At 71.2% G+C, this 57,671-nt stretch carries 37 protein-coding genes and 1 pseudogene (1 of these 38 running past the window's edge); 18 read left to right on the top strand and 20 right to left on the bottom strand.

From position 1 onward, the window contains the following. The 4 genes and pseudogenes from AB0J87_RS57885 to AB0J87_RS57900 form a co-directional block, all read left to right on the top strand. Positions 1–301 (top strand): annotated as a pseudogene (locus AB0J87_RS57885) (alkaline phosphatase family protein); the annotation flags it as partial. After that, positions 298–1,443, top strand: coding sequence for an ROK family protein (locus tag AB0J87_RS57890; RefSeq protein ID WP_363983595.1), 1,146 nt, complete (start codon positions 298–300; stop codon positions 1,441–1,443). The pseudogene AB0J87_RS57885 and the gene AB0J87_RS57890, both read left to right, overlap by 4 nt. Before the next feature lie 223 nt (positions 1,444–1,666). Further along, complete coding sequence (locus AB0J87_RS57895; protein WP_363983597.1) at positions 1,667–2,980, top strand: ricin-type beta-trefoil lectin domain protein; 1,314 nt, start codon at positions 1,667–1,669, stop codon at positions 2,978–2,980. Beyond that, positions 2,980–5,118: an RICIN domain-containing protein gene (locus AB0J87_RS57900; RefSeq protein WP_363983599.1), complete on the top strand. Its 2,139-nt coding sequence runs from the start codon at positions 2,980–2,982 to the stop codon at positions 5,116–5,118. The genes AB0J87_RS57895 and AB0J87_RS57900 overlap by 1 nt, the downstream gene beginning before the upstream one ends. Positions 5,119–5,170: 52 nt before the next feature. Here the strand turns inward: AB0J87_RS57900 and AB0J87_RS57905 are convergent, their stop codons facing one another. The 3 genes from AB0J87_RS57905 to AB0J87_RS57915 all read right to left on the bottom strand — a co-directional run bounded on the left by AB0J87_RS57905 (position 5,171) and on the right by AB0J87_RS57915 (position 8,888). Further along, a complete protein-coding gene (locus AB0J87_RS57905) occupies positions 5,171–6,112 on the bottom strand; it encodes a hypothetical protein (protein ID WP_363983601.1) in 942 nt (313 codons plus the stop codon). Between the two features lie 270 nt (positions 6,113–6,382). Further along, on the bottom strand, positions 6,383–8,137 hold the full coding sequence (locus AB0J87_RS57910) for a non-ribosomal peptide synthetase (RefSeq protein ID WP_363983603.1): 1,755 nt from the start codon (positions 8,135–8,137) through the stop codon (positions 6,383–6,385). Between the two features lie 19 nt (positions 8,138–8,156). Next, positions 8,157–8,888, bottom strand: coding sequence for a thioesterase domain-containing protein (locus AB0J87_RS57915; protein ID WP_363983605.1), 732 nt, complete (start codon positions 8,886–8,888; stop codon positions 8,157–8,159). A gap of 136 nt (positions 8,889–9,024) precedes the next feature. Here AB0J87_RS57915 and AB0J87_RS57920 point away from each other — a divergent pair, with 136 nt between their 5' ends. Further along, complete coding sequence (locus AB0J87_RS57920; protein WP_363983607.1) at positions 9,025–10,248, top strand: cytochrome P450; 1,224 nt, start codon at positions 9,025–9,027, stop codon at positions 10,246–10,248. An 8-nt stretch (positions 10,249–10,256) separates the two neighbouring features. On the opposite strand, the gene AB0J87_RS57925 is transcribed toward AB0J87_RS57920, so the two are convergent. The 3 genes from AB0J87_RS57925 to AB0J87_RS57935 are packed head-to-tail and all read right to left on the bottom strand — an operon-like array spanning position 10,257 to position 14,435. After that, entirely contained in the window at positions 10,257–12,041 is a 1,785-nt protein-coding gene (locus AB0J87_RS57925) for a non-ribosomal peptide synthetase (RefSeq protein WP_363983609.1), read from the bottom strand. 16 nt (positions 12,042–12,057) lie between these two features. Then, positions 12,058–13,683, bottom strand: coding sequence for a PhpK family radical SAM P-methyltransferase (locus tag AB0J87_RS57930; protein WP_363983611.1), 1,626 nt, complete (start codon positions 13,681–13,683; stop codon positions 12,058–12,060). Continuing rightward, positions 13,680–14,435, bottom strand: a complete 756-nt coding sequence (locus AB0J87_RS57935) for a DUF2306 domain-containing protein (protein ID WP_363983613.1) — start codon at positions 14,433–14,435, stop codon at positions 13,680–13,682. Before AB0J87_RS57935 ends, AB0J87_RS57930 begins: the two co-directional genes overlap by 4 nt. Before the next feature lie 111 nt (positions 14,436–14,546). Between AB0J87_RS57935 and AB0J87_RS57940 the strand changes: the two genes are divergently transcribed. Next, complete coding sequence (locus tag AB0J87_RS57940) at positions 14,547–15,392, top strand: BTAD domain-containing putative transcriptional regulator (RefSeq protein WP_363983615.1); 846 nt, start codon at positions 14,547–14,549, stop codon at positions 15,390–15,392. Here AB0J87_RS57940 and AB0J87_RS57945 read toward each other — a convergent pair. Further along, a complete protein-coding gene (locus tag AB0J87_RS57945) occupies positions 15,389–16,597 on the bottom strand; it encodes a cytochrome P450 (protein WP_363983617.1) in 1,209 nt (402 codons plus the stop codon). The two genes, AB0J87_RS57940 and AB0J87_RS57945, sit on opposite strands and share 4 nt — an antisense overlap. A 152-nt stretch (positions 16,598–16,749) precedes the next feature. Between AB0J87_RS57945 and AB0J87_RS57950 the strand changes: the two genes are divergently transcribed. Genes AB0J87_RS57950 through AB0J87_RS57980 form a run of 7 tightly spaced genes read left to right on the top strand, consistent with a single transcriptional unit; the run spans position 16,750 to position 29,528 of the window. Continuing rightward, the gene (locus AB0J87_RS57950; protein ID WP_363983619.1) at positions 16,750–18,108 is read left to right on the top strand and encodes an MFS transporter; all 1,359 of its coding nucleotides are present in this window, start codon (positions 16,750–16,752) and stop codon (positions 18,106–18,108) included. Continuing rightward, on the top strand, positions 18,105–23,645 hold the full coding sequence (locus AB0J87_RS57955) for an amino acid adenylation domain-containing protein (RefSeq protein ID WP_363983621.1): 5,541 nt from the start codon (positions 18,105–18,107) through the stop codon (positions 23,643–23,645). The genes AB0J87_RS57950 and AB0J87_RS57955 overlap by 4 nt, the downstream gene beginning before the upstream one ends. A gap of 19 nt (positions 23,646–23,664) precedes the next feature. Next, the gene (locus AB0J87_RS57960; RefSeq protein WP_363983623.1) at positions 23,665–24,213 is read left to right on the top strand and encodes a phosphopantetheine-binding protein; all 549 of its coding nucleotides are present in this window, start codon (positions 23,665–23,667) and stop codon (positions 24,211–24,213) included. A 22-nt stretch (positions 24,214–24,235) separates the two neighbouring features. Beyond that, complete coding sequence (locus AB0J87_RS57965) at positions 24,236–26,884, top strand: penicillin acylase family protein (protein WP_363983625.1); 2,649 nt, start codon at positions 24,236–24,238, stop codon at positions 26,882–26,884. A 6-nt stretch (positions 26,885–26,890) separates the two neighbouring features. Then, on the top strand, positions 26,891–28,027 hold the full coding sequence (gene vioD, locus AB0J87_RS57970; RefSeq protein WP_363983627.1) for a capreomycidine synthase: 1,137 nt from the start codon (positions 26,891–26,893) through the stop codon (positions 28,025–28,027). Continuing rightward, positions 28,024–28,872, top strand: a complete 849-nt coding sequence (locus AB0J87_RS57975) for a metallophosphoesterase (protein ID WP_363983629.1) — start codon at positions 28,024–28,026, stop codon at positions 28,870–28,872. Before vioD ends, AB0J87_RS57975 begins: the two co-directional genes overlap by 4 nt. Continuing rightward, positions 28,869–29,528, top strand: a complete 660-nt coding sequence (locus AB0J87_RS57980) for a 4'-phosphopantetheinyl transferase superfamily protein (RefSeq protein ID WP_363983632.1) — start codon at positions 28,869–28,871, stop codon at positions 29,526–29,528. Before AB0J87_RS57975 ends, AB0J87_RS57980 begins: the two co-directional genes overlap by 4 nt. Positions 29,529–29,623: 95 nt before the next feature. Here the strand turns inward: AB0J87_RS57980 and AB0J87_RS57985 are convergent, their stop codons facing one another. The 5 genes from AB0J87_RS57985 to AB0J87_RS58005 form a co-directional block, all read right to left on the bottom strand. Next, entirely contained in the window at positions 29,624–30,079 is a 456-nt protein-coding gene (locus AB0J87_RS57985; protein ID WP_363983634.1) for a response regulator transcription factor, read from the bottom strand. Positions 30,080–30,525: 446 nt separating this feature from the next. Further along, the gene (locus AB0J87_RS57990; RefSeq protein WP_363983636.1) at positions 30,526–31,707 is read right to left on the bottom strand and encodes an aminotransferase; all 1,182 of its coding nucleotides are present in this window, start codon (positions 31,705–31,707) and stop codon (positions 30,526–30,528) included. Between the two features lie 87 nt (positions 31,708–31,794). Continuing rightward, the gene (locus tag AB0J87_RS57995; protein ID WP_363983638.1) at positions 31,795–32,895 is read right to left on the bottom strand and encodes a branched-chain amino acid aminotransferase; all 1,101 of its coding nucleotides are present in this window, start codon (positions 32,893–32,895) and stop codon (positions 31,795–31,797) included. A 10-nt stretch (positions 32,896–32,905) separates the two neighbouring features. Continuing rightward, on the bottom strand, positions 32,906–34,120 hold the full coding sequence (locus AB0J87_RS58000; protein WP_363983640.1) for a cytochrome P450: 1,215 nt from the start codon (positions 34,118–34,120) through the stop codon (positions 32,906–32,908). 52 nt (positions 34,121–34,172) lie between these two features. Further along, complete coding sequence (locus AB0J87_RS58005) at positions 34,173–35,309, bottom strand: winged helix DNA-binding domain-containing protein (protein WP_363983642.1); 1,137 nt, start codon at positions 35,307–35,309, stop codon at positions 34,173–34,175. A gap of 149 nt (positions 35,310–35,458) precedes the next feature. Here AB0J87_RS58005 and AB0J87_RS58010 point away from each other — a divergent pair, with 149 nt between their 5' ends. Next, the gene (locus AB0J87_RS58010; protein WP_355205814.1) at positions 35,459–36,592 is read left to right on the top strand and encodes an aminotransferase class I/II-fold pyridoxal phosphate-dependent enzyme; all 1,134 of its coding nucleotides are present in this window, start codon (positions 35,459–35,461) and stop codon (positions 36,590–36,592) included. 7 nt (positions 36,593–36,599) lie between these two features. Here AB0J87_RS58010 and AB0J87_RS58015 read toward each other — a convergent pair whose 3' ends face one another. Further along, entirely contained in the window at positions 36,600–37,139 is a 540-nt protein-coding gene (locus AB0J87_RS58015; RefSeq protein ID WP_363983645.1) for a DinB family protein, read from the bottom strand. A gap of 121 nt (positions 37,140–37,260) precedes the next feature. Between AB0J87_RS58015 and AB0J87_RS58020 the strand changes: the two genes are divergently transcribed. Beyond that, positions 37,261–38,439, top strand: a complete 1,179-nt coding sequence (locus tag AB0J87_RS58020) for a cytochrome P450 (protein ID WP_363983647.1) — start codon at positions 37,261–37,263, stop codon at positions 38,437–38,439. A gap of 34 nt (positions 38,440–38,473) precedes the next feature. Here the strand turns inward: AB0J87_RS58020 and AB0J87_RS58025 are convergent, their stop codons facing one another. The 5 genes from AB0J87_RS58025 to AB0J87_RS58045 are packed head-to-tail and all read right to left on the bottom strand — an operon-like array spanning position 38,474 to position 43,296. After that, a complete protein-coding gene (locus AB0J87_RS58025; protein WP_363983649.1) occupies positions 38,474–39,214 on the bottom strand; it encodes a thioesterase domain-containing protein in 741 nt (246 codons plus the stop codon). A 24-nt stretch (positions 39,215–39,238) separates the two neighbouring features. Beyond that, entirely contained in the window at positions 39,239–39,979 is a 741-nt protein-coding gene (locus AB0J87_RS58030) for a thioesterase domain-containing protein (RefSeq protein WP_363983651.1), read from the bottom strand. Between the two features lie 17 nt (positions 39,980–39,996). Continuing rightward, positions 39,997–41,253 carry a cytochrome P450 gene (locus tag AB0J87_RS58035; protein ID WP_363983653.1) on the bottom strand — a complete coding sequence of 419 codons (1,257 nt, stop codon included), beginning with the start codon at positions 41,251–41,253 and terminating at the stop codon, positions 39,997–39,999. Continuing rightward, complete coding sequence (locus AB0J87_RS58040) at positions 41,237–43,066, bottom strand: non-ribosomal peptide synthetase (protein ID WP_363983655.1); 1,830 nt, start codon at positions 43,064–43,066, stop codon at positions 41,237–41,239. The genes AB0J87_RS58035 and AB0J87_RS58040 overlap by 17 nt, the downstream gene beginning before the upstream one ends. An 8-nt stretch (positions 43,067–43,074) precedes the next feature. Beyond that, the gene (locus tag AB0J87_RS58045; protein ID WP_355205830.1) at positions 43,075–43,296 is read right to left on the bottom strand and encodes an MbtH family protein; all 222 of its coding nucleotides are present in this window, start codon (positions 43,294–43,296) and stop codon (positions 43,075–43,077) included. Between the two features lie 136 nt (positions 43,297–43,432). On the opposite strand from AB0J87_RS58045, the gene vioC reads away from it, so the two are divergent. Genes vioC through AB0J87_RS58060 form a run of 3 tightly spaced genes read left to right on the top strand, consistent with a single transcriptional unit; the run spans position 43,433 to position 52,470 of the window. Continuing rightward, entirely contained in the window at positions 43,433–44,461 is a 1,029-nt protein-coding gene (gene vioC, locus AB0J87_RS58050) for an arginine beta-hydroxylase, Fe(II)/alpha-ketoglutarate-dependent (RefSeq protein WP_355205833.1), read from the top strand. A 27-nt stretch (positions 44,462–44,488) separates the two neighbouring features. Next, entirely contained in the window at positions 44,489–51,022 is a 6,534-nt protein-coding gene (locus tag AB0J87_RS58055) for an amino acid adenylation domain-containing protein (RefSeq protein ID WP_363983658.1), read from the top strand. Then, a complete protein-coding gene (locus AB0J87_RS58060; protein ID WP_363983660.1) occupies positions 51,019–52,470 on the top strand; it encodes an amino acid adenylation domain-containing protein in 1,452 nt (483 codons plus the stop codon). The genes AB0J87_RS58055 and AB0J87_RS58060 overlap by 4 nt, the downstream gene beginning before the upstream one ends. Here AB0J87_RS58060 and AB0J87_RS58065 read toward each other — a convergent pair. After that, positions 52,467–54,785: a lantibiotic dehydratase gene (locus tag AB0J87_RS58065; protein ID WP_363983662.1), complete on the bottom strand. Its 2,319-nt coding sequence runs from the start codon at positions 54,783–54,785 to the stop codon at positions 52,467–52,469. The two genes, AB0J87_RS58060 and AB0J87_RS58065, sit on opposite strands and share 4 nt — an antisense overlap. A 5-nt stretch (positions 54,786–54,790) precedes the next feature. Then, positions 54,791–57,671, bottom strand: the 3' portion of a protein-coding gene (locus tag AB0J87_RS58070; RefSeq protein WP_363983664.1) for a condensation domain-containing protein. 350 nt of this gene lie beyond the right edge of the window; 2,881 of the gene's 3,231 nt are visible here — the last part of the coding sequence; its start codon lies beyond the right edge, outside the window; its stop codon occupies positions 54,791–54,793.

Consider the following 57,671-nt stretch of genomic DNA (forward strand, 5'->3'; position numbering starts at 1 on the left):
AGACATCCACCGCAAACCCGGCTACGACCCCGCCGAACTGTTCATGAACCCACGTGACCCCTTCGTCAAACTCCGCGCCGCCACCGCACTGGCCAAGAAGAAACTGGGCTTCCGCTACACGATGCCAGTGGTGCCACTCGACCCGGCACCGGTCCGGGGCAGCCACGGCCGCCTGCCCGACAGCCCCGACGACGGCCCGCTGCTCATCGGCCCCTTCGACCGCGACCGCTACGACGCGACCGAGGTCAAGGACCTGCTGGCCGGCCTGGTGAGGAAGGGGAGCCTAGACTTCACCCTATGATCCGGCCGCAGCGGGGGACGTCGCGTGACGTGCGGCGTACCAACAGGGCCGTGCTGCTGCGCACGCTCTTCTTCGACGGCGAGCGCAGCAGGTTCGAGCTCGCCCAGGCGACCGGCCTGAGCCCCGCCACGGTGAGCAACGTCGTCACCGGCCTGCTGTCCGACGGGATCGCCGTCGAGGTGGGCAGGGTCGAGTCGGACGGCGGCCGGCCGCGCGTCCAGCTCCGCGTCAACGCCCACCACGCCTACGCGGTCGGCGTCGAGGTGGGGGAGACCCGCGTCGGCGTGGAGTTGTTCGACCTGTCCATGACGCCACGGGCCAAGGCCGAGACCCCGTTGCGCCCAGGACGGCACGCTCCCGACCTGGTGGCCGGCCACATCCGCGAAGGCGTCGCCGCGGTGATCGCGCAGGCGGGCGTGGACCCCGGCCGCGTCCTCGGCGTCGGAGTCGGCGTTCCCGGCATGGTGCGGGGTTCGGTCGTCGACTCGCCGACGTTCGGCTGGAGCGGGGTACGGCTGGCCGACATGCTCCCCGGCCTGCCCGTGTTCGTCGACAACGGCGCCATGACGCTGGGCCTGGCCGAGCACTGGTTCGGCGCGGGACGGGGCAGCGACTACATGATCATGGTGTTGATCGGCAGCGGGGTCGGCGCCTGCATCATCACCGACGGCATCACCGTCCGAGGCGTGTCCGGTGGGGCGGGGGAGTGGGGCCACACCACGGTGATCGCCGACGGCCGCCCCTGCCGCTGCGGTGCGCGCGGTTGTCTGGAGGCCTACGTCGGCGCCGAGTCGGTCCTCGCCAGGGCGGGGATCGACCTGGCGGGCGTCGAGGAGGAGAGCGCCTTCGCGGCGTTGCTGGCCGACCCGGGCGCGCGTCCCCTGTTCGACGAGGCCGTCGGCCACCTGGGCGCGGGGCTGGCGAGCCTGATCAACCTGCTCAATCCCGAGCGCATCGTGCTGGGCGGCTGGGCGGGGCTGCTGCTCGCCCGCGACCACCTGCCCGCGATCGTGACGGCCACGGAGCGCTCCGTGCTGCGCTGTTCCTACGACCGCGTCGCGATCGGGGCCGCTCACCTGGGGTCGGAGGGCGTCAAGCTCGGCGCCGCCATCCTGGTGGTGGATCAGTTCCTGGGCGCCTGAGGGCTTGTTTTCCTGCCTGATTCAAGAGCCGCACGTAGCCTCCGTCAACCCTTAAATTAAGTATTGACGCTCTTGTAAGGTCACCGTAAGGTCACCATGAGGTCACGACCGTGGATTTCTCTTAGCCATGGTGCTCACCCACGCCGGCGGCCGGCCGCCGGCGTACACCCCCCCACAGAAGGTGACACCCCCCATGAAAAGACGAGGAATCATCCTCGCGTCCGTGACGGCGTTAGCCGTGGCGGGCCTCGCCTCCCCGGCCTCGGCCGCCACCGGCCAGATCACCGGCTACGGCGGCAAGTGCGTCGACGTCGCCGGCGCCAACAGCGCCAACGGCACCCAGGTCCAGCTCTGGACCTGCAACGGCACCACCGCCCAGTCGTGGACCACGCAGTCCGACGGCACGATCCGCGCACTCGGCAAGTGCCTGGACGTGGCGGGCGCGAGCAGCGCCGACGGCGCCAAGGTGCAGATCTACGACTGCAACGGCACTGCCGCGCAGCAGTGGACGGCCGCCTCCGACGGCACCCTGCGAGCGCTCGGCAAGTGCCTGGACGCCACCAACGTCAGCTCGGCCGACGGCACACCCCTGCAGATCTGGAGCTGCGGCACCGGCGCCAACCAGAAGTGGACGCTGCCCTCCGGCGGCGGCACCCCCAGTCCCGGCAAGCTGCCCGGCGCCCCGTACCTCTACATGGGGTGGGGGAGCCCGCCCAACCCGGGCACGGTCATGGACGCGACCGGCGTGAAGTCCTTCACGATGGCCTTCATCCTGTCCGGCGGCGGCTGCACGCCACGCTGGGACGGCTCGCGTGCGCTGACGGGCGGTGCCGACCAGCAGGCGATCAACACGATCAAGTCCAAGGGCGGCAGCGTCCAGATCTCCTTCGGCGGCTGGTCGGGCAACAAGCTCGGCCCCAACTGCGCCACGCCCGAGGCGTACGCGGGCGCCGTGCAGCAGGTCATCAACGCCCTGGGACCCGCGGCCGTCGACTTCGACATCGAGAACACCGACGAGTACGAGAACTACACCGTCCAGGACCGCATACTCAACGGCCTCAAGATCGTCAAGGCGAACAACCCGAACGTCAAGGTGGTCGTCACCTTCGGCACCTCCACCAGCGGCCCGGCCGGCGCGGGCACCCGGCTGATCAACCGGTCGAAGGAGCTCGGCGTCCCGATCGACAACTACACGATCATGCCGTTCGACTTCGGCGGCGGGTCCAACATGTACCAGAGCACGGTCAACGCGGCCGAAGGGCTGAAGAACGCCCTGAAGTCGGCGTTCGGCTGGTCGGACGCCACGGCGTACGCGCACATGGGCATCTCCGGCATGAACGGCCTGTCCGACCAGTCGGAGGTCACCTCGGTCGCCACCTGGACCCAGATCCGCGACTACGCCAACTCCCATGGCCTGACCAGGCTCGCCTTCTGGTCGGTCAACCGCGACCGCCCCTGCTCCGGAGGCCTGTCCGAGACCTGCAGCGGCGTCTCCCAGAACGCCTGGGACTTCACCCGGCTGACGGCGGGGTTCTGATGCGTGCCCTCGTCGTCCTCGTGCTGGTCGCGGCCGGGTTCGTCCTCATGCCGGTCGCGCAGGCAGCCGTCCCCACCGGCCTGACCACCGTGGTCGCCAAGCACAGCGGCAAGTGCGTCGACGCCCGCGGCGCCGCCACCGCCAACGGCACCGCCGTCCAGCAGTACGCGTGCAACGGCAGCGGGGCGCAGCTCTGGCAGTTCCAGGCCACCGGCGACGGCTACTACCGGGTCAACAGCTCGCTCAACGCCGCGCAGGCCTGGGATGTGACCGGTGTCTCGACCGCCGACAGCGCGCCGGTCCAGCTGTGGGCCTACGGCGGCGGCAACAACCAGCAGTGGCTGCCGGTGGAGGAGTCCGGCGGCACGTACCACCTGGTCAACAGGAACAGCGGCAAGTGCCTCGACGTGTCGGGCGCCTCCACGGCCGACAGCGTGCAACTGCAGCAGTACGCCTGCAACGGCACGGCGGCGCAGTCGTTCACCCTGTCGGGCGGCGGCGGTGGCGGCCCCGATCCCGACCTGGGGCCGAACGTGCGCGTCTTCGACCCGTCGATGCCCGCGTCCACCATCCAGTCGCAGCTCAACTCGGTGTTCGGCCAGCAGCAGTCCAACCAGTTCGGGTCCAACCGGTACGCGCTGCTGTTCAAGCCGGGCACCTACAACGTGGACGTCAACGTCGGCTTCTACACTCAGGTCCTCGGCCTGGGACAGACACCGGACGCGGTGACGATCAACGGGGCCGTGCACGCCGAGGCCGACTGGTTCGGCGGCAACGCCACGCAGAACTTCTGGCGCTCCGCCGAGAACCTCTCGGTCACCCCGGCGGGCGGCACGGACCGGTGGGCGGTCTCGCAGGCGGCGCCGTACCGGCGCATGCATGTGCGCGGAAACCTGCAGTTGGACGACGGCGGCTGGTCGAGCGGCGGGTGGATCTCCGACTCGCGGATCGACGGTCAGGTCAGGTCCGGGTCGCAGCAGCAGTGGATCTCCCGCAACTCGGCCTTCGGGTCCTGGAGCGGGTCGAACTGGAACATGACCTTCGTCGGGGTGTCCGGCGCGCCGGGCAACACCTTCCCCAGCCCGCCGTACACGACGGTGGGGCAGACGCCGGTGGTACGGGAGAAGCCGTTCCTCTACATCGACGCGGCGGGGGCCTACCAGGTGTTCGTGCCCGCGCTGAAGTCGAACTCCGCCGGGGTGTCGTGGCCGGGAGCGGGCACGTCGCTGCCGATCAGCCAGTTCTTCGTCGTCAAGCCGGGCAACACCGCCGGTGACATCAACGCGGCACTGGCCGCGGGCAAGAACCTGCTGGTCACGCCGGGCGTCTACCATCTGAACGACACGATCAGGGTCACCAGGGCCGACACCGTGGTGCTCGGTCTCGGGTTGGCGACGTTCGTACCCGACAACGGCATCACGGCGATGACCGTCGCCGACGTGGACGGCGTCAAGGTCGCCGGGCTGCTGATCGACGCCGGGACCGTGAACTCGGCGACGCTCATGCAGGTCGGTCCGGCGGGCTCGGCGTCCTCGCACGCGGCCAACCCCACCTCGCTGCACGACGTCTTCTTCCGCGTCGGCGGCGCCGGGGTGGGCAAGGCGTCACAGAGCCTGGTGATCAACAGCGACGACGTGATCGGTGATCACACCTGGATCTGGCGGGCCGACCACGGCAGCGGCGTCGGGTGGAACACCAACACGACCGTCAACGGGCTCGTCGTCAACGGCGACAACGTGACGTTCTACGGGCTGTTCGTCGAGCACTACCACCAGTACCAGGTCATCTGGAACGGCAACGGCGGGCGGACCTACTTCTTCCAGAACGAGATGCCCTACGACCCGCCCAACCAGGCGTCCTGGATGAACGGCTCCACCCGTGGCTGGGCCGCCTACAAGGTCGCCGCTTCGGTCACCTCGCATGAGGCCTGGGGGCTGGGCAGCTACTGCTACTTCAGCGCCAACCCCGGGGTGGTGGCCGACAGGGCCTTCGAGGTGCCGAACACGCCGGGGGTCCGCTTCCACCACATGGTGACGGTCTCCCTGGGCGGCACCGGAACCATCGCCCACGTCATCAATTCCACGGGAGGCCCGAGCAACTCCTCCACAAACGTCGCAAACCTCACCGAATACCCATAACCCACCGACGCGTCCTCCCCCTTTGCCGAAAGAGGGAGGACGCGTCCGCGCGTTACTGGGCCTGCTGGTCGTACAGGCCGTCCATCATCCGCAGGAGCGGCGCGGGGTACGAGCCCTCACCCTCGTCGCTGAACTCTCCCCCGTACGACGCCTGCCAGTCGCCGGTCGAGGTGTTCCGGATGGAGGTATGGCTCAGCGTGCCGCCGTCGGCGTTCGAGCCGTAGAGAGCCCAATGGTGGGCAGTGCGCTTGTTGGTCGCCGAGTCGGAGCTGACCGTGTCATCGTGCTTCGAGGCGAGGAAGGTGTAGTCCGTGCCCATCTGGGAGAGCGGCTGCTTTCCCAGCCAGCTGATGAAGCCGCTGCCCGGACGCATGTCGCTGCACTGCTCGTGGGTGATGGCGCACGCGGTCACCACCGCGCTGCCGATGCCCTGGTGTGGCGTGGCGAACGTGACCATGTCCTCGATGTACAGGAATGGGGGCCAGGCTCTGGGCCACACGGTGGCGCCGAGGTTGTTCGGATCGACCGTCAGCCCGCTCAGGTCGGGCGGCGGCTTGCCCACGCCGTACCGGTTGACGCCTTCGATGGCCGCCTTCGCGACCAGACCGCCCATGGAGTGCGTGACGACGTCGATCGCCACGTCCTTGCTGGAGTACAGGTAGTAGACGGTCCACGCGAACTGGCGGCCGACCTCCTGGATGCGCGTGTCGGTGGTCCCCTGGAGCCTGAGGTCGCAGTTGGTGGCCTTGTTGTAGTAGCCGAAGGTGACGACGTCGCCCCAACCGTTGGCGTTCAGCACCTGCTTGGCGCTGTTCCATGCGCCGGAGCAGCTGATGTCGGCCTCACGGTCGAACCCGTGGACCATGACGGTGACCCGGTGTCCGTTGCCGCGCGCGGGCGCGGCTGACGCGGCGGGTGCGGTGGCGATCAGGGTGGTGGCGACTATGGCCCCGACCAAGGGCAGGGCAAAACGGGATCTGGCTAATCTGTGCATCCACGGTCTCCGTTTCCGTTGGGCCGGAGGCAGAGTAGCGCGCAGACGATCATTCTGTGAATGAGTTGAACCTTCGGCATTCCGCCGTTCACGCGGGCTCGCAACCGAGCGGGCGCGCGAGCCGGTCGTTCGTGGATGCGGGCGCTTTCCCTCCTCGATGAGACGTGAGTGTCCGCACACAGACGCTTCGCTGACGCAGGCGATGGGCTCGGGCTTGCGGCCTTGCCGGGGTGCGGGCCGGCTCGCGCACGGGCGGACCGGCAAGCACCATCAGGCGACGGAGGGTCTGGTCTGGTCGATGACCTTGGCGAGGTCCTCGACCACGCTGTTCTCGAAGACCACCTCAGGTGGAAGGTCGGTCTTGAGGTCGCGGCGGATGCGCATGCGGCCGCGCGCGGCGAGGAGGGAGTGGCCGCCGAGGCCGAAGAAGTCGTCGTGGACGCTGATCGACTCCACGCGGAGCAGTTCCTCCCAGAGCTGGACGAGGTAGCGCTCGGTGGCGGTGCGCGGAGGTTCGTAGGTGCGCCGCCGCCGGGAGCGGTCCTCGGCGGCCTCGCGCAGCCGCGCCCAGTCCCGTTTGCCGTGCGCGTCCAGCGGCATGGAGTCCAGGACGACGAACTCGGCGGGGACGTAGGCGGCGGGCAGACGCTCGGTGAGGAAGGCGCGCACGCCGACGGGTGAGAACTCCTCGGCCACGGGGATGACGAAGGCGACCAGGCGCAGGTCGCCGGGCTCTCCTACCGCCGTCACCGCGACCTCGCCCACGTGCGGGTGCTGGTAGAAGGTGCGTTCGATCTCGGCGGGCTCGACCCGGTGGCCGGAGATCTTGACCTGGCTGTCGACGCGGCCGAGGTATTCGAGGGCTCCGTCGGCACCGGTACGCACCAGGTCCCCGGTGGCGTACATGCGGGTGCCGTTCGCGGCGAACGGGTCGGCGACGAAGCGTTGCGCCGTGAGTCCGGGCTGGTCCAGGTAGCCGCGTCCCACGGCGGCGCCGCCGACGTACAGCTCACCGGTGGAGGCGGGGGCGAGCCGATCGTCCAGGACGTACAGACGCGCTGACGCGGTCGAACGGCCGATGGGGACCCGGGTGCAGTCGTCGGGGAGCTCCTGGACACGCTGGGCGGTGCAGGCCACGGTGGCCTCGGTCGGGCCGTACAGGTTGAGCAGGTCCCCGGAGAAGCCTCCGGCCCGCAGCTCGCGGCAGGTGTCGGCGAGCAGCACGTCGCCGCCCGAGCACAGGACCCGCAGGGAGGCGAACGCCTCGCGGTCGTGGCGGGCGACCTGGTTGAGCGCGATGGCGGGAGCCAGCATCGCGGTGACGCGGTGCCGCCGGAGTTGCCGCCGCAGGTCGGCGCCGATGAGGTCGGCGAAGGCGGGCATCACGACCAGGTCCGCGGCGCCGGCCATGCTACGCAGCAGTTCGAAGGTGAAGGTGTCGAAGGACAGGTTCGACGCCTGCGCCATCCGGTCGCCGGGGCCGACCGTGGGGAGGGCGGTGTCCGTGGCGAAGGCGACCATGTGGCGGTGTTCCAGCACGACGCCTTTGGGCTGACCGGTGGATCCGGAGGTGAACAGGACGCAGGCCGCGCTCTGCGGGGCGACGTGTGCCGCCGGACCCGAAGCGGGCGGCAGGACGCGCCAGTCCAGCTCGGCCACCTCCACGGGCAGGCCGGCCGGCCGCCTGGTCGTGCCGGGATCGGTGAGCAGCAGGCGCAGGCGGCCGGCCTTCACCATCTGCTCGCGCCGCAACCTGGGATAGCTGACGTCGATCGGCACGTACGCCGCTCCCGCGCGCAGCACACCGAGCACCGTCACCACGGCGCCGACGCCACGCGGCAGGTGGACGCCGATCCGGTCCTCCTCCCGCACGCCGAGCCTGACCAGTTCGTGCGCGACGGCGTCCGCCCGCTCGGCCAGTTCCGCGTAGCTGAGGCTGGTCTCTTCGTCGCTGACGGCGGGCAGATCCGGATGGGTTCCGACGGTTCTGGCGAGAAGCTCGGGAATCGTCGCGGGTGCAGACACGGCGCTCATCCTCTTCGCATCAGTAGTCGAGATCTTCCTCGATGACCTTCCTGAGCCCGGTGGCACCTGCCAGGAAGTTCAGCGGATCCCCGGGAAGCAGGTGGACGCGTGTCTCGCCGTACTCCTGCCACTCGGCCAGGTCGTCCGGTCCCACGTCGAGGTCGTCCGCCCAGCCGATGGCGCTGATCGGCACGCCGATCGCCTTGGCCGGCGGCGCGTAGTCCAGGCACATCCGCACGTCCTGCCGCAGGACCCGCACCGACAACGACACCAGCTCGTCCGGGATGGCCCCGTCGCCGAGGTCTCCTGCGACGCGCCGGAGCTCCGCGGCGATGCGGTGGTCGGACATCCACGGGTGGTAGTAGCCGTAGAAACCCCGGCTCGGCGTCAGGGACGCCGACACGAACAGCCGCTCGGGCGCCCGGACGCCGATCTCCATGGCGCGGGTGGCGAACGCGTGCGCCAGCAGCGCGCCCATGCAGTGGCCGACGAGCGCGTACGGCCGCGCCAGGTAGGGCAGGAGCGCCTCGACGGCGTCCTTGGCGAACGTCTCGAAGTCGCGGTACGGATCTTCCTTGATCCGGTACTCCCGGCCGGGAAGCTGCACGGGATGGACCTCGGCCTCCCCGATCCGCCCGGGCCAGCGCCGCAGCGAGGACGCGCCAGAGCCGGCGTAGGGGAAGGCGAACAGCAGCGGCCCGTCTCCGGCCGACGGCTCCTGCAGCAGCCAGCGCGTGGATGGTCGGCGCACATGCCCTCCAGAAGTCTCGACTGCCGACTGACGCTAGCCGGGAGGGGTTAGCCGCCGGTTACGCGGAAGAGGCGTAACCGGCGGCTAACCACGCCGGGGCATAGTCGGGAGCACGTGCGAACCGGAGGTGTCCCAGGTGCTGCCCGTACTCGACCCGGACCAGGTGGAGTCCCTGGACCTGACCTCGCCGACGATCCATGCCGAGGGTGACCTGTCGGCGGTGTGGCGGCGCCTGCGGTCGGAGCACCCGCTCTACTGGCACCCGCCGAGGGGCGGCAACCCGGGCTTCTGGGTCGTCACCCGGCACGCGGACGCCGTCAGCGTCTTCCGCGACGGCCGGCGTTTCACCTCGACGTCGGGCAACGTGCTGGAGACCCTGCTCGTGGGCGGCGACTCCGCCACGGGCAAGATGCTCGCGGTGACCGACGGCCCCCGCCACACGGAAGTACGCCGCATCATCACCGGCGCGCTGACCCCGGCCGTGTTCGACCGGCTGGCGCGGCGGATCGAGGATCAGGTGCGGCGGCTCGTGGCGAACGCGCTGGAGCGCGAGGACTGCGACTTCGGCGACGACGTGGCCGCCCAGGTGCCGCTGGCCACGATCTGCGACACGCTCGCCGTGCCCGACTCCGACCGCGCCTACATCCACCGGCTCGGCTCCACCTCGGTCAGCTCGCACGGCCCCGCCCACACCTCGGCCGACGGCTGGAACTCCAAGAACGAGATCCTCGCCTACTTCATCGAGCTCGCGGAGGAGCGGCGTGGCGGCGACGCCGATGACCTGGTCAGCATCCTGGCCAACGCCCACGTCAAGGGGCGGCCGCTCGGCACCGACGAGATCGTCTTCAACTGCTACAGCCTCATCCTGGGCGGCGACGAGACGACCCGGCTGGCGATGACCGGCGCGGTCCTCGCGCTGGCCGAGAACCAGGATCAGTGGCGGGCGCTGCGCGCGGGTGAGGTTGGGCTGGACAGCGCGGTCGAGGAGGTGCTGCGCTGGACGACGCCGTCGCGGCATCTCGGCCGGCTGGCGGCGGAACCGGCGGACCTCGGTGGCGGCCGGGTCGAGGCGGGAGACATCGTCACGGTGTGGCTGGCTTCGGCCAACTTCGACGAGCGGGAGTTCGCCCGTTCCGAGCGGTTCCTCCTGGATCGCACGCCGAACCGGCACCTGACCTTCGCCTACGGGCCGCACTTCTGCCTGGGCGCGCGGCTGGGCCGCATCCAGCTCGCGGCGACCCTGGCCGCCCTTCGTGACCTGGTCGGCGAGATCGAGGTGACCGGCACCCCCCGGCGCGTCTATTCCAACTTCCTCGGCGGCACCTGCAACCTGCCGGTCAGGCTCACCTCGTCCGGTTAGAGGTCCGGCTAGGCGTCCAAGTAGGCGTCCAGGTAGGCGGCGAGGTCGCCCAGGACGGGGTGCTGGAAGACCGTCACCATCGGGATCGCCGGGACGCCTTTGCGGCGCAGGTGCGCGACCAGCCGGATGGCCAGCAGCGACTGGCCGCCGAGCTCGAAGAAGTTGTCGTCCACGCCGACGCGCTCGATCTCCAGCACATCGCGCCACGCGTCGGCGACGAGCCGCTCGGTCGGGCTCATCGGCGCCGCCTCAGCGGAGCTCTCCTGCCGCACCGGGGGCGGCAGCGCGCCGCGGTCCACCTTGCCGCTGCCGGTCAGCGGGAAACGATCAAGCCCGACGAGTACGGCAGGCAGCATGTACTCGGGCAGGTAAGCGGCGGCTGCGCGCCGTACCAGATCGGCGTCGAACGAGCCCGCGCGCTCGAGCCTGCAGTAGCCGATGAGACCCGCGCCGCCCGGCATGTCGTCGCGGACCATCGCGACCGCCTGGACCACGCCCGGGCAGCGGCTCAGCACCGCCTCCACCTCACCCAGCTCGATCCGGTACCCGCGCAGCTTCACCTGGTCGTCCACGCGGCCGACGAACTCCAGCCGCCCGTCGGGGCCGATCCGCGCCCGGTCGCCGGTCCGGTACATGCGCGTGCCGTCGCCGGCGATCACGTCGGCGACGAACCGCTGCGCGGTCAGCGCCGGAGCGCCGGCGTAGCCGCGGGACACGCCGTCGCCGGCCACGTAGATCTCACCGTCGACGCCGGGGCCGACCGGCCTCAGCTTCTCGTCGAGCAGGTGGATGCGGACCCCGGGCAGGGGCTCGCCCAGGTGCGGCCCGGACGTGTGGTCGATCGGCGCCCACGTGGCGTCGACCGTGCATTCGGTCGGGCCGTACAGGTTGACCGGCGTCAGGACCCCGGCGGCCAGCCGGCTCCACAACGCGGGCGCGACGGCCTCCCCGCCGACGAGCAGCCGCAGGGGCGGCCCCTCGGCGCGTTCGGTCAGGTGGTCGAGCAGCGACACCAGGTGGGACGGCGTGATGTCGAGCTCGTCCAGCCGCTCCTCGGCGATGAGCGCCGCCAGCGCCTGAGGGTCGCCGCGCACCTGGTCGTCCACGAGCACGACGGTGTCGCCCCGGCACAACCGTGACCACTGCTGTACGGAGGCGTCGAACGACGGGCTGGCGTTCCACCCGATCCTGGCCGGCCCCGGCCCGGCGACGTGCGCCAGCTTGTCCACGAGCGCGGCCAGCGACCCATGCGTGACCTCGACGCCTTTCGGCCGCCCGGTCGAGCCCGAGGTGTAGATGACGTAGGCCCGGTCTCCGGGCAGGATCGGGGCGCGGCCCGGGACCGCTCCGGCGGCGACGCGAGCACAGGTGTCCACCGTCAGGACCTGCCGGCCGAGGGCGGGCGAGACGCGGCGGCGGGTGACGGGATCGGACAGGACCAGCTCCGCGCCCGCCTGCCGGCACATGTAGCGCAGCCGGTCGATGGGCAGCGCCGGATCCAGCGGCAGGTAGGCGCCTCCGGCGCGCAACGTGCCGAGCAGGGCGGCCGCGAGGTCGATCCCGCGCGGCAGCAGCAGCCCGACCAGGGACTCGGCGCCGATGCCGCGCCTGATCAGCCCGGCCGCGATCGCGGCGCTGCGAGCGGCGAGCTCTCCGTAGGTCAGCACGCCGCCCCGGTGGACGATCGCCGGACGGTCCGGGCAGGCGGCGGCCGTCTGCTCGAATCGGCTGACCACCGTACGCGGGCCCGGGGCCGCCGGGTCGGTCGTGTCGGCAGGCGCGGGCAAGGTCATGCGGTTCTCCCGGGCGTCAGTAGCTGAACTTGGCCGGCGCCACGTCCAGCACGGCCACGCTTTCGGCGAATCGCCGCTCCAGGGCGGCCAGGCGCTCCGGGTCGCCGCCCCGGTCGCGCACCCCCATGAGTTCCTGGCTCGTCCGCAGGAGCCCCATGAGCTCCCGAACGCTCACGCCCTTGCCGTCCAGGTAGGGCAGCGACCAGAAGTCGAAGTCGTACAAGGGCAGCCACACCGACTCGGTGACGCGGTCGAGCATCTCGTCGGTGAGGTCGGCGGCCTGCGAGGAGGTCATGCTGAAGTGCGACCACTTGTAGCCCTCTCCCTCGATGCCCAGCAGTTCCTTCTGCTGGTAGATCGGCGAGCGGGGGTTGGCCCACCAGGCCTGGGCCCGCCACAGGTCGGGGGCGGTCTCGTTGAGGAAGTCGATGGTGTTGCCGACGGTCTTCTCGGTCTCGCCGGGGAATCCGACGATGATCGAGGCGAAGGTGGTCACGCCACGTTCCTTGAGCCTGGCGATGCCGGCGCGGTACTGGCTGTCCTGCGCGAGCTTGTGCATGTTGGCCAGCACGTCGCTGTCGCCGGACTCGATGCCCAGGAAGACGCCGGAGCAGCCGCTGGCGGCGGCCAGGTCGAACGACTCCTCGTCGCGGGCGTTGGAGCAGCGGAAGTAGGAGTACCACCGCAGGCCGAGATCCTCGTCGATCATCATCTGGCAGAGCTGCTTGAACCGCTTCGGCGGCACGTTGAACGTGTCGTCCACGAAGACCACGTTGCGGACGCCGAGCTCGGCCAGCGCGCGAAGCTCCTTGCGCACCGTCTCCACCGAGGCCGTGGTGAGCGCCCCGGCGCGGGTCGGGTAGTCGCAGAAGCTGCACTTGAACGCGCAACTGCGCGCGGTGCGGAGCTGCGCGGTCGGGCCGATGAGGTCCGGGCTGAAGCCGGCCCAGTCGATCGAGCATTCGTCCAGATCGTTGGCCTCCGGGCGGCGCCTGGTGCGCACCCAGGTGTCCTCGGGGCAGTGGATCAGGTTGTCCACGCCGGACAGGTCGCCGCCGGCGCGTACGGCCTGGCAGAGCTGGCCCAGGCTGTGCTCACCCTGCGATTCCTGGATGTAGGAGTCGGCGCCCATGGCGAAGAAGAAGTCCTGGACGGCGCCGTTCACGCCGGACTGGCACAGGTTGTCGATGAGCGGGCCGCCGACCACGATGTGGCTGGTCGGCGACATCTGGCGGATGTACTCGACGACCGGGCCGACCGGCAGGATGTTGACGTAGAAGGTGGTCGTGATGGCGACGACGGCGGGCCGTTCCGCCAGCAGCGCCGCCAGCCGGTCGCGCTCGCCGGTGAACAGCGAGACGGGCTCGGCGCGCAGGCCGCGCCTGCGCAGGTAGCTGGTCAGGTAGAGCGCCGCCAGGTTGAACACCTCACCGACGTGGTATCTGTCGGCCCGGCCGGTGCCGCGGTTCCTGAGCCGGCTGAACGCGTCCAGCCACGGCATCGCCGTACCGTCGACCACCAGGTGCTCGGCGCGCATGATCTGGTATTCCGGCGTGCCGGGACCGGCCCGCTCGCACATGACCCGGTAGTCGTCGAAGTCGCCCTCGTTGTATCCGATCACCACGCAGTCGAGCTCGCTCATGCCGTCTCCCGTACGGTGTGGCGCTGTTCACGGTCCAGCCACCACTCGATGAAGATGAAGGCGAGCGTCCATGGCAGCCAGGTGACGCTCGCCGAGACCGCCTGTTCCAGGGCGTGCTTGTCGCCGCCGAACGTCGTGTCGAGCTGGTTGGCGAGGATCATCCCGATCGGGAAGCCGAGGAGCCGGTTGAAGATGATCGAGATGGTGAGGGTGAAGCTGCGCAACATCCACCGGCGGTGTTCGGCGTAGCGGCCCCGGCGGGCGTTCACGAAGCCGAAGGTCGTGACGGTGAACCACAACGACGCCAGCACGATGTCGCTCAGCGCGCTGACCGGGCCGAACCCCCACAGCACCGAGATCACCACCGCGGCCGTCGCGGCAGGCCACACGCCGGCGACGACGTAGGCCCGGCCGACGACGCGGTGCACGCGGGGGTGCCTGCGGCGCAGCCACGGCCACACCTGGAAGACACAGCCGACCATGGCCACCGTGGCGCCGAGTATGTGCGTCATGAGCACGGGGAAGAACCACGGCTGTTCGTCCGGCGAGATCCTGCCCACCTTCGGGTTGAAGGCGAGGTAACGCGGAATGGACAGGCTCACGAATATCGTGACGGCGATCGCGAGCACGCCGAGGGCGATGCGGCCACCGAGCCGCCGCCGACGGGGCCGGGCTGCGCGGCTGGGATGACCGTCCCGCTCCTGACCGTCGGTCTGTGCCGCGCTGACGGGCGATTGCGGTACGGATGGCATACGCACAGGATGAACTGCGGCCCCGTTTCCCAGGCATCCCTTCTTCATGTGACATCACCGGCCGCCGCACCCGCGGGTAGCTTCGAGTCCCCGGAGAGACGGGGAGAAGACGTGGAAGAACGCATCTCTGTCCGCACGTTCGGCACGTTCGAGCTGGCGTTCGACGGCCGCCCGGTGGGACGGTGGAAGGCGGGCAAGGCCCGCAACCTGCTGCAGTTCCTCCTCCTGCGGCAGGGGCGGATCGTCTCGCGCGATGCGCTGTACGACGCGTTGTGGCCGGACGGTCCATGGCCCAAGGGCTCCAGCTCGCTCAAGGTCGCCGCGCACATGCTCAGGAAGGTCCTGGACGGGCAGCCGGAGGGCGGCCCGGGGCTGCGCCTGCTCACCCGCGAGTCCGGCTACCTCCTGGAGGCGGCCGGCGTGCCGCTCGACTTCGAGCTCTTCATCCGCCTGGCCGACGAGGCGCACGCGGCGCAACGGCGCGGCGGCCGGGCGGAGGCGGCGGCGCTCTACCTGCGCGCCGACGGGTTGTACGCGGGCGACTTCCTGCCGGACGAACCGTATGAGTGGGCGGTGGCGCAGCGGGTGTGGCTGCGCAGCAGGCTGCTGTGCGGACTGACCTACCTGGCGGAGACGAACATCCTGCGCGGCGACCACGTCGGCGTCATCAGGTGGTGCCAGCGGATGCTGGAGGTGGAGCCGTTCCACGAGGAGGCGTTCCGGGCGCTGATGCTGGTCCACGGCCATCTCGGGCAGCTTGAGCAGGTGCAGCGCTGGTACCGGCTGTGCGACGTACGGCTGCGCCGGCACCTGCAGACGGCTCCGGACCTGGCCACCCGGCGGCTCTACGCCCGTGCGGCGCACGGCGCGTTCACCGGGCGGGCCATCGATCCCCGGCTGTGGCAGCACGAGCTGCAGCCGGACGGCCACACCTCGCTGCTGCGCTCGACCGCCTAGGCCGCCACCTCGACCGGCAGATGTTTGATGCCGAGCATGAAGTTCGAGGCCAGCCGTTCGATCTTCCCGCTCGGCGTGAAGCGCAGGCGGCGCCGTACCAGTTCCTCCACCAGCAGCGTGATCTCCATCCAGGCCGCCGACATGCCCACGCAGCGGTGGTTGGCGACGCCGAAGGCCAGGTGGTGGTTGGGGGCGCGGCCGAGGTCGAGCCGGTCGGCGTGGGGGAAGGCGCTCTCGTCGCGATTGGCGGAGGAGTTCCACAACGTCAGCGTCTGCCCGGCGGATATCCGGATCCCGCGCAGGGTCACGTCCTTCGTGGCGGTCCTGCGCACGTAGGCGTTGGTCGAGGTCCACCGGAAGAACTCGTCCACCGCCGTACGGACCAGGCTCGGGTCGTCGTGCAGGCGGCGTTCCTCCTCCGGGTGGCCGATCAGCGTCTCGACGATCGCCGAGGCGGTGAACGGGGTGGTCTCGTTGCCGCCGACGGCCACGTTGAGCGCGTTGTAGAGGATCTGGCTCTCGGTCAGGCCGCGCCCGTTCGTCTCGGCGGCGAGCAGGATGCTGACCAGGTCCTCGCCGGGCTCGGCCCGGCGCCGGTCGAGCAGCTCGGTGAGGAAGTCGAAGATCTCCACCTGGGCGCCGACCAGGGTCAGGGCCTCGCCGCTGTCCCTGACGTACTCCTCGTCGCGGAAGCCGATCATCGTGCGGGTGAGGTGGAGAAGGTGGAGCGCGTCGGCGCGGCCGATCCCGAACATCGCGGCGAGGAGACCGGCGGGCAGCGTGGGGGCGACGTCGGTGGCGAAGTCGCCGCCGCCGTCGGCGGTGAGGCGGTCGAGCGCGTCGGTGAGGTACGCGCGCACGTGCTCGGCGGCCGCGTGCATCATCCGCTTGTCGAACGCCTTGTGCACGTGGTGGCGCAGCAGCCGGTGCTCGGGCGGGTCGGAGCAGATGAGCATCTGCCCGGTCGCGGTGTCGGTCGCGCTGCGGAACGAGCCGCCGAGCACGGTGCCGTCCTTGGAGGAGAACGCCGCCGGGTCCCGGTAGACCGCGCTCACGTCCGCGTACGTGGTCAGGGCCCAGTAGCCGCCGTCGGCGGTGGCGTTCCAGTAGACCGGCGCGTGCTCGCGCAGCCACGCCCAGGCGGCGTACGGATCGCCGGACACGAACAGGTCGAGATCGTCGAGGTCGATGAGCGCTGTCGCCATGGCGGCGAGGGTAGGCGGCGGCGGTTGGCCGCCGGTTACGCGCGCCGGAAAGCGACGGGTGTGTCCCCTGAAGTGGGGAGGTGATGGCGGCTGCCGGATCCACGAGCATGGGCGCGTGCGACGGCCATCGACGGCGGACGGAGCGATCGCTCATGCGTAGGTTCACCACACTCTGGGTGGGTTATCTGGTCTCGGTGCTCGGCTCCTCGCTCACCAGCCTCGCGCTCGGCGTGTGGGTGTTCCAGCGGACGGGCTCGGCCACCCAGTACGGGCTGATCATCGTCATGAGCTTCCTGCCGGGCATCCTGGCGACGCCGGTCGCCGGGGCGCTCGTGGACCGCTGGAGCCGGCGCGGCATCCTGGGAGTGAGCAACGCGCTGTCCGCGGTCACGATCTTCGCGCTGGCGGCGTTGTTCCTGAGCGGGACGCTCCAGCCGTGGCACATCTTCATCGTCGTCGGCATCCAGTCGCTCCTGCGCGCGCTGACGGCGCCGACCATGAACTCCATCGTCATCCTGCTCGTGCCGAAGGAGCAGGTCGGCCGCGCGAACGGGATGGTGCTCCTGGCCCAGGCCCTCGGCGGCACCCTGGGCTTCGCCGCGGGCGGCGTGCTGCTGATGGGCGTCGGGCTCGGCGGCGTCCTCCTGATCGACTGCGCCTCCTTCGTCGTCAACATGCTGGCCGTGCTGCTCGTCTCCATCCCGCACCGGCGCAGGTCCGAAGGCGGTTCGACGGGCGGGGACGGCCTCGGCGCCGAGATCCGGCAGGGCTGGCGCTACCTGTCGGCCCGCCGCGGCCTGCTGGCGCTCGTCGTCCTGTACGGCACGGTCGGCGTCGCGGTCGCCCCCGCCGACGTGCTGATCACGCCGGTGGTCCTCTCCTACTCCTCTGCCGAAGCGCTCGGCGTGGTGCTGGCGGCCGCGGGAGTCGGCGCCGTGGTGGGCAGTCTGGTGCTGGCCGCCTGGGGCGGGCCGCGCCGCCGCATCCACGCGCTGGCCGGCCTCACGCTGCCGATCGGCGCGTTCATGTGCCTGGGAGTGGTACGGCCCAGCGTCGTCCTGATCATGATCGCGGCCTTCGGCTACTCGCTGTTCTCCACGATCGTCGACGGCACGGCCAGAGGCATCCTCCAGGTCGAGGTCGAGCCGGACATCCAGGGCCGGGTGTTCGCCCTGTTCAACATGGTCGCCAACACGGTCCAGTGTGTGGCCTTCGCGCTCGCCGGTCCGCTGGCCGACCAGGTCTTCGAGCCGCTTCTGCGGAACGGCGGGCCGCTCACCGGCTCGGTGGGGACGTTCTTCGGGGTGGGACCGGGCCGGGGGACCGCCCTGCTCATCCTGTTCTGCGGCCTGGCCGTGATCGTGACGGCGCTGGTCGCCTACCGGCAGCCCGACCTGCGTGCCCTGCCCGACCGGCCCACCGGCGGCGCGAAGAAGGCGGCGGCGAAAGACGAGCCCGATCCACCAGCAATGGCTCTTGCGCGGGAACGCGCGGATGGAGAGACCTCATGACCGACCTGCAAAGCCGGATCGCAGCTCTCTCACCGGAGCAGAGGGCGAAGTTGGAGTCACGGGTCGCGGACCTGCTGGCGACCCGCGAGCCCGCCCGCGAGGAGCGGATCCGGCCACGCGATCGTTCCCTCCCCACCCCGCTGGGCATCGCGCAGCAGCGGGAATGGGCCATCGAGCGGCTCCGGTCGGCCAACAACATCAACAGCGCCTTCCGCATCGAGGGCAGGCTCGACCTCGGCCTGCTCGGCAGCGTGCTGACGGAGGTCGTCGAGCGCCACGAGGTGCTGCGCTCCACGGTGGAGCTCCAGGAGGACGGCACGCCTGTGCAGGTCGTCCATCCCACCGGTCCCGTGCCCACTCCCGTGCTGGACCTGACGCACGTCGCGCCCCAGGACCAGCGCGCGGCGGTGCGGCGGCACTGCAAGGCCGAGATCATGCGTCCCTTCGACCCCCGCGACCCGCACCGGTTGCGGGTCACGCTGCTGCGCCTGGCCGAGGACCTGCACGTCGTGCTGTTCACCACCGACCACGCCGCCTCGGACGCGTGGTCGTTGTCGATCATCGTGCGCGAGCTCGTCACCCTGTACGGCTTGAAGAAGAACGGCGGCGGCACGCTGCCCGCCCCCGGCATCCAGTTCGGCGACTTCGCCGCCTGGCAACGCCGGCAGTTCGACGACCAGAGGGTGGCCGCCGAGCTGGAGCACTGGCGGCGGACGCTCGACGGCATCGAGACGCCGCCCGAGCTGCCCGCCGACCGGCCGTATCCGGCGCGGCCGTCGTTCGCCGGCGACGTCCACATCGTGAACCTGCCGGCGGAGCTCACCGCCGCGCTCGGCGCCTTCAGTGAACGCGAGAACGCCCCGCTGGTCTCCATCCTGCTGGCAGGGTGCTCCATCCTCCTCCACCACTACCTCGAACAGGACGACCTGGTCGTCGGCTCACTGGTGTCCGGCCGCAACCGGCTGGAGACCGAGCAGGTCATCGGCTGCTTCGCCAACCCGCTCCCGCTGCGCGTGCGGCTGACCGGCGAGCTCACGCTGCGCGAGGTCGTCCGGAGGGCACGCGAGTCCATGGCCGTCGCCATGGACCACCAGGACGTGCCTTTCGAGCGCGTGATCGAGCTGCTGGACCTGGGCCGGGAGGCGTCGCAGACCTCGCTGAGCCGGTTGTGGATCAACGTCCTCACCGTGCCCGGCGAGACCCTGGAGGTTCCCGACCTGCGGATCAAGCCGGAGCCGATCGACCTCGGGCTGGTGTCGGTCGACCTCACCCTGTCGGCCATCCCGAGTCCCGAGTCGCTGCAGCTCCAGTGGCACTACATGACCGAGCTGTTCGACAGGGAGACCATCGTCCTGCTGGCAGGGCAGTTCGAGGAGATCCTGCGGCAGCTCGTCGCCGTGCCCGACGCGGCGGTGCGGCAGCTGACGCTGATCGCCGCCCCGGTGGCACCCGTCCGGCCGCAGACCTCGGACGCCGGCTTCGTCGAGTTGTTCCAGCGCCGGGTCACGCTCGCGCCGAACGCGCCCGCCGTCGTCTGCGACGGGGTCGCGACCAGCTACGGCGACCTCAACCGGGCCGCCAACCGGCTGGCGCGGGAGCTGCGGGCCAGGGGTGTGGGCCGGGAGACTCCCGTCGCCATCCTGGTGGAGCGTTCCCCCGAGCTGGCCGTGGCGATCCTCGGCGTGCTCAAGGCCGGCGGCGTCTATGTCCCCCTCGACCCGTCGTATCCGCCCGAGCGCATCTCCTTCATGCTCGCCGACGCGGGTGCGAAGGTCCTGATCACGCAGGTACGGCTCGCGCCGCTCGTGACCGACCCGCCCGCCGCAACCGTCCTCCTCGACGGCCCCGCGACCGGCGAACACGCCGACCACGACCTGGACGACCCGCCGGACCTCGCCTCGCTGGCCTACGTCGTCTACACCTCGGGCTCGACCGGGCGGCCCAAGGGCGCCATGATCGACCACGGCTCGCTGGTGACGTTCGCCCGCGACATCATGGAGCGCCTCGGGCTCGGCGCCGGCGACAGGTTCCTGCAGTTCGCCTCGCCGAGCTTCGACGTGCTGGTGGAGGAACTGTTCCCGATCTGGCTGGCCGGCGGCGCGGTGGTCATCCCGACCCAGCACCTGATCAGCGGCGAGGCCGACCTGGTGGATCTCGTCGAACGCGAGCGGCTCACCGTGATGGAGCTGCCGACTGCGTACTGGCACGAGTGGGTACGCGAACTCGACCGGCTGGGCCGGATGCTCCCGAGCTGCCTGCGCCTGGTGATCATCGGCGGGGAGCGGGTCCTGCCCGAACGGCTGGCCATGTGGCCGCGGCTCGGCGTGCCGCTGATGCACGTCTACGGGCTGACGGAGACCACGGTCAGCTCGACCTTCTTCCGCCTCGACCCGGGCGAGAGCTTCGCCTGGCCGAACCTGCCGATCGGCACCCCGATCCCCTCGGCCGACCTGCGCATCCTCAACAGCAGACTCGCGCCGGTGCCGACGGGCGGCGTCGGCGAGCTGTACATCGGCGGGGTCAGCCTGGCCCGCGGTTACCTCGGCCGCCCCGGCCTGACCGCGCAGCGTTTCGTCGCCGACCCCGCGCACCCCGGCGAGCGCCTCTACCGCACCGGCGACCTGGTCCGACAGCGCCCCGACGGGAACCTCGAGTTCGTCTCCCGCGTCGACACGCAGATCAAGATCCGCGGCTTCCGGGTGGAGCCCGCGGAGATCGAGTCGGTGCTCAGCGGGCATCCGCAGGTCGGCGAGTCCGTCGTGGCCCTCTACGAGCCCGTGCCCGGCGACCGCCGCCTGATCGCCTACTTCGTCCCGGCACGCGCGGAAGCCGCGCCGACCCTCACCGAGCTGCGCCGCTACCTCGAACGCGGACTGCCCGCCTACATGGTGCCCTCGACGCTCGTGGAGCTCGACGCGCTTCCCCTCAGCGCCAACGGCAAGCTCGACCGCAAGCGCCTGCCCGCGCCGGACGGCGGCAGGCCCGAACTGATCGAGGACTACGTCGCGCCGAGCACGCCGCTGCAGCGGAGGCTGGCCGACATCGTGGCCACGGTCGTCGGCGTGGACAAGGTCGGCATCTACGACAACTTCTTCGAGCTCGGCGGCGACTCCATCCAGGCCATCCAGGTCGTGGCCAGAGCCCAGGAGGACGGGATCGGGCTGTCGCCACTCGACTTCTTCGAGCAGCCGACGATCGCGCTGCTGGCACAGGCGGCCACGGACGCCAGCCCGGACCGGATCGTCCGGCCACGGCCGCCGGACGCCGAGCCGGTGCTCTCCTTCGACCAGGAACGCCTGTGGCTGGAACACCAGCTTCGGCCCAAGACCGCCTACCACGTCGGCGGCCGCTACCGCCTCGCCGGCCCGCTCCAGGTGGACGTGCTGGAGGCCAGCATCCGCGCGATCGTGGCGCGTCACGAGGTGCTGCGCACCACGTTCCCCGTCGTGGACGGCCGGCCGGTGCCCGTGGTCGGCGAGGTGGGCGACTGGCGGCTCGACGTGGTGGACCTCTCCGCCGCCGAGGACGGCTTCGAGATCGGCAAGTGCATGCTGGACGAGCAGTTCAGCGCCGCCTTCGACCTGGCCGAGGGCCCGCTGTTCAAGTGCACGCTGGTCCGGCTGAGCGACACCGAGCACCTGCTCAACATCACCTCGCACCACGTCGTCTCGGACAACTGGTCGATCGGCCTGTTCGGGCGGGAGCTGCTGGCGCTGTACGAGTCGGGCGGGGACCTGGCGCGGGCGGGCCTGCCCGACCTCCCCGTCCAGTACCGCGACTTCGCCGTCTGGCAGCGCGAACGCCTGACCGGGGACGCGCTCGCGGAAAAGGTCGAGTACTGGCGCGGCCACCTGGCCGGAGCGCCACCCGCGATCACCATGCCGAACGCGCCGCTGAACCTCGGAGCCGGGGGCGGGCGCAGCATGCTGAAGATGACCGACGAGCAGACGGTCGCGCTGCACGAGCTGTGCCGCCGCCTCGGCGTCACTCCGTTCATGCTGGTGCTGGCGTGCCTGGCGACGGTGCTGCGGCGCTGGTCCGGCCAGTCCGACATCGTGATCGGGACCTCCGTGAGCGGGCGGACCGACGTCGCGCTGGAGAACCTGATCGGCTGCTTCATCAACACCATGCCGCTCCACCTCGACCTGTCGGGCGACCCGGACTTCACCGAGCTGCTGCGGCGGGCCCGCCAGGTGTCGGTGGACGGCTACACGCACTCGGACACGCCGTTCGACGTGCTGGTGAAGGAACTGCAGGTGCCCCGAGACCCGCGCAGGACGCCGATCTTCCAGGTGGTCCTGAACGTGTTCGACCTGCCGCCGATCCGGCGCATCGGCGACGTCGGCCTCGAGGTGATGCCGCTGCCGGAGCTGTTGAGCAGCTTCGACCTCGTCTTCACCGCGCTGGAGGCGTTCGGGGCCTTCCAGCTCCGGCTGGAGTACGACGCCGAACGGTACCAGGCGCCGATGATGGACGCGCTGCTGGAGCACCTGCGCACGATGCTCAACGCGGTGGTACGCGATTCGGGCAAGGGGATCCTCGACTATCCGCTGGAGGAGGCGGCCGAGGTCACGCCTGGCGAGCGGGTGCTTCCCGCGCCGCACCTGGCGGTGGTGCGGCAGGGCCGTACCTCTGAGCGGGTCGCGGTGGCGGACCGGGACGGCGAGTGGAGCTACGGATGGCTCGCCGCGGCGGCCGAGCACTTCGCGCGGGCGCTTCCCGACGCGGAGAGGATCAGCATCGTCAGGCGGCCCACGGCGGCGTTCGTGGCGGCGGTCCTCGGATGCGTGCGGGCGGGAGCGGCGTTCGGCATGGACGCGGCCGGCGCGCAGGGACCGGCGGTGCTCGACGTGGGTGAAGGCCCGCTCGACCTCGGCGATCTCGGCGGCGCTGCCGAGGGTCTTGACGACCTCGCGGCGGCGGACCGGCGGGACTGGGCGGCCGAGCGGTTCGGGCTCCGCGGTGACGACCGGTTCGCGGCGGTGTCGAGCAACCCCGCCCATCTGGTGTCGGCGATGACGAGCGCGTTCCACGCCGGAGCGACGCTGGTCGTGCCGGACCGCTCGTTCACCGGGGATCTCGACGGCCTCATGGCATGGCTGAAGGAGAACTCGGTCAGCGTCGCCTACGTCGACGCGCCGCTCCTGCGCACCATCGCCGCGGGCGGGAACATGACGGAGCTGCCGGGGTTGCGGTGCGTGTTCGTGGACAACTCGGGCGATCTCATCTCCCACGACCTGGACGCGCTGCGGGGGCTGTCGCCGGACTGTCAGTACGTGGCGGTCTACCGGATGGGCCTCGACGGGCGGCCGCTGGCCGCGTACGCGGTGCCCTACGACTGGCAGCTCGACGCGGCGCCGCTGCGGGTGCCGCTCGGCGCGCCGCTCGACGACCTGCCCGCGCGGTTGCTGCACCCGTCGGGACAGCCGGCCGCGACCGGCGAGGTCGCCGAGATCTGCTTCGGCGACTACCACACCAGCGACCTGGGCCGCCGCTGGGCGGACGGGACGCTGGAGTTCGTCGGCAAGCTCCGCTGAGGAAGGGACCGGAAACATCGTGGTGAACCACACCGACCCGCAGGTGGACACCGTCGAGACCCTGGCAGCCCTGCGCCGCGTTCCAGACGTGCGCGGCGCGGTGGTGACCGGATACGTCGGCGTGGACGGCCGGACGATGCTGCTCGGCTACGTCACCGGCCCGGACCCGGCGGTCGGCACGATCCGGATCCGGCAGCACCTCAGCAGCAGGCTGCCCGGCTATTTGATCCCGGACCACCTGTTCGTGCTGGACGCGCTGCCGCTGACGCCGGAGGGCGACTACGACCTGAGCGCGCTGCCGACGCCGGAGGCGGACCTCGGCCCGGCCGGCGCGCACGTGGCGCCGCGCACGCCGGTGGAGCGGCGCCTGGCGGAGATCTTCCAGGAGCTCCTCGGCGTCAGCGACGTCGGCGTCCACGACGACTTCTTCGCGCTCGGCGGCTCCTCCATCGTGGCGACCCGGCTGGCCGCCCAGGTCCGCGAGGTGTTCGCGGTGGAGGTGTCGCTGGTGGACGTGCTCGCGGCCTCGACCGTCGACGAGCTGGCGCGGCTCGTGGACGAGGCATGACGAGCTCTCCGGGCAGGTGCGCATGATCCCCGATGAGACCCGGCCGGCTGCCCGTCCCGATCTGCCGGAACCCGGCGGCCCCGTCCCGCGCCGTCGCCGCCGGCTGTGGAGGGTGGTGCGGTGGACGGGCGCCGTGGTCGTGGTGCTCGCGCTGGTGGCGTCCGGGCTGGCGGTGTGGTCGGTGCGGCGCGGCTTCCCCCAGTACGACGGGACGTTGTCCTTGCCCGGCCTGACCGCGCCGGTGAAGGTCTTCCGGGACTCGTACGGCGTCGCCCAGATCTATGCGGATTCGGCCACGGACCTGCTCCAGGCCCAAGGCTACGTCACCGCCCAGGACCGCTTCTGGGAGATGGACTACCGGCGGCACCTGACCTCGGGCCGCCTGGCGGAGTTGCTGGGCCCTCCGCTCGTGCGCACCGACGCCTTCCTGCGCACGCTCGGCTGGCGGCGGACCGCGGAGCGGGAATGGCAGCGGATCTCACCCGAGGCGAGAAGCTACCTGCGCGCCTACGCCGACGGCGTCAACGCCTGGATCGCCGCGAACGGCGCCGCCGCGGCCTCCGGAGCGAAGAGCCTGGAGTACACCGTCCTCGGCCTGCAGAACCCCGGCTACACGGTGGAGCCGTGGGACCCGGTGGACTCCCTGGCCTGGCTGAAGGCGCTGGCGTGGGAGCTGCTGGGCAACATGGACGCCGAGATCGACCGCTCGCTGCTGCTGGCCCAGGGCCTGAGCTGGCGCCAGATCGAGCAGCTCTACCCGCCCTACCCGTACGCGAGGAACCGCCCCATCGTGGACACGCCGGGCACCCCGTCCCGGCCGGTTCCCGCTCGCGTGTGGCGGGAGGCGGCCCCCGCGCTCGACGCGCTGCGCTCACTCCCGCTCCGCGCGGGTGGGGATACGGCGGGCATCGGCTCGAACTCCTGGGTGGTGAGCGGCGCGCTGACGGCGTCGGGCAAGCCGCTGCTGGCCAACGACCCGCATCTGGCGGCGTCGTTGCCGGGGACGTGGTACCAGATCGGGCTCCGGTGCTCCTGCGCGTACAACGTGCAGGGCTTCACGATGCCCGGCCTGCCCGGCGTGGTCACGGGACGCAACGAGCGGATCGCCTGGGGGCTGACCAACCTGCCCGCCGACGTGTCCGACCTGTACCTGGAGAAGGTCGAAGGTGAGCGGTACTTCGACGGCAAGGCGTGGCGCGCGCTCGACTCGCGGCAGGAGGTCATCAAGGTGGCGGGCGGCGAGCCGGTGACGATCACCGTGCGCGCCACGCGGCACGGTCCCCTGCTGTCGGACCGGCGGGCGGACATGCTCGGGGTGGCGGCCCGGCCTCCCCTGGACCCGTCGGGCGGACCGCTGCCGAGCCTGAGGCCGGGGCCGCTGCCCAGCCTGGACACCGGCGAGCCCGGGGTGCCCGCGCCGGCGGCGGCGGAGCCGTACGCGGTGGCGCTGCGCTGGACGGCGTCCGAGCCCGGCCGGACGATGGACGCGCTCTTCGGCATCAACAAGGCGGCGAACTGGACGGAGTTCCGGGCGGCGGCGGCGCTCTTCGACGAGCCCGCGCAGAACCTGGTCTACGCCGACGTGGACGGCCACATCGGCTACCAGGCGCCGGGACGCATCCCGGTCCGCGGCAAGGGTGACGGATCCTGGCCGGTCCCGGGCTGGGACCCCGCTTACGACTGGACGGGCTTCATCCCGTTCGCCGAGTTGCCGACGCTGTCCGACCCGCCCGGCGGTGTCATCGTGACCGCCAACCAGGCGGTGGCCGGGCCGTCCTACCGGCACGTCATCACCACCGACTGGACGTACGGCTACCGCGGCCGCCGCATCCTCGACCTGATCGCCGAACGCACGGCGCGCGGGAAGATCGGCGTGGCGGACATGCGGCGGATGCAGTCCGACAACCTCAACGGCGGCGCCGCCGCCGTGGTGCCCGCGCTGCTGGCCGTTCCCCTGAACGACGGAGCCGTCGCCAAGGCGCGGAACCTGCTGAAGGGCTGGGACTTCCAGCAGAGCGCCGACTCGGCCGCGGCGGCCTACTACAACGCGACCTGGCGGAGCCTGCTCGCGCGGACCTTCGACGAACTGCCGCAGGACCGCAAGGCCGGCAACGGCGACCGCTGGTGGGAGGTCGTGGCCACGCTGCTGAAGTCGCCCGGGTCACCGTGGTGGGACGACCGGCGTACCGGCAAGAGGGAGTCGATGGCCGACATCCTCGCCGCCGCCATGGACGAGGCCACCGCCGAGCTCACCGCGCGGCTCGGCCCCGACCCGGCCGCCTGGCGCTGGGGCGACCTGCACACGCTGACGTTGCGGGGCTACGGGCCGGGCCAGTCCGGCATCGCGCCGGTGGAGTGGCTGTTCAACCGCGGCCCGGTGCCGATCGCGGGCGGCGGCGACGCGGTCAACTCCACGAGCTGGTCGGCCGCGGGCGGGTACGACGACGTCGTCTTCGTGCCCACGATGCGAATGATCGTCGACCTGTCCGATCCGGATGGGTCGCGATGGGTCCTGCTGGCCGGCACCTCCGGGCACGCCTTCCATCCCCACTTCGACGACCAGCTGGAGCTCTGGCGTACGGGACAGGACACCCCCATGCGCTGGAGGAGGAAGAGCATCGAGGCGGCGGCAGAGCACGTCCTCACCTTCGCACCGACCGGTAAAGGATGACCGTTCATGAAGCTCGCGATCGCGAAACTCGAAGAGTGGATGCGCCTCTACTACCACAACGTCGACCACGACATCGGCAGCAGCGGCGTGCGTGACCTGACCATCGACGAGCTGAGGACGATCTGCGGGTTCGACCTGTCCGAGCTCGGCTCGATGATCTTTCATGACAGCGAGTGCTTCGGCGGCGGCGCGTTGCGGGCGGCGCTGGCCGACCGGTGGACGGGCGGCGACGTGGACGGCGTGATGGTCACCCACGGCTCCAGCGAGGCGATCTACATCGTCATGCACACGCTGCTGGACCCGGGGGACGAGGTGATCGTGGTCGATCCCGCCTACCAGCAGTTGTACGACATCGCCGCCGGGATGGGCTGCCGGATCACCCCGTGGCCGCTGCGTGCGCAGGAGGGCTTCTCCGCCGACCTGCCGCTGCTGCGGAAGCTGGCTTCCACCGGGCCGAAGATGATCGTGGTCAACTTCCCGCACAACCCGACCGGCGTCTCCATCACGCGCGAGCAACAGCAGGAGCTGATCGACATCGCCGCCGAGGCCGGGGCCTGGCTGGTGTGGGACCACGCCTTCGGCGAGCTGACGTACACGGCCGACCCGCTCCCGCTGCCCTTCGGCCGGTACGACAGGTGCATCACGTTCGGCACGTTCTCCAAGAGCTACGGGCTGGCCGGGCTCCGGGTCGGCTGGTGCCTCGCACCCCCCGAGCTGCTGTCCCGGATGGCGGTGCTGCGCGACTACATCGCGTTGTACGTCTCGCCGGTCCTGGAGTTCTTCGCCGAGAAGGCGGTCAGGAACGCCGACCGGATCGTCGCGATGCAGCGCGAGCACGCGCACGGCAACCTGCGGTTGCTGCGCGACTGGGCGGCGGAGCTCCCGGACCTGGTGCGGGTTAACCCGCCCGACGGCGGCGTGACCGCGTTCGTGGAGTTCCCCGGCCACCCCGACGCCACCGCCGTGTGCCGCCGGCTCGCCGAGCGGGACAGGGTGCTGCTGGTGCCCGGCGAGTGTTTCGGCGATGCCTTCACCGGCTACGCGCGGCTGGGCTTCGGCGGCACCACCGCGGAGCTGACGGCCGGGCTGTCGAGCGTACGGCGGGCGCTGCTCGAAGGCATGCCGGTCCCGGAGGCGCGGTGAGCGGCCCCAGGCTCCTGGCGGTCAGCGACCTCCACGTCGGCCACAGGGACAACCGCAGGCTGCTCCTCGACCTGGAGCCCGGGTCCCCGGGCGACTGGCTGATCGTGGCCGGGGACGTCGCGGAGCGGCCCGGCGAGATCGAGTGGGCGCTTCGGCTGCTCACCGAGAGGTTCGCCAAGGTGATCTGGACGCCGGGCAACCACGAGCTGTGGACGCTGCCCGGCGACGTGTTCGGCCCGCGTGGCGAGGACCGTTACCGGAGCCTGGTCGAGATGTGCCGCCGGCTGGGCGTCGTCACCCCCGAGGATCCCTACCCGATCTGGACGGGGCCCGGCGGGCCGGTGACGGTGGTGCCCATGTTCCTGCTGTACGACTACAGCTTCCTGCCCGAGGGGACGACGACCAAGGAGGAGGCGCTCGCGCGGGCGTACGAGTCCGGTGTCGTCTGCACGGACGAGATGCTGCTTCACCCCGACCCGTACGTGAGCCGCGAAGCCTGGTGCGAGGCGCGCGTCAAGGAGATGGAGGAGCGCCTGGCCGAGCTCGGACCCGGGGTCCGCACGGTGCTGGTGAACCACTTCCCGCTGGTGCGCGATCCCACGCGGGTCCTGCGTCACCAGCTGTTCGCGCAGTGGTGCGGCACGCGGCGCACCGCGGACTGGCACCTGCGCTTCAACGCCGCCGCGGTCGTCTACGGCCACCTGCACATCCGCAGGACCACCTGGCACGACGGCGTGCCGCACATCGAGGTCTCCGTGGGCTATCCGCGGGAGTGGTCCAGGCGCGGCGGGGTCAACGGCACCGGGCCGCGCCAGGTGCTGCCCCTTCCCGTCGAGCCGTCGTGATCGAGCGGCTGCTCCCGCCCGTCGTGGCGGCGGCCGAGGCGTACGGCGACGCGCCGGGGGTGCCGTTGCACCCGGAGGAGGCGGTCTGCGTGACGCGGGCGCTGCGCGGCCGCCGCCAGGAGTTCGCGACCGGGCGCCGGCTGGCCCGGTCCGGCCTCGTCCGGCTCGGGTTGCCGCCGGTAGGCATCCCCAAGGGTGAGCGTGGCGCGCCGCGCTGGCCGGAGGGGGTGGTGGGCAGCATCACGCACTGCGCCGGCTACCGGGCCGCCGCGGTGGCGCGAACGGACGACCTGCTCGCGCTCGGCATCGACGCCGAGCCGCATGGGCCGCTGCCTTCCGAGGTGCTGAAGCTCGTGGCCACGCCGGCGGAGGGCGCCAGGCTCGAAAGGCTGGCCGGCGGCAACCCGCGGATCGCCTGGGACCGGGTGCTGTTCAGCGCGAAGGAGTCGGTGTACAAGGCGTGGTATCCGCTGGCCGGGTCGTTCCTCGACTTCGACGCCGTGGAGGTGGTGATCGAGGAGGCCACGGCGTCCTTCGCGGCTCGCCTGCTGGTGCCGGGGCCTTTCGTGGCCGGTGAGCGGCTGCGGGAGCTCACGGGGCGCTTCGCCGTGCAGGGTGGGCTGGTGGTCACCACGGTCACCATTGACGCGGCCTGACGGGGAGTTCCCCGTCAGGCCGCGTGGGGTGCTCACTTCCGGAGTGCCGAGCTGTCGTGGGCCACCGCGAGGTTCTTCACGTGGCCGTTCTCGGCTCATCCGTTCTCGCTACCGACCAGACGGCCCAGCAGGGCCGCGCGGGTGAGCTCGGCCTTGTTGCCCACGCCGAGCTTGGTCCTGATCCGTTTGACGTAGGTGTCGACCGTGTGGGGGCTGATGCCGAGCCGCGTGGCGATCTGCCCGTGCGTCAGGCCCCTGGAGATCTGGCGGAGCACCTGTTCCTCCCGCTCGGAGAGGTGATAGCCGGGCGCCTCCTGGCGTTCGAGCATGGGCTGTACCTCACACTCGACGGGAACGAAGCGGGAGCCGGACGCCACGGCCCGCACCGCCGAGACCACGCGCTCGGCCGTCGCCCGCTTGCCGATGACGCCCGACGCTCCCGCGTGCAGGTAGCTGTCGGTGTCGTCCCCGTCGTTCAGAACCAGCACTTCGGTGCGCTTGGCGACTTCCCTGATGTAGGCGAGATTGTCGGACAGCGGCAGCGCGTCCACGTCGATTAACGCGGCGTCCGCTATCCAGGAGGGTTCTTCGTCGGGAGAGGATCTCTCCGCGACCACCTGAATACCGGCACTTGTCAGAGCCTGGACGAGCCCAGCGAGGAAGATTGGCGAACTGATAAGGACGTCGATTCTGATCACGGGGCCCCCGTACATCCCGCCGGCCGGGCATCATCATGGATTTCCATTACAAGCGAGGAAATATACTTCTTGGCTCGCTTTTCACCTTACCAGCCTTTTCTAAGCCGTTTTCTCGTCGATGTCAACCTCTCGGCGTGCCTATCGAATTTCACATCGAGTGATGATTCCGCGCCGGTCGGTAATTCTCGGAGGTGACCTGGAGCTGGCCCGATAAGGCCTATAGGCAGCGCCGCGGCGGAGATGATAAGGTCCGCCGCGGCCTGCACTTCTGGATGAATTCGGGATCTAGGTAAATGTGATCAATTCGCAGGTATGGTCATGTACGACATTCCCGCGGCAGTCAAGCGACCGGCGAAATCAGTGAACGATTCCTGATCCACATTGCTAAAACTTGCCCGCAGCATCCGACCATCTTCAGGGAGAAATGCCGTACCGGGAATGACGAGCGTGTCATACGTGATCGCCAGGTCCCGGACGACCTCCTCGGTGGGGCGCCCGGCGAACGGATGGCGTATCCACCCGTAAAAACCCCCGGCGGAGACCAGCTCGAAGCCGCCCGGCCGCTCCGCCATCACGGCGGCGAAGCGTCGCCGCTTCTCCTCCATCTCGCGCGCCCGCGCGAGCTTCCACTCCTGGGCCAGCGTCAGGCCCGCCCAGGCGGCCTCCTGCCCGATGCGCGGCGCGCAGATCGCCACGCAGTCGAGCAGCTTCATCACCTCGCGGTTGAGCAGCGGCGAGGCGACCAGCGCCCCCACCCGGTAGCCGGGAATGGCGTAGTCCTTCGAGAAACTGTGCAGGCTCACCACCGTCTGCTCCCACCGGGGGTCGGACAGGAGCCGGTGCGCCGGTTCGGCGGTGTCGCGGAAGGAGCGGTAGGTCTCGTCGAGGATCAGCGCCAGGTCATGCCGCCTGGCCACCTCCGCCAGGCGCTCGATCGCCTCGGGGCCGGCCGTCACCCCGCTGGGGTTGCCCGGAGTCACCAGGACGATCGCCCGGGTCCGCGGGGTGATCAGCGTCTCGGCCGTCTCCGGGCTCGGCAGGAGATCCGGGCCGGGCTCCAGGTAGACCGGCCGGATGCCGTTCAGGCGCAGCCACATGTCGTGGTTCGGGTAGTACGGCACCGCCAGCACCACTTCGTCGCCCGCCTCCGCCAGCGCGGACACCACGAGGCAGAAGGCCTGGTTGCAGCCCGCCGTGATGACGATCTGCTCCGCGCGCACGTGGCTCAGATAACTTCGGGAGAGGTCGGCGGCGAATGCCTCGCGCAGGTGCGGCAACCCGGCGATGTCGGTGTAGTCCCCGCCGTGGGGGTCTCGCGCGACGGCGGCGATGTGCTCGACCACGGCCGGAGCGGCCGGATAACACGGAGCCGCCTGAGAGAGGTCGAGCAGGTCGCGTTCCCTGCGGCGCAGATTTTCCAACTCGCGTGCCTCGCCGAACGGCGAGTCGATCTGGCGCACCGTCCTCGGACTCAGTCGCAAGTGAATGCTCCCTTCGTATGGCACTGAGCATCCCGAGCACCGCGTGACAACACCATTCCCTCCTTCAGGGGACATTGATCCCGTATATCAACAAACCTTGTGAATCCAGGCGAAAGGGTCGGGGGTGCGGCCGTACTGGATGTCCATGAGGCTCTGGCGCAACCTGAGCGTGACCGGCCCCACTCCGCCGTCGCCGACGAGCCAGTCACCCGAGGTGCTCCTGACCACGCCGACCGGGATCACGGTGGCCGCCGTGCCGCAGGCGAACACCTCGACGAGCTCGCCGGACGCGCACTGCGCGCGCCACTGATCGACCGAGATCCGGCCCTCCTCGACGTCGATGCCGAGCGTGGGCGCGAGGTGGAGCAGCGAGTCGCGGGTCACCCCCGGCAGCAGCGTCCCGGTCAGCGCGGGCGTCATGATCCGGTGCCGGCCGTCCTCGGTGGCGTAGACGAAGAACAGGTTCATCCCGCCCATCTCCTCGACCCAGACGTGCTCGGCGGCGTCCAGCCAGACCACCTGGTCGCAGCCCCGCGCCACGGCCGCCTGCTGGGCGGCGAGCGCGGGAGCGTAGTTGCAGGCCGCCTTGACGTCGCCGGTGCCACCGGGAGCGGCGCGCGTGTAGTCCTCCGACAACCACACCGTGAGCGGTCTCGGCGTGCCTCCGCCGAGATAGCTCGCCGGGGAGGCGATGGCGCACAGCAGGTAGCTGCGCGAGGGCAGCGTGAAGCCGAGACCGCGCTGGGTCGCGATCACGAACGGGCGCAGGTAGAGGCTGTTGCCGTCGCCCGACGGCACCCAGTCCCGCTCCTGGGTGACCAGCAGCTCCAGCATCCTGATGAAGACGTCCTCGGGCAGCTCGGGCGCCGCCAGCCGGCGCGCCGTCCGGTTGAACCGGGCGGCGTTCCGCCTCGGCCGGAACATCACGATCGCCCCGCTGTCCTGCCTGTACGCCTTCATCCCCTCGAAGAACTCCTGCGCGTAGTGGAAGACCACGGTCGCCGGATCGAGGCTCAGTGGCGCGTACGGCTCCACGCGGGCGTCATGCCAGCCCTGCTCGGTCGTCCAGCGCAGCGTGGCCATGTGGTCGGTGAAATGCTCGCCGAACCCCGGCGCGGCCAGCACGGCCTGCCGTTCCGCGGCCGGCACGGGGTGGTCGCTGGGACGGATCTCGAAAGAGATCGACATGGGGTGCTCCTCAGGCGGCGGGCGACGGTTCGGGGCGGAGGGTGAGCTCGGAGGGCAGCGAGGCGAACCCGCGCTGGTGCGGCGAGTGGACGCGCCGGGCGGCGGACAGGTCGAGGTCGTAGTCCGCCACCACCGCGCCGACCTCCTGCAGCACGACCGCGATCTCGAGCTGGGCCAGCGCCGCGCCGAGGCAGAAGTGCGGGCCGTGGCCGAAGGCGATGTGCCTGCTCGTGTCGCGGTCCAGGTCGAAGGTGTCCGGGTCGGGGAAGACCCGCCCGTCGCGGTTGGCGGAAGCGGGCAGCAACGCGATCCTGGCGCCTTCGGCCAGCCGGACGCCGTGGATGACGCTGTCCTCGGTGAGCGTCCTGCCCGTCATCTGGCTGGGCGAGTCGTAGCGGAGCGTCTCCGCCCCCCAGTCCGTGGCCCGCCCGTTCAGGCCCGCGCGGCCGACGTCGGGAAGGCGCCACCCGTGATACCAGGCGTTGCCGATCAGCTTGCCGGTCGAGTCGTTGCCCGCGCTGACGAGCAGGAAGAGGAAGGCCACGAGCTGCGAGTCGGTCAGGGGCCTCCCGTCGACCCGCGCCTCGATCATCATCGAGGTGAGGTCGTCACCCGGCCGCCTGCGCCGCTGCGCGATCAGGTTCACGTAGTAGACGGCGAGGCGCAGCCCCGCGCCGATGGTCTCGCCCGACCTCTCGTCGGTGCCGTCCTCGCAGTGGTTGAGCAGGTCGTTGTCGGCGCGGATCCGGTCCCGGTCCGCCGCCGGTATGCCGACGACCTCGCACATGACGTCGTTCGGCACGGCTGCCGCGAAGTCCGCGAAGTCGAAGACCCCGCCGTCCCGTGCGGGCGCCAGCCTGGCCCGCGTCAGCTCCCGTATCCGGGGCTCCAGTGCCGCCACCCACCGGGGCTTGAACGCGTTGCCCAGCAGGCGGCGCATCGCACCGTGGTCGGGAGGGTCCATGGCGAGGAAGAAGCTGGTCTTGACCGCGGCCTGCCCCCACAGATCCGGCTCCAGGGAGATGCCGTTACGGCTGGAGAACAGGCCCGGGTTCCGCAGCGCGGGCAGGACGTCCTCGTAGCGGGACAGCGCCCAGAAGTCCCGCTCGGCGTTGTGGTAGAGCGGCGCGTGCTCGCGCATCCAGGCGAACACCGGATACGGGTCCTCGTGGATCCGGTACGAGAACGGGTCGTAGACGAGCTCACCCGGTGCCAGGTTGCGCATATTCGGAACGTACGGACATGTCGCCCGTGTCGCCTGTCACGCGAACCAGGGGCTACCCCGGAAGCAGCGTGGTCTCCAGGTCGGGAAGCTTCTCCCACCAGCGGTCGTAGCGGCGATACGGGTGCGGCTCGCGCCCGGCCAGCAGCGCCACCAGGGCCTTCGCCTCGGCCGCGAGCCCGTCCCACGCCTCGTCCGGCAGCGGATGGAACGCCGCCGCCTCGATCCCTCCTTCGGCCGGCCGCCACACCCCGGCGACGTAGCCGTCGACGAGCAGCGTGGGCAGCACGTCGCCGTTGGCGCGGATGACGAGCTTGCGGTAGGCCGGCGGGAGCAGGCGGTCGCGCTCCACGTGCGCGAGCAGCGTGTTGTCCCACATGGCCATCAGCCGGGGCGGCGCCGGGACGTCCTCGGGCGGGCGGGACGCGCCCCGCAGGTCCCACATCACCTTGCCGCCGGGGCCTTCGAACTGCTCGACCTCGCCGTCCATGGCACGCAGCGCGACCTTGACCCGGGCCTGCTGGACGAGCGCGAACTGCGCGACGTCCGCCACCGACGCCGGTCCGAACGCCTCCAGGTAACGCCGCGTCAGCACCCGCAGGGCCTCGGCCGAGGCGTCCAGGTCGAGCGTGGGCCGAGGTGAGGAGGCCACGCACGACACCCGCGTGGTGAACGACCACGACCCGCCGGTCGGCACCCGCAGCAGCGGCGTGTACGAGCGCAGGATCGCCCACACCCCCGCCGCCGACAGCCCGCCGAGGCGTGGCTCCAGCCAGTCCTTCATCTCCTCCACGGTCCGCGGCTCAGCGGCGAACTCCAGCAGGTCCCTGACCAGGATCCGCCCCGCCTCGACGGTGAGGCCGCGCGGCGTGAAGCGGCCGTTCAGATGGGTGGCGTACATGGTCGGCTCGATGGCGTCGCGGAAGGCCGGATAGTCGTCGACGTGCACGGCGTGCAGCGTCATCCGCATCATCGTCCCCCGCACGACCGTGTAGCTCGAGAAGGCGGCGTCGAGGTCGGCGAGGTCCAGGTCGGCGACGCGGTTCCACAGCGCGACATACGGCGAGGCCGCCTGCTGCGCCTGCAACGCCATCACGCGGCGCACGGCCTCGGCCACCTCCAGCGGCTCCCTCCGCAGCAGGAGCTGCCGATCGAGTGTGGCCCGGTTGAGTGCCCGCGCGGTGAGCTTCATGCCCGGATTCTCTCAGCCCCCGCCTCCCGGGCAGATCCCCGTGAGGTCCCCAGTAGAGGGGACAGGTGCGCGACCGTGGCTCGACCTAGGCTGCCGCTGCGGCGGCATATGCCGCGAAGCCCCATGTCATGCCGCTGGGAGGGCCACAGATGATCGAGGTTGGCAACCTCACCACGATGGAAGTCGACGCGCTGACCGACGTCGATGGCGGCCTCAACCTAACCGACGGTCACGCGAGGCTGGTCCTCTCCGAGCAGCAGGCGGCCATCGTCGCCCGGATCCCGGAGATGTTCGCCGAAGCGTCCCGCCGTCCATTCCCCGACATCGAACGCGAGGCGCACGCCACGTTCCTGAAGGCGATCGGGCAGCACAGCGCCCCGGTCGGCACCGGTCGCATCCTGAGCTGCTACTCCTCGACGCTCGCCACCGACATCGTGGCGCGGGCGCTGCCCGCCGGGTCGACCGTCGCCGTGCTGCACCCCACCTTCGACAACATCGCCGACCTGCTCGTCACCCGCGGGCTGAAGCTGGTGCCCCTGGCGGAGGAGGAGCTGCTCGACATGAGCTGGCCGGGGCCGCCGGTCAGCGCCATCGTGGTGACGCACCCGAACAACCCGACCGGGCTGGTCACCCCCGAAGGCCATCTGCGCTCGCTCGCCGAGCACGCCGTACGGCACGGCCAGATCATCATCGTGGACGCCAGCTTCCGCGGGCAGGTGCGCGACGCGCAGTACGACACCTACGCCGTCCTCGACGAGGCGGGCGCCGACTGGATCGTGATCGAGGACACCGGCAAGTTGTGGCCGACGCACGAACTCAAGATCGGGCTGCTGGCCTACAGCGCGCGGACGAAGCTGCCCATCGACCGGGCGTTCTCCGAGTCGCTGCTGTCCGCCTCGCCGGTGGTCCTGCTGCTCATCGCGAACCTCGCCGGCGACTGGGTGAACGGCGGCTACGAGCGCGCCCGCGACCTGGTGACGCGCAACCGGACGGTGCTCAGGGAGACGATCGGCGAGGTCGATCTGCGGCTGGCCGACCCCGCCTCGCAGATCAGCGTCGCGCGGATCGAGCTGCCTTCCCACGGGCCGGACTCGTCGCTGTTGTACAAGGACATGGTCGGGCGCGGGGTGCACGTGCTGCCGTGCGCGCCGTTCCACTGGGCCGACTCGGACAGCGGTCTCCGGTTCATCCGGGTGTCCCTGGCGCGCCCGTACGACACGGTGGAGTCGGCGGCGCGGACACTGGTCCAGTCGTACACGGAGATGTCCGCGCGAAAGCCGTGAACCCCGGTTACTCTCCCGTCTCCCCGTCCACCGACTCCCGGAGGAGGTCGGCGTGACCGTTGTGGCGTGCGTACTCCTCGATCATGTGGACCACGATCCAGCGCAGGCTCGGCGCCTGGCCGTTGGGCCAGGCGCGCTGGGCCGGGCGGTCCAGCCCGCCGTCCTCCAGTGCCTCGGCGACCGCCTCGCGGGAGTGGTCCACGGCCTTCTGCCACAGCGCGAACAGCTCGTCCGGGGTGTCGCCGGCGGCGGAGTGCCACTCCCAGTCCTGGTCGGCGCGCCAGTCCACGGTGTTCCACGGAGCGGAGCGGTCCCGGCCGTGCAGCGCTCGGGAGAACCAGTCGTCCTCCACGTAGGCCAGGTGCTTGAGCAGCCCGCCCAGCGTCATCGACGAGGCGCCGACCGTCGCCGTCAGGCCCGCGGTGTCCAGGCCCCGGCACTTCCAGGCCAGCGTCGCGCGCTGGTAGTCGAGGAAACCCAGGAGGGTCGCGGTCTCGTCGCCCGCGACGGGCGGCCAGGGCCGATCGTGCTCGTCCATGTCTGTCATGGGCAGCGAGTGTAGCCACTGGGGCCCTCCACCGGTCACGACTCGCCAGGCCCCAGGTTCCGGGGACGCGACGAGCGCGTGGCCCCGCCGTACAGTCGCCGTGAGCAGCAGTGGAGTGTTGATGCCGCATTACGATCCGTTCGACTTCAAGGTGCAGGAGGATCCGCATCCCGTCTACGCGTGGATGCGTGAGCACGCGCCGGTCTATCGCAACGAGGAGCGCGACTTCTGGGCGCTGTCACGCCACGCCGACGTCCACGCCGCGCTGCGCGAGCCGCACCTTTTCTCCAACAGCCACGGCATCTCGCTGGAGCCGGAGCTGTGGGGGCCGCAGGCGAAGAAGACGAGCCTGTTCCTGTCCATGGACCCTCCCGAGCACGGCCTCTATCGAGGGCTGGTGGCCTCGGCGTTCACCCCCCGCCGCATGGCCGCGCTCGAACCCCGCATCCGAGAGCTGGCCCGCGCCCGGCTGGAGCGGCTGTGGGACGAGCCGACGTTCGACTTCTGCGCCGACTACGCCGCGGCGCTGCCGAACGACGTCCTCTGCGAGATGCTCGGCTTCCCCGCCGACGAGTGGGACGCGGTACGCGCCGACACCGACCTGCTCAACCACCACGTGGACGGCTCGGACGGGCGCAGCCCGGACTCGGCCATGGCCGCCCTGCGCCTGGCGAGCCGCTTCGTCGTCCTGGTGACCTCGCTGCGCCGCCGCCCCGGCGACGACCTGACCTCGGCCATGATCGCGGCGGAGGTCGGCGGCGCCAGGCTCACCGACGCGCAGATCGTCGCCTTCCTGTTCGTGATGATCGGCGCGGGCAACGAGTCCACCGGCAAGACGCTCGGCAACGCGTGGTACCACGGCTGGCTCCGGCCCGACGTGCAGCGGGCCGGGCTCAACGGGCGGGCCGACGACTGGGCCGCCGAGACGCTGCGCTACGACTCCTCCAGCCAGATGGTGGCGCGCGTGCTGACCGAGGACACCGTCATGCACGGCGTCCGGATGCCCAAGGGCGCCCGGATCGCGCTGCTGCCCGCCTCGGCCAACCGGGACCGGCGGGTGTTCCCCGACCCGGACACCTTCGACCTGGACCGCGAGACCAAACGGATGATCAGCTTCGGGCACGGGCCGCACCACTGCCTCGGGGCCGCGCTGGCCAGGCTGGAGATGCGGATCGCGCTGGAGGAGATCGGGGCGTTGATCTCCTCGTACGAGATCGACCTGGCCAACGCCCGGCGGTCACACTCGCCGCACCAGTGCGGGTTCACCTCGCTGCCCTGCGTGGTGACCCCTCGTACCTGAGCCGAGCGGTACGGCCCGGGCCGGGCCGTACCGCTCAGGCGAGGTCGTGGCTGATGGTCCTGATCACCTGCTGCTCGCCGGCGGAGTCGAAGAAGTGCCCGCCGGGCACCGGGTCGAGGTCGAAACGCGCCGCGGTCTCCACGCGCCAGCCGTCCATCCGCGGCGGCGGCGACTCGATGTCCTCGGTGCCGGCGAAGGCGCGGATCGGCACCTCCAGCGGCTTGTCCGGGTGGAAGCCGTGCGTGCTGAGCACGGTGAGGTCGGCGCCCAGCGTGGGCAGCAGGCCCGCGAGCAGCTCGGGCTCGGCCAGCACCTCCGCCGGCGTGCCGCCCATCTCGCGCACGTAGCCCTCCAGGCCGTCCTCGCGGTCTTCCCACGCCCAGGTGCCGTCGTCCAGGCAGGGGGCGATGCTGGCCGCCACGAACAACACGCGCGGCAGCGGCAGCGCGCGTTCCCGCAGCTCGTGCGCGAGCGCCCAGGCCACCCGCGCGCCCATGCTGACGCCGTAGCAGGCGAACGGACGGTCGAGCAAGGGCTTGATCACCGCGATCAGCTCGTCCACGAGCGGCGCCATCCGATCGAACGGCGGCTCGGCGAACCGGTCGGCCCGGCCGGGAAGCTGCACCGCGATCGGCTCGACGTAGCCCGGCACGAGCTGCGGCCAGTGCCGGTACATCGCCGCGCTGCCGCCGGCGTGGTGGAAACAGAGCAACTGGACCTCGGCGGGCGTGCCACGCCCGAAACGCTTGAGCCAGCGGGGGTCGCCGTGCCGCACCTGCCCGTCCTTCCTAACCCGTCCTTACGCTGCGCTCAGCCCTGAGCACATCACGTCCAGCAGATCCTCGGGCGCCTCGATGAAGCGGTGGTGGCGGCCGTCGAGGAGCACGGAGGTCGTCTCGCCGCACTCCTCCCATCCGCCCATGGTCGAGAACGGGATCTCGTCGTCCTCGGTCCAGCCGATCGCCGTGATCGGGCACGACAGCCGGTACGGCTCCGGCATCACGTACCGCTTGTTGGTCTCGACGTCGGCCCGTAACACCTCCAGGTAGAGCTCGATGAGCTCCGCGCTGGGCTTCCCCCCGAGCTGGGTGATCAACTTCTCCAGCTCGGCGCCGAGCCCGGCGTCGTCCATGGACAGGAACCGCCCGGCGGGCCCGTCCTGCGGGGCCACCTCCGAGGAGACGTAGACCCGGGCGGGCGCGGGCATGCCGCTCCTGATCAGCTCGGCCGACACCTCGTAGGCCGCCAGAGCGGACCCGCAGTGGCCGAAGAAGCCGAACGGCACGTCGAGATGGTCCTCTAGCCCGATCACCATGCTCTTGGCGAGCTCCTGGTAGGTCTCGAAGTTCGGCTCGGCGAAGCGGGTCTCGTGGCCGGGCAGTTCGACGGGCAGGAACTCGACACCGCCGCGCCGCCGCGGCCACTGGCGGTACATGCTGGCGCCACAGCCCGAGTACGGGATCAGGAAGACCCGGCCGGTCGCCGTGGCCGACGGCTCGTGCGGCAGCCATGGGTTGCGGCGCTTCGGGCGGTTTGCCATGAGCGGCCCTCCGGGAGTCAGAGCGTCTTAGCGGTGATCGGCAGGTGCTTGAAGCCGGAGATGAAGTTGGAGTGCAGGCGGACGGGCTCGCCGGCCGGCTCGAAGGCGGTGAAGCGCGACAGCAGCTGGTTGAACAGGATGCGCAGGGTGACCCGGGCGACGGTGTGGCCGACGCAGTAATGCGGGCCGATCCCGAAGGCGAGGTGCTTGTTGGGCTTGCGGCGCAGGTCGAACGTCTCGGCGTCCGGGAAGACCTCCGGGTCGCGGTTGGCCGCGCCGAGCCAGGAGACCACCGCCTGACCAGCCTTGATCCTGGTGCCGCGCACCTCGGTGTCCTGGACGGCGTACCTCATGAAGTGGCTGACCGGGGAGCCGAGGCGCAGGCCCTCCTCGACCGCGGTGGGGGTGACGCTCAGATCGGCCGCCCACCGGTCCAGCAGGCCGTCGCCGATGTGCTCGGTCATCATGTAGTTCGGCGAGTGCGGGGTGGTGACCACGGCGCCCAGCAGCACGCTGTAGCAGTTGGACATGACCTCGCCGGGCGACATGGTGCGCCCGTCGACCTCGGTGGTGATCAGGATGCTGATGAGGTCGTCGCCGAGGTTGCGGCGGCGCTCCTTGTAGATGTCCTGGAAATAGGCGAACAACTCGCGGTGCGCCTGGTCCAGGGTGGCCTGCGCGCCGCCGGGCACCCGGTACTCCGGATCCTCGGCGGCGATCGAGGCGTTGAGCAGCCGGCCGAGCCAGGGCCAGTCGGCCCGGGGGAGGCCCATGGACTCGCCGCCCACCGCGACCGGCAGCGCCAGCATGGCCTGGGCGAAGTCGAACGGACCGCCGTCGGCGAGCGGGGAGATCACCTCCAGGACCAGGTCGCGGATCAGGTCCTGCTGCGCCTCGATGGACTTGATGGCCAGCGCCTTCTGCAGGCGGGCCCGCATGATCGTGTGCCGGGGCGGGTCGGTCGCGGCGATCTGCCTGCCGCCCGCCGGGTCCTCGACGCCGAGGATGTTCAGGAGCGTGCCGCGTTCGGAGGTGAACGTCTGGGCGTCGCGCAGCACCCGGTCGACGTCGTGGTATTTCACCACCGACCAGAACCCGTTCCGCTCGTCGATCTGCTCCCAGTCCAGGTGGTCATGGTTGCGCAGGTCCGCCCACTTCTCGCGGAAGCGGAAGTCGAGATCGGCGTAGAGCATCGGGTCGGCCAGCCCTCGCGCGGCGGTGCCGACTGGGCAGCCGGGCGCGGCCTGCTCGCCGGTGCTACTGGGTCCCTGCATCCGCGCTCTCCTTCCTGGTCGTGCCGGGCTCCTGCCTCAGGAGCAGTTCCTCGGCGAGGGCGGCGATCGTCGGCCGCAGGTAGAGGATGCGGGCCGGCAGGTTGACGTCGAACTCGGCCTGGAGCGCGGACAGCAGCTCGGCGGCGAGCAGCGAGTGCCCGCCCAGGTCGAAGAAGTTGTCGTCCACCCCGATCGGCTCGACGTCCAGCGCGTCGCTCCAGATCTCGGCCAGGCGGCGCTCGACCGGGCGGTCCGGCTCGACGTAGTCGTTCCAGACGTTGCGGGGGATCTTCTCGGCGGGCAGCGCCGAGCGGTTCACCTTGCCGTTCGGGTTGAGCGGGATGTCCCTCACCACGATCACCGCCCACGGCACCAGGTGGGCGGCGACGGTCGCGATGAGTTTCTCCCGCAGCGCCGCACCGAAGGAGGTCCACTCGGCCGGATCCATGTCGCCCACGGCCACGTAGGCGATCAGGCGGGTGTCACCGGCCCCGTTGGTACGGGTGAGGACGGCGGCCTGCTCGACGCCCGGCTGCCTGAGCAGCTCCATCTCCACCGTGCTCAGCTCGACCCGGTAGCCGCGGATCTTGACCTGCCGGTCGGAGCGGCCGAGGAAGTCCAGCACGCCGTCCTCGGTCCAGCGCGACAGGTCGCCGGTGCGGTACATGCGGCTGCCCGGCGGCCTGGACGGGTCGGGGTCGGCGACGAAGCGCTCGGCCGTCGCGCCGGGCCGGTTGAGGTAGCCGGTGGCGACGCCGTCGCCGCCGACCCACAACTCGCCGACGTCCCCGTGGGGGACCTCGTGCAGCCGTTCGTCCAGGACCCTGCCGGTGCTGCCGTCGATGGGCACGCCGATCGGCACGCGCGTCGCGTCGCCGCTGTCGCGGGTGGTCCAGCACGTGCTGAACGTGGTGTTCTCCGTCGGGCCGTAGCCGTTGGTGAAGACCAGATCCGGGTAGGCGGCCATCACCCGCTGGACGTGCGCGGGAGACAGCACGTCGCCTCCGGCCAGCAGGTGGCGGATGCCGGACAGCCCGTCGAGGTGATGGGTGACGATCTTGTGGAACAGGCCGGTCGTCAGCCACAAGACGCTGACGCCTTCGTCGCGGAGCGTCGCCACGATCTCCTCGAGGTCGGCGTGCCCGGTCGGTGCGAGCGCCAGCCTGCACCCCTTCACCAGCGGCATCCAGATCTCGAAGGTGGAGACGTCGAAGCCGACCCGGGTCAGTTGCAGGAAGACGTCGTCGTCGCGGACGTCGATCCAGCCGGGAGCGTTGATCAGCCGCCAGACCGCGCGGTGGGGGACGACGACGCCCTTGGGCTCGCCGGTGGAGCCCGAGGTGTAGCAGACGTAGACGGGGGTGTCGGGGTGAAGCGGCTGCGCCGTTCCGGCCGGCTCAGGTGCGCTCGCCTGGGTCATCTCGGGCTCGACGTAGAGGATGTGCTCCACGTCCGGCGCCTGCTCACCGAAGCGCGAGCCGACGACGGCGAACCGGGCCCGCGCGTCGCACACGATCTGCTCCCGCTGGCCGGACGGCTCCGCCGGGTCGAGATAGAGGTAGGCGCCGCCCGCCTTGAGGATCGCGTACAAGGTGACGATGAGCTCCGGCGTGCGGCCCAGGACCACCGCGACCACCGATCCGCTGCCGACCCCGGCCGCTCGCAGGCGCGACGCCAGAGCCTCCGCGGCCTCGTCGAGCCGGCGGAAGGTCAGGGTGCTGCCGCGGAAACTGACCGCGATCCGGTCAGGCGTGCGTGCGACCTGCTCGGCCACCATCTCGTGGATGCATCGCGGTGCTCCTGCGTCGGTCATCGCCACTCCTACTCGTGAGCGGTACTCGCGAGGTGCTCGCGACGGGCGCTGCGCGGGCGCAGGTCCGTCCAGTTGGCCTCGATGTAGTCCAGGCACGCCTGCCGCGTGTCCTCGCCGTGCACGACCCGCCACCCGGCGGGGACGTCCAGCGCCGCCGGCCACAGCGAGTGCTGGTCCTCGTCGTTGACGAGCACCGTGAAGCTGCCATCGGGGTCATCGAACGGGTTCATGAAGTCCTCTCCTTACGCTCCACCAGCAAAGCTAACGAGGACGCCGCTCGCCCGGATGTCCCCTCTAACGGGGACCCATGCGGGACGCGGATGGCTCCTACACTCCGGAATGTCACCGACATGGAAGGGAACCGCGGTGCGCCGTTTGACGCTGACACCGGAGGACAACGCGGAGCTGTCCCCGATGATCGCCGAGATCGCCAAGGCCTATGACACGGTCGAGAACCCCGAGCTGATCCGCCGGGCGCCGGTGCTCGCCCGGTCCTTGCCGGTCCACGTGCTGGAGTTCCTGGAGGAGTACCGGATCGGGGAACCCTCGGCCCTGTGCGTGATCTCCGGGCTCGACGTCGACGAGGCGCAGCTCGGGCACACCCCCGAGCACTGGCGCGACAGCCAGTACGACTCCCCGGCCTTCCCCCAGGAGGTGTTCTTCCTCCTGTGCGGCTCCGTGCTCGGCGACGTGTTCGGCTGGGCCACCCAGCAGGACGGCCGGATCATGCACGACGTGCTCCCCATCAAGGGCCACGAGCACTACGAGATCGGCTCCAACAGCCTGCAGCACCTGTCCTGGCACACCGAGGACGCCTTCCACCCCTGCCGGGGCGACTACGTGGCGCTCATGTGCCTGAAGAACCCCGACGCCGTCGAGACCATGGTCTGCGACGCCGCCGACCTCGACTGGCCGGCCATCGACGTCGAGACGTTGTTCGCCGCCGAGTTCACGCAGATGCCCGACAACTCGCACCTGCCGCAGAACGCCACCGAGTCCACCGGCGACCCGACCATCGACCGGCTCCGGGCCAGGAGCTTCGCGCTCATCCAGTCCTGGAACGACGATCCGGTCAGGCGGCCCGTCCTGTTCGGCGACCGCGCGCAGCCGTACATGGCGCTCGACCCGTACCACATGAAGACCGAGGGCTGGTCCGAGGCGTCGCTGCGTGCCTTCCAGGGGTTGTGCGACCAGATCGAAGCCAACATGAAGGACGTCAGCCTGCGTCCCGGCGACTGCGTGTTCATCGACAACTTCCGGGCCGTGCACGGCCGCAAGTCCTTCCGTCCTCGCTACGACGGGTCCGACCGCTGGCTCAAACGCCTCAACATCACCCGCAACCTTCGCGGCTCTCGCGCATGGCGGCCGGCTGCCGACAACCGCATCATCTACTGAACCCGCGCCGCGGAGGTAAGAGGGCCAGTGACCAGAGGAGACTTCCCCAACGTTCGCACGGTCGCCGAGGTGGAGACGCTGGCGTGGCTGCTCCGGTGGCGGGCTGTCCGCCGGCCCGAGCAGGTCGGTCACGTCTTCCTCGCCGAAGACGGTGCCGAAACCCCCCTCACCTACGGCGAGCTGGACCTCCGGGCCCGCGCGATCGCGGTCCGGCTGCGGCGGGCGGGCCTGGCCGAGGGTGATCGGGCGCTGCTGCTCTACCCGCCCGGCGCGGACTTCCTCGCGGCGTTCTTCGGCTGCCTGTACGCCGGTGTGGTCGCCGTCCCCACGTTCCCTCCCGACCCGCTCCGGCTGGACCGCACGCTGCCGCGGCTGCTGGCCACCGTCACGGACGCCGACCCTCGCGCGGCGCTCACCGTCACTCCGCTGCTGCCCCTGGCCGGCAGCCTGCCCGGGCAGCCGGCCTGGATCGCCACCGACGCACCTGCCTCGGACGCCGCCGAATGGCGGCCGCCCGAGGCGACCGCTTCCTCCACCGCCGTGCTGCAGTACACCTCCGGCTCCACCGCCGAGCCCAAAGGCGTGATCCTCTCCCACGGCAACCTGCTGCACAACTCCCGGCTCATCCACGAGTTCTTCGGCACCACCGAGGACAGCCGCGGCATGAGCTGGCTGCCTCCCTACCACGACATGGGCCTGATCGGCGGTCTCCTCCAGCCGCTCTACGCGGGCTTCCCCGTCTGGCTCATGTCTCCCCTCGACTTCCTGCGGCGGCCGCTGAGCTGGCTGGAGACGCTGTCGCGGGTGGGTGTGACGGTCAGCGGCGGCCCCAACTTCGCCTACGACCTGTGCGTGCGCAAGACCACGGCGAGCGAGCGGGACCGCCTGGACCTCAGCTCATGGCGGGTCGCCTTCAACGGCGCCGAACCCGTCCGCCGCGCCACCCTCGAACGCTTCGCCGACGCCTTCGCACCCGCCGGTTTCTCCAAGGAGTCCTTCTTCCCCTGTTACGGCCTCGCCGAGGCCACGCTCATCGTCACCGGCGGCTTCGCCTCCACCGTGGACGACTCCGTGGACGACTCCGTGGACGACCGGGTCAGCAGCGGCCGAAGCGCACCCGACCAGAGCGTCGAGATCGTCGACCCCGGCACCTGCCGCCCCTGCCCGCCCGGTCAGGTCGGCGAGATCTGGGTACGCGGCCCCAGCGTGGCAGGAGGCTACTGGGGCCGTCCCGACCTGAGCCGCGAGGTCTTCCAGGCGAAGCTCGCCGCTGGTTCGGGCTACCTCCGGAGCGGCGACCTCGGCTTCCTGCGCGACGGCGAGCTCGTGGTCACCGGCCGGATCAAGGACCTGATCATCATCCGGGGCCGCAACCACTACCCCCAGGACCTCGAGGCCACCGCCGAGCGGGCCCACCCCGCCGTGCGTCCCGGCGGGGTCGCCGCCTTCCTCGTCGAGGACCGGCTCACTCTGGTGTACGAGCTCGCCAGGGACGCCGGTGACGTGGACATCGCCGCCGTCTCCCGCTCGATCCGCCACCGGGTCGCGGAGGAGCACGGGGTGAGCGCCGTCCTGGTCGTGGCCATCCCCGCCGGCGCTCTGCCCAAGACCACCAGCGGCAAGGTACGGCGTGACGCCTGCCGTCAGCGACTGCTGGCAGGAGACCTGCCCGAGATCGGCAGGAGCGAAAGCGACCCCGACGCGATGGACGTGTCCGCCGCCGGTCTCACCCGGGAGGCGCTGCTCGCCATGCCCGGCGACCGGCGTGCCGGGGCCGTCCAGGACTACCTGCGCGCCCGGCTCGCCGCCCTCTGCGCCGTGCCCGCCGACGACCTGACGCCGGACCTGCCGCTGCTGGCCGCCGGGCTGGACTCGCTGGGCGCGCAGCAGCTCCAGCAGGACGTGGAGACCGAGCTGGGGTTGCGCCTGCCTCTCGCCGACATCCTCAGCGGCGCCGCGCTGTCCGAGGTCGCCACCCGGATCGCCGCGTCCGCGGACGTCGAGGCCGTACCGGACCCGCACACCACGGCACCGGCGGTGCCTGAGACGACGACGCGGCTCACCCCCGGCCAGCGCACCCTGTGGTTCCTGCAGCAGCTGGCACCGGAGAGCACCGCGCACACCACGGTGGCGGCGTTCCGGCTGAGCGGCCCGCTCGACCCGCTCGCGCTGCGGGCGGCCTTCGACGCGCTCGTGTCCCGGCACGACGCGCTGCGGGCGGCCTTCACCGGCAAGGACGGCGAGCCCGTACGGGTGACCCGGCCGAACCTGCCGGGAGCCTTCGAGCACGTCGAGGTGGACGGGCTCGACGACGAGGCGCTGCGGGCGCGGCTGGCCGAGGACGCCCACCGGCCGTTCGACCTCGCCTCCGGCCCGCTCGTGCGACTGCGCCTGTACCGGCGCGCGAGCGACGAGCACGTGGTCCTGGTGACGGCGCACCATATCGTGACGGACTTCTGGTCGACGATGATCCTCGGCCGTGAGCTCGCGGCGCTGTACACGGAACGGGCGGGCGGCCCGCCCGCCGAGCTCGCACCGCCCGGCGCGAACGTCACGGACGTGCTCGCGTGGCAGGACGCGCTGCTCTCCGGCCCGGCCGGACGTGAGCTGGATCGCTACTGGAGCCGGCGGATCGGCGAAGGCGCTCCTCCGCTGGAGCTCGCGTCGTGGAACGCGGACAACGCATCGGATCGCGGTCAGGCCCGGCATTTCAGGATCGACAGCGCGCTGATCGGCAGGCTGAAGCGATGCGCGGCGGAAGAAGGCGTCACGCTGAACGTGCTGCTGCTCGCCGGTTTCCAGGCACTGCTGCACCGGCTGACGGGCCAGGACGACATCGTGGTCGGCACGCCGGTGGCCGCCCGCACCGGACCGGGTTTCGCGGAGATCGTCGGCTACCTCATGAACCCGGTGCCGATCAGAAGCCGCGCCGACGGACGGCTCACCTTCCGGCACCTGCTGAAGGAGACCAGAAGCCAGGTCATCGGCGCGATTGAGCACCAGAGCCTGCCCAGCGCCCTCCTGGCCGAGCGGCACGCGCGCCGCGGGTTGTTCCAGACGATGTTCGTGTTCAACCAGCCGAACGCCGCCGACCTGGCGCGCTTCCCCGCGGTGCTGCTCGGCCACGCGGGGGTGCGCAGAGCCTTCGGCGGCGGTCTGGTGGCCGAGTCGCTGCCGGTCGAACCCCGGGAGAGCGCGTTCGACGTGGAGGTGTCGCTGTCCGAGATCGACGGCGAGGTCCGCGGCCTGCTCCGATACCGGACCAGCGTGTTCGACGGCCCGGGAGCGGAGCGGTTCGCGGAGACCTTCCTGACGCTGCTGGAGGCCGCCGCCGGCGATCCGGAGACCCGGCTCGGCACGCTGCTGCCCGCGACGGGGGCCGAGCGCGTGCGGGTCCTGCGGGAGTGGAACGCCACGGATCGCGCCGTGGACACGAGCACGACCGTGGCGGAGCTGTTCGAACGGCAGGCCGCCCGGACACCGGACGCGACGGCCGTCGTGGCGGGCGGCGAGCGGGTCTCCTATCGGGAGCTGGACGAGCGCGCCAACCAGCTCGCGCACCTGCTCGGCGAGAGGGGGGTCAGCCCGGGAACACGGGTGGGGATATATCTGGACAAGGGCCCGGCCATGGTCGAGGCGCTGCTCGCGGTCGTCAAGGCGGGAGCGACCTATGTCCCGCTCGATCCCCTCAACCCCCCGGAGCGGGTCGCCACCGCCTTCGCCGACGCCTCCGTGACGGGCGTGCTGAGCGAGCGTGCCCTGAGAGACAAGCTGCCGGAAGCTCCGGTGATCCTGCTCGACGCGGACCGGCCGGAGATCCGGCGGCAGGCGACGACGCCGCCACGGATGAAGCCCTCCGACACGGCATACGTGATCTACACCTCAGGCTCGACGGGGACGCCGAAGGGGGTGGCGGTCCCGCACGCGGCCCTGACCAATCACACGCTGCACGCCGCCGGGATGTACGGGATCGGCCCGGCCGACCGGATCCTCCAGTTCGCCTCGATCGGGTTCGACGCCAGCGCCGAGGAGATCTACCCCGCCCTGGCTCAGGGCGCCTGCCTGGTCCTGCGCACGGACCGCATGCTGGCCGACCCGGCCGGGTTCCTGCGGGCCTGCGCGGCGGAGGCGGTGACCGTGCTCGATCTGCCGACCGCGTTCTGGCACGACCTGGTGGGAGCGCTGGAGGACGGCCAAGCCGTACTGCCGGAAACCCTGAGGCTCGTCATCATCGGTGGCGAGCGCGCTCTGCCGGACCGGGTCGCGGCCTGGCGGGAACGGGCCGGCGACCGGGTGCGGCTGGTCAACACCTACGGGCCCACGGAGGCCACGATCGTGGCCACGTCCGGCGAGCTGACGGGCGCCGCGGCCCCCATCGGCCGTCCGATCGCGAACACCCGCGCCTACGTGCTCGACGAGGCGTGCCGGCCGGTGCGGGCCGGAGTGGTGGGTGAGCTGTATCTGGGTGGCATCGGGCTGGCCCACGGCTATCTCCATCGGCCGGCGCTGACGGCGGAGAGGTTCGTGGCCGACCCGTTCGGCCCCGCGGGCGGGCGGCTGTACCGGACGGGCGACCTGGTCAGGCACCTGCCGGACGGCTCGCTGGCGTTCGTGGCCCGCGCCGACCGCCAGATCAAGCTGAACGGCTACCGCGTCGAGCTCGGCGAGATCGAGTCGGCGCTGCGCCGCCTGCCCGGCGTCGCCGACGCGGCGGTGACCCTGCGAGAGCACCTGATCGCCTACGTGACGCCTGCCCTGCCCGCCGAGGAACTGCGCGCGTCTCTGCGCGCCGTCCTCCCCGGGTACATGGTCCCGGCCCACTACGTCCCCTTGGCCGCGCTGCCCCGGACCGTCAACGGCAAGATCGACTACGCCGGGCTGCCCATGGCCGATCCCGCCCCCGTGCGGGAGGGCCCGGCCGAGCCGCCGCGGACGCCGGAGGAGCGCGCGCTGGCGGAGATCTGGCGCGAGGTGCTGGGAGTGCCGGAGGTGGGGCGGCACGACGACTTCTTCGCGCTCGGCGGCCACTCGCTGCAGGCCACCAAGGTGCTGGCCCGCGTGGCCGACACCCTCGGGCTGGACCTGCCGTTGCGCGCGGTCTTCGAGTCGCCCACGCTCGCCGCCCTCGCGGCCCGCCTTCCCGGTGCCGCGCCCACCCGGTCCGGGCCGGTGCCGCCCGCCCCGCGGGACCAGCCGCTGCCCCTGTCGTTCGTCCAGGAACGCATCTGGTTCCTGCAGCAGGTCGAGCCGGACAGCACCAATTACAACGTCCCCCGGGCCATGCGCCTGTACGGCAAGGTGAACCTGGAGACGGTCACCCGGGCGCTGGCCGACCTGGAGGTCAGGCACGAGATCCTCCGCACGACCTTCCCCGACTTCGACGGCGAGCCGGTGCAGCACGTGCACGAGCCACGCGGCATCCCGGTGACCACGCTCGACCGGACCGGGCTGCCCGAGCACGAGCGCGACGCCTGGATCCGCGACTACATCCTGGCCGCGGGACAGGAGCCGTTCGACCTGGCGGAGGGCCCGCTGCTTCGCGTGTCCCTGGTCCGGCTGGCGGCCGAGGAGTACGTGCTGGTCGTCGTGGAGCACCACATGATCCACGACGGGTGGGCACAAGGGGTGTTCCTGCGCGACTTCCTGGAGCTGTACGAGGCGCACGCCACCGGCCGCGAGCCACGTCTGCCCGAGCTGCCCGTCCAGTACGCCGACTTCGCGCACTGGCAGCGCCGCGCGATCGCGGGGGAGCGGCTGACGACCCTGCTGGACTTCTGGCGCCGCCGGCTCGACGGCGCGCCGCCCCTGCTGCGACTCACCACCGACCGGCCCAGGCCCGCCGAGCCGACGTTGCGCGGTGGTGAGGAGGTCCTGGTCATCGAGGACGGCCTCGCGCGGCGACTGCGCGAGCTCGGGCGGGACCACGACGCCACCCTGTTCATGACCATGTTCGCGGTGTTCGCGATGCTGTTGTACGGCGACAGCCGCCAGCAGGACATCGTCATCGGCAGCGGGATCGCCAACCGGCAGCGGGCCGAGCTGGAGAACCTGCTCGGCATGATGATCAACACCGTTCTGCTGCGGGTGGACCTGTCCGGGAAACCGGCCTTCCCGGAACTGCTGGAGCGGGTCCGTGACACCTGCCTGGAGGCGTACGCACACCAGGACATGCCGTTCGAGAAGCTCGTCCAGCACCTGCGACCGGCGCGGAGCCTGAGCCACACGCCGTTGTTCCAGGTGATGTTCAGCTTCCTCGACACGCCGATGCCGAGACTGCGGCTGCCCGACGTGCGCTTGGAGGTGCTGAACGCGCACAACCGCTCGGCCAAGTTCGACCTGAACGCGGTGATCATCCCGCATGCCGAGGACCGCTTCCAGGACGCGGGCTCCGGGCCGCGTGAGGAGACGATCACGGTGTTGCTGGAGTACAGCACGGATCTGTTCGACGCGGCGACCGTGCGCGGGATGCTGGATCGCTACCTCACGCTGCTGCGCGCGGTCGTCGCGCGGCCGGGGATGTCGGTGGCGGAGCTGGTGACGGGTGACGGGGTGCTCCTGTGAACGACTCGCTTCCCGCGTTGTTCGCGGAGGTGTGCGCGCGGCAGCCGTACCGGATCGCGGTCGTCTGCGGTGCGGAGCGCCTGACCTACGCGGAGCTGGACGCCGCGGCCCGGGGGCTCGCCGCCGAGCTCGTACGCCGGGGTGTGCGGCGCGGTGAGCTGGTGGGGCTGCGGGTGAGCCGGTCGGCCGACGTTCCGGTGGCGGTGCTCGGGATCATGCTGGCGGGCGCGGCGTATGTGCCGCTCGATCCGCGGTATCCGGCCGAGCGGCTGCGGCTCATGGTGGACGAATCCGGGATTCGGCACACGGTGGGCGGCGACGTGCCGGTCTGGGGCCACGAGCCGGCACCGGCGGACGGGCTGCCCGCGCTGACCCCCGGCGACCTTGCCTACGTGATCTACACCTCCGGCTCCACCGGGCGGCCGAAGGGCTGCGTGCTCACCCACGCGAACGTGCTGAGCCTGCTCGACGCCGCGCTGCCGCTGTTCGACGTCGGGGCCGACGACCGGTGGACGCTGTTCCACTCGATCAACTTCGACTTCTCGGTGTGGGAGCTGTGGGGGGCGCTGGCCACCGGCGCGACCCTGGTGATCGTGGACGCCGAGACCTCCGTGGACCCGGTGGAGTTCCTGGAGCTGCTGATCCGGGAGGGGGTGAGCGTGCTCAACCAGGTGCCGCCGGTGTTCCGCGTGCTGGTGGAGACGCACGCCGACGCGGGGCGGCCGCCGCTGCCGCTGCGCTATGTGATCTTCGGCGGGGACGCCGTGGACCTGGACGTCACCGCCGCCTTCCTGGACGCGCTGCCCGAGGACGGCAGACCGGTCGTGGTCAACATGTACGGGATCACCGAGACCACCGTGCATGTCACCTTCAAGGAGCTCGACCAGACGGCGTTGCGGGGTCCCGACCGCTCGCCGATCGGCCGTTCGCTCCCGCATCTGGACGTCGTGCTCCGCGACGCGTACGGCGTGGCGGTGCCGGACGGCGAGGCCGGCGAGATGTGGGTGTCCGGCGGCGGGGTCGGCGTGGGGTACCTGGGCCGTGACGACCTGACGGCCGAGCGGTTCGTCGTCGCGGACGGCGTTCGCTGGTACCGGTCGGGGGATCTGGCCCGCCGTACAGGTGACGGCGAGTTGCAGTACCTCGGGCGGGCCGACCGGCAGGTGAAGCTGCGCGGGCTGCGCGTCGAGCTCGGGGAGATCGAGACGGTGTTGCGCGGGTGCACGGGGGTCCGGGACGCGGTGGTGCGGTTGGTCGCCGATCGCACGCTCGGGGATCTCCTGATCGCCTATGTGGTGGCGGGCGACGGCTATGACCCCAAGCTGGTGCGGGACGAGTGCGGGACGGTGTTGCCCGCCTACATGGTGCCCGCCCGGTACGAGACCCTGCCGGCGATTCCGCTGTCCACCACCGGCAAGGTCGACCGGGCTGCCCTGCCGTACCCCTAAGGGCGCTTCATCGCGACGATGCGCAGCTCGGCGGTGTAACGGGCGCCGCGGGCGTCGCGCAGCCACAGGCGGTCGATGTCCGGCAGCATCTCCGAGATCGTGACCGTACCGGACCCGGTTTCGGCGCTGCGGCGGATGGACTTGCCGAGCAGGTTCACCAGCGACAGGCTCCTGAAGTCCACGGCCATCGGCTTGCGCTCGGTCGGCACCCGGACGAAGCCGCGTTCCGGCAGGCCATGCTGAGCGCGCCAGCGTCGTCCCTGCACGTAACGCCGCCGCTCGTCCTTGACGAAGGCCCAGGCCACGTCGGCGGCCGGGAACGTCCACGCCTCGCGGTTGACGACCAGCCGGTCGACGGTGATGCGCGGGCTGTGCGCCGCGCCGCCGAACGGCTTGAACGCGTCGACGACCAGCGAGCTGAACAGGTCGCCCGCGGCCTCCGTGAACGTGTGCTCGCGGCCGTGCCCGGAGCGATGCCGCACGACGAGGTCGTCCCCGCGCCGCTCCACCACCAGGTCCAGCACGGAGACCAGCGGAGACTCCGGTGGCGGCTCGAACGACTCGGCGCCGATGCACAGGTAGGTGTAGCCGGACAGCATCATCTCGTCGGCGCGCGACATCCGCGTGGTGGCCAGCGGCGAGTCGGCGCGCGGGACGACCACCACGCGCTCGTCCAGGCCGCTGGCGACGGCGGCCTCGTGCAGGCGGCGCGGGTCCGGGTGCTGGTTGACGAACACCTTGTTCTCCAGCGTGTTGGCCGAGCAGTGCAGCTCGCCGAGCACGAAGTCCACGTCGCCGCGGGCCAGCGCGTCCTCGTCGGCGGTGAGGAGCATGAGGTCCGGCGAGAACCAGTGCGCGGCGCTCCAGCGCGGCACGCCCGTGGCGAACTCGGCCGCCACCCGGCCGGCGAGCTCCCCGGCGGTGAACCGGAGCTCCCGCGTCGAGCCGAACTCCTCCGGCGGCAGCTCGATCACCCGCAGCCAGCGCCGCCGGAACTCCTCCACGACCTCGTCCACGATCTCCGACCCCGGCGTCAGCGTGAGCCTGCCCAGCTCCGGCATGACCGAGGTCAGCAGTTGCAGCAGCGGCATCGTGGCAGAGCCCGTGCGGGCCGTCTCGCGGTCGAACGACTCGCGCGCCCGCGCCTCGTAGCGCTCGGCGACAGCATCGGTCAGCCACCTCGCGCTGTCCAGCATCAGTCCGAGCGGCGCGGCCAGCGCGTCGGTCACCCTCCGTCCCAGCCGCACGTCGAGGTCGCGGACGGTGTCCTCATAGACGAGGGTACGGCCGGCGTACACGCCACCGGAGCGGCGGGTGGCCTGCCGGCCGGTGATCCGCTCGAACGTCTCGGCCAGCTCACCCTGCGCCGTCATGAGCCGCTCCGCGTCCCCCGCCGCGGCCGACACGGCGTCACGCGCGCCGACCAGCTCGTCCAGCGAGGACCGGGCGCGGGCGCGTACCGCGGCGTCGGCGATCAGGTCGATGCGCTCGGCCAGCTCCCGCTCGGGCCAGGTGACCAGCTTGCCGTTCAGGTCGACGCGCACCGCGCCGAGCTCGCACAGCCGTAGCAGGACGGCGACGATCGCCGGATCCGGCGGGTCGCCCGCGAGGTCGCGCACGGTGCGGCGGCCGTCGCAGCGTCCGAGGACACGCAGCTCGGCGGCCCGCAGCGGGACCGGTTTGCGGAACGGCAGCCGCAGCACGCCTCCGGTGAGCGTCGCCGCCGCGTCCGTCGTGGGACGCAGCCAGGGCCACACCTCGGGACGCGCCGCGAGCGTCTCCGCCACGGCGTCGATAGCCCAGCCCTCGAAGTAGGCGGTGCGCCGGGACAGCAACCCGGGCCCCGGAGTCATTTCCAGGCCGGTGTCATCCGCGCCGATCCGGGCCCAGCCGAGCGGGCCGAAAAAGCCGACGGTGTCGTTCTTGAGGGAGTAGCGCTGCAGGTATGTCGTGATGGTGAGCTCGTGGCGGCGGCCCTCGCGGTGCGAGCGCGGCTCACCCGCGGCCACCTTGTCCAGGCAGACGCGGACGACCTGCGGGTTCTGCCAGGCCACCGCCTCGCGGAACAGGGGATCGGTGGACGCCCGGCGCATCACGGCGGTCAGCCGGTCGGTCGCGGCGGCCCAGACCTTCTCCCACTGCTGCTGGGTGGCCGGAGCGCGCTCATCCAGGTGGTCCGCCGCGGCGGCCAGCTCGGCGTCGCACAGCTCGGCGAACCACGCGGCCGGCAACCCCGTGCTGCGCAGCGCGCATTCGCGCCACAGCATCCAGCCCGTCGCGCCCAGCGGCGTGTGGTGCTCGGTTTCCTGGGTCATCGTCCTCAAGCTCCCGGTCCTGCCGACTCGATCTCGTTCAGCAGCGCTTCGAGGTCGTCGGCGCCGTACAGCTCTCCCTGAGCGCGGACGATCAACTGGGCCAGGCTCTCCACCGTCGGCGAGCCGAAGACGTCCCGCAGCGACAGCTCGATGCCGAACGTGTCACGGATGCGCGAGGCGAGCTGGGTGGCCAGCAGTGAGAAGCCGCTCAGCTCGAAGAACGTGTCGTGGACGCCGACCCGCTCCACGCTGAGCAGCTCCTCGAAGATCGCGACGAGACGGTGTTCGATCGGCGTGCTCGGCGGCGCGTAGTCGTCGACCGGGTCTCCGTCGTCGTCGGGGACGGGGAGCGCGTCGAGGTCGTAGTCGCCGTCGCGGGTGCGGGGCAGCTCATCCAGGATGAACAGGTGCTCGGGCATCAAGGCGTCGGACAGCACCGTGAGGAGGTACTGCCGGATCTTGACGGTGCCGAGCGCCGGGTCGGGGCCGGTGAGGTAGCAGACCAGCACGATCCTGCCGTCCGCCGCGACATGCTCGGTCACCAGCGCGTCCCGGATGTCCGGGCCGTCGCGCAGCGCGGCCAGCGTCTCGACGGGATCGGCGTCCGCCCGGCCGACGAACTCCAGCGTGCCGTCGATCCAGCGGCGGGCCAGGTCGCCGAAGTGCTGGGAGCCGGAGCAGAGCTCGGCCACCTCGCCCACGGCGGCGAGCTGATCGCCGGCGTGGCGCAGCTCGGCCCGGTCGTCGGCCGGGCCGCCGCTCAGCGGCACCCGCACGCCTGCGTTCTGCGGCTGCCAGTCGGCCGGGACCGGATAGACGGCGACCGGCCGCCCGTCGCGGCCCACCCGGTAGACGCCGACACCCCGGCATCCGGGCGACAGGCGGCGCAGCGCCACCAGGTCGTGGGAGATCAGGTCGCCGGAGTTCTCCACGAACGCGTGGCGGAGCGCCGGGAGCGTCTCGCGGGCAGCGTCCAGACCGCGCAGGATCGCCGGGGTCAGGTAGGCGACCGTGACCGCGTGTTCCCTCAGCAGGGACAGGTCGCCGCGCTCCGGCAGCAGCAGCGCCGCCCCGGCGCCGAACGCGCTGGACATCGCCGACACCAGGTGACCGGGCAGGGCCGACAACACCGCGAACCGGTCATCCTCCTCCAGCCCGAACCTCCGCACCGCCCAGTCAGCCTCCGGCCGTGCGTCCGGCGGCTCCTGATCCGGCCCCTCTCCGTCTCCGGTCACCCTTTCGCCGTCGTTGCCGGAAATTTCGGCGAAGATCGGGCTCAGATCGACATCCGCCTCGCTCCCCGGGAGCACGTCCACCACCGTGGAAACCCCGAGATACCGTGCCGCGACCGGCCCCGCCTCCTCGATCACGGAGAAGGTCACGCCTGCCTTCCCGCATCCGAGGACCGCCGCCACGAAGGCCGCCGAGGCTCGCCGTACCACCCCGAAGTGCTCCATCTGCGACGCCGCACGCTCCGACACCACGCGAGCCACCCGATCGGCCGCGCGGCTGATCCACCGGTAGCTCCGCTCGCCGTCCCGGTCGATCACCGCGACCCGATCCCGCCCCTGCGCGAACCAGTCCACCGCCAGATGCGGCGCCACGGCAGGCCAGTCACCGGCGGCCGTCTTCCCGGCCGCGTCCGGCGGGTAGTCCAGCAACCCCCGGCCGGGATCCTCCACCACGGCGTGCAGGAACACCCGCAGCTGCTCCATCAACACCCGCATCATCGCCGACCGGTACCGCTCGGCGTTGAACTCGAGGTGGATCTGCAGCGCCTCCCCGACCTCCTGCGCGCTGATCATGAGATCGAACTTGCTGTCCAGCGCGGGCATCTCCATCGGCTCGACCGCGACGCCGGTGATCTCCTCCGCCACCGGACTCCCGATCACGTTGAGCAGCACCTGGAACAGCGGCGTCCGGCCCGGGTCCCGTGGCACCCGCAGCTCCTTCACCAGCACGTCGAACGGCGCGTCGGAGTGCGCGTACCCGTCCAGCGCGACCTGGCGCACCCGGGTCAGCAGGTCCGCGAACGTCGGCTCGCCCGACAGGTCCACCCGGAACGGCAGCGTGTTGACGAAGAACCCGATCAACCGATCGGTGCCCTCGTCCGTACGCCCGGCGACCGGCACGCCGATCACCACGTCCCGCTGCCCGGACCAGCGGCCCAGCGTGGTGGCCAGGCTCGCCAGCAGCACCATGAACGGCGTCACACCGTGCTTGCGGCACAACTCGTGCAGCTCACCGGTCTCCTGCGGCGACAGATCGAACCGCAGCCGCTCACCCCGCGCTCCCCTGGCCGGCGAGAACCGCCGCGCCAGCGGCAATGCCAGCGGCGGTGGCGCGTCGGCCAGATGCTCGCGCCAGTAGCCCACCTCCCGCTGGAGCGCCTCGCCCGCCAGCGCCGCCCGCTGCCACACCGCGTAGTCCCGGTACTGGATCGGCAGCTCGGCCAGCTCCGCCCGTTCCACGTCGCCGCCGGCCTCGTACAACGCCGACAACTCACGCACGAACAGCCCGACCGACCAGGCGTCGGAGACGATGTGGTGCATCGTGACGGCCAGCACGTGCTCGGTGTCGCTCAGCCTGACCAGCAGGCACCGGAACAACGGCCCCCGCGCCAGATCGAACGGAGTGGTCGCCTGCTCGTCCGCCAGCCGGCGCGCCTCGTCGAGATCGGCGCCCTCGACGACCTCCAGCCTCCAGTCGGCGCCGAGATCGTCCACCACCTGGACCGGCCGCCCGTCCACGGTCGGAAAGCGGGTACGCAACGTCTCGTGCCGGACCAGGATCGCGCGGATGCTCGCCTCCATCGCCGCCACGTCGAGCGGCCCCACCAGCCGCCGCCGTCCGTGCACGTTGTAGGCGGTACCGGGCCGGAGCTGG

The organism is Nonomuraea sp. NPDC049625 (assembly GCF_040675285.1).
GTDB lineage: Bacteria > Actinomycetota > Actinomycetes > Streptosporangiales > Streptosporangiaceae > Nonomuraea > Nonomuraea angiospora_A.

Bases quoted from the DNA above. Each gene is read 5' to 3' on its own strand.
- vioD (WP_363983627.1), top strand. From the start codon at position 26,891: ATGAAGCTCGCGATCGCGAAACTCGAAGAGTGGATGCGCCTCTACTAC.
- AB0J87_RS58020 (WP_363983647.1), top strand. From the start codon at position 37,261: ATGCCGCATTACGATCCGTTCGACTTCAAGGTGCAGGAGGATCCGCAT.
- AB0J87_RS57900 (WP_363983599.1), top strand. From the start codon at position 2,980: ATGCGTGCCCTCGTCGTCCTCGTGCTGGTCGCGGCCGGGTTCGTCCTC.
- AB0J87_RS58000 (WP_363983640.1), bottom strand. From the start codon at position 34,120: ATGCGCAACCTGGCACCGGGTGAGCTCGTCTACGACCCGTTCTCGTAC.
- AB0J87_RS57955 (WP_363983621.1), top strand. From the start codon at position 18,105: ATGACCGACCTGCAAAGCCGGATCGCAGCTCTCTCACCGGAGCAGAGG.
- AB0J87_RS57995 (WP_363983638.1), bottom strand. From the start codon at position 32,895: ATGTCGATCTCTTTCGAGATCCGTCCCAGCGACCACCCCGTGCCGGCC.
- AB0J87_RS58035 (WP_363983653.1), bottom strand. From the start codon at position 41,253: ATGCAGGGACCCAGTAGCACCGGCGAGCAGGCCGCGCCCGGCTGCCCA.
- AB0J87_RS58030 (WP_363983651.1), bottom strand. From the start codon at position 39,979: ATGGCAAACCGCCCGAAGCGCCGCAACCCATGGCTGCCGCACGAGCCG.
- AB0J87_RS58040 (WP_363983655.1), bottom strand. From the start codon at position 43,066: ATGACCGACGCAGGAGCACCGCGATGCATCCACGAGATGGTGGCCGAG.
- AB0J87_RS57935 (WP_363983613.1), bottom strand. From the start codon at position 14,435: ATGCCATCCGTACCGCAATCGCCCGTCAGCGCGGCACAGACCGACGGT.
- AB0J87_RS58065 (WP_363983662.1), bottom strand. From the start codon at position 54,785: ATGACCCAGGAAACCGAGCACCACACGCCGCTGGGCGCGACGGGCTGG.
- AB0J87_RS57925 (WP_363983609.1), bottom strand. From the start codon at position 12,041: ATGACCTTGCCCGCGCCTGCCGACACGACCGACCCGGCGGCCCCGGGC.
- AB0J87_RS57965 (WP_363983625.1), top strand. From the start codon at position 24,236: ATGATCCCCGATGAGACCCGGCCGGCTGCCCGTCCCGATCTGCCGGAA.
- AB0J87_RS57890 (WP_363983595.1), top strand. From the start codon at position 298: ATGATCCGGCCGCAGCGGGGGACGTCGCGTGACGTGCGGCGTACCAAC.
- AB0J87_RS57945 (WP_363983617.1), bottom strand. From the start codon at position 16,597: ATGGCGACAGCGCTCATCGACCTCGACGATCTCGACCTGTTCGTGTCC.
- AB0J87_RS58015 (WP_363983645.1), bottom strand. From the start codon at position 37,139: ATGACAGACATGGACGAGCACGATCGGCCCTGGCCGCCCGTCGCGGGC.
- AB0J87_RS57930 (WP_363983611.1), bottom strand. From the start codon at position 13,683: ATGAGCGAGCTCGACTGCGTGGTGATCGGATACAACGAGGGCGACTTC.
- AB0J87_RS57950 (WP_363983619.1), top strand. From the start codon at position 16,750: ATGCGTAGGTTCACCACACTCTGGGTGGGTTATCTGGTCTCGGTGCTC.
- AB0J87_RS57905 (WP_363983601.1), bottom strand. From the start codon at position 6,112: ATGCACAGATTAGCCAGATCCCGTTTTGCCCTGCCCTTGGTCGGGGCC.
- AB0J87_RS58005 (WP_363983642.1), bottom strand. From the start codon at position 35,309: ATGAAGCTCACCGCGCGGGCACTCAACCGGGCCACACTCGATCGGCAG.
- AB0J87_RS58045 (WP_355205830.1), bottom strand. From the start codon at position 43,296: ATGAACCCGTTCGATGACCCCGATGGCAGCTTCACGGTGCTCGTCAAC.
- AB0J87_RS58010 (WP_355205814.1), top strand. From the start codon at position 35,459: ATGATCGAGGTTGGCAACCTCACCACGATGGAAGTCGACGCGCTGACC.